Annotated in this window: 57 protein-coding genes (2 of these 57 running past the window's edge); 17 read left to right on the plus strand and 40 right to left on the minus strand. The window is 73.5% G+C overall.

The features are described from left to right. Positions 1–943, minus strand: partial view of a cytochrome P450 gene (locus tag N555_RS0103385; RefSeq protein WP_029430093.1) — the 5' portion only. 458 nt of this gene lie to the left of the window's left edge; the window shows 943 of its 1,401 coding nt (coding positions 1–943); its start codon is at positions 941–943; its stop codon lies off the left edge, out of view. A gap of 230 nt (positions 944–1,173) precedes the next feature. Between N555_RS0103385 and N555_RS0103390 the strand changes: the two genes are divergently transcribed. Beyond that, positions 1,174–1,602, plus strand: a complete 429-nt coding sequence (locus N555_RS0103390) for an ATP-binding protein (protein ID WP_051683681.1) — start codon at positions 1,174–1,176, stop codon at positions 1,600–1,602. Between the two features lie 6 nt (positions 1,603–1,608). Here the strand turns inward: N555_RS0103390 and N555_RS0103395 are convergent, their stop codons facing one another. From N555_RS0103395 to N555_RS0103445, 11 genes are all read right to left on the minus strand, one after another. Continuing rightward, entirely contained in the window at positions 1,609–1,839 is a 231-nt protein-coding gene (locus N555_RS0103395; protein WP_029430095.1) for a hypothetical protein, read from the minus strand. Between the two features lie 46 nt (positions 1,840–1,885). Then, the gene (locus N555_RS26560) at positions 1,886–2,542 is read right to left on the minus strand and encodes a TetR/AcrR family transcriptional regulator (RefSeq protein ID WP_051683683.1); all 657 of its coding nucleotides are present in this window, start codon (positions 2,540–2,542) and stop codon (positions 1,886–1,888) included. Positions 2,543–2,567: 25 nt separating this feature from the next. Continuing rightward, positions 2,568–3,719, minus strand: a complete 1,152-nt coding sequence (locus N555_RS0103405) for a thiolase C-terminal domain-containing protein (protein WP_029430097.1) — start codon at positions 3,717–3,719, stop codon at positions 2,568–2,570. After that, positions 3,716–4,123 (minus strand): Zn-ribbon domain-containing OB-fold protein, encoded by a 408-nt coding sequence (locus N555_RS0103410; RefSeq protein ID WP_081865956.1) that lies wholly within the window; start codon positions 4,121–4,123, stop codon positions 3,716–3,718. Before N555_RS0103410 ends, N555_RS0103405 begins: the two co-directional genes overlap by 4 nt. Then, entirely contained in the window at positions 4,120–4,308 is a 189-nt protein-coding gene (locus tag N555_RS0103415; RefSeq protein WP_029430099.1) for a hypothetical protein, read from the minus strand. Before N555_RS0103415 ends, N555_RS0103410 begins: the two co-directional genes overlap by 4 nt. After that, the gene (locus N555_RS0103420; protein WP_029430100.1) at positions 4,305–6,773 is read right to left on the minus strand and encodes a CaiB/BaiF CoA transferase family protein; all 2,469 of its coding nucleotides are present in this window, start codon (positions 6,771–6,773) and stop codon (positions 4,305–4,307) included. Before N555_RS0103420 ends, N555_RS0103415 begins: the two co-directional genes overlap by 4 nt. 3 nt (positions 6,774–6,776) lie before the next feature. Further along, a complete protein-coding gene (locus tag N555_RS0103425) occupies positions 6,777–7,862 on the minus strand; it encodes an amidohydrolase family protein (RefSeq protein WP_051683684.1) in 1,086 nt (361 codons plus the stop codon). 131 nt (positions 7,863–7,993) lie between these two features. Then, positions 7,994–8,962, minus strand: coding sequence for an LLM class flavin-dependent oxidoreductase (locus N555_RS0103430; RefSeq protein WP_029430102.1), 969 nt, complete (start codon positions 8,960–8,962; stop codon positions 7,994–7,996). Positions 8,963–8,970: 8 nt separating this feature from the next. Continuing rightward, positions 8,971–9,474: a nuclear transport factor 2 family protein gene (locus tag N555_RS0103435; RefSeq protein WP_029430103.1), complete on the minus strand. Its 504-nt coding sequence runs from the start codon at positions 9,472–9,474 to the stop codon at positions 8,971–8,973. Then, positions 9,474–10,298, minus strand: coding sequence for a mycofactocin-coupled SDR family oxidoreductase (locus N555_RS0103440; RefSeq protein WP_029430104.1), 825 nt, complete (start codon positions 10,296–10,298; stop codon positions 9,474–9,476). The genes N555_RS0103435 and N555_RS0103440 overlap by 1 nt, the downstream gene beginning before the upstream one ends. Before the next feature lie 31 nt (positions 10,299–10,329). Beyond that, a complete protein-coding gene (locus N555_RS0103445) occupies positions 10,330–11,781 on the minus strand; it encodes an aldehyde dehydrogenase family protein (protein ID WP_029430105.1) in 1,452 nt (483 codons plus the stop codon). 170 nt (positions 11,782–11,951) lie between these two features. On the opposite strand from N555_RS0103445, the gene N555_RS0103450 reads away from it, so the two are divergent. Further along, entirely contained in the window at positions 11,952–12,503 is a 552-nt protein-coding gene (locus N555_RS0103450) for a nuclear transport factor 2 family protein (protein ID WP_029430106.1), read from the plus strand. Between the two features lie 42 nt (positions 12,504–12,545). Here the strand turns inward: N555_RS0103450 and N555_RS0103455 are convergent, their stop codons facing one another. The 6 genes from N555_RS0103455 to N555_RS0103480 all read right to left on the minus strand — a co-directional run bounded on the left by N555_RS0103455 (position 12,546) and on the right by N555_RS0103480 (position 18,371). Then, positions 12,546–13,820 carry a cytochrome P450 gene (locus N555_RS0103455; protein WP_081865957.1) on the minus strand — a complete coding sequence of 425 codons (1,275 nt, stop codon included), beginning with the start codon at positions 13,818–13,820 and terminating at the stop codon, positions 12,546–12,548. Positions 13,821–14,047: 227 nt separating this feature from the next. Continuing rightward, complete coding sequence (locus tag N555_RS0103460; protein WP_029430108.1) at positions 14,048–14,482, minus strand: nuclear transport factor 2 family protein; 435 nt, start codon at positions 14,480–14,482, stop codon at positions 14,048–14,050. Next, complete coding sequence (locus tag N555_RS0103465) at positions 14,479–15,648, minus strand: acyl-CoA dehydrogenase family protein (protein WP_029430109.1); 1,170 nt, start codon at positions 15,646–15,648, stop codon at positions 14,479–14,481. The genes N555_RS0103460 and N555_RS0103465 overlap by 4 nt, the downstream gene beginning before the upstream one ends. After that, positions 15,648–16,676 carry an acyl-CoA dehydrogenase family protein gene (locus N555_RS0103470; RefSeq protein WP_029430110.1) on the minus strand — a complete coding sequence of 343 codons (1,029 nt, stop codon included), beginning with the start codon at positions 16,674–16,676 and terminating at the stop codon, positions 15,648–15,650. The genes N555_RS0103465 and N555_RS0103470 overlap by 1 nt, the downstream gene beginning before the upstream one ends. Before the next feature lie 2 nt (positions 16,677–16,678). Next, positions 16,679–17,158 (minus strand): Zn-ribbon domain-containing OB-fold protein, encoded by a 480-nt coding sequence (locus tag N555_RS0103475; RefSeq protein WP_051683686.1) that lies wholly within the window; start codon positions 17,156–17,158, stop codon positions 16,679–16,681. Positions 17,159–17,201: 43 nt separating this feature from the next. Further along, positions 17,202–18,371 (minus strand): thiolase family protein, encoded by a 1,170-nt coding sequence (locus N555_RS0103480; protein ID WP_029430112.1) that lies wholly within the window; start codon positions 18,369–18,371, stop codon positions 17,202–17,204. Between the two features lie 146 nt (positions 18,372–18,517). On the opposite strand from N555_RS0103480, the gene N555_RS0103485 reads away from it, so the two are divergent. Genes N555_RS0103485 through N555_RS0103495 form a run of 3 tightly spaced genes read left to right on the plus strand, consistent with a single transcriptional unit; the run spans position 18,518 to position 21,518 of the window. Beyond that, a complete protein-coding gene (locus N555_RS0103485) occupies positions 18,518–19,651 on the plus strand; it encodes an acyl-CoA dehydrogenase family protein (RefSeq protein WP_029430113.1) in 1,134 nt (377 codons plus the stop codon). Next, on the plus strand, positions 19,648–20,907 hold the full coding sequence (locus tag N555_RS0103490) for an acyl-CoA dehydrogenase family protein (protein ID WP_029430114.1): 1,260 nt from the start codon (positions 19,648–19,650) through the stop codon (positions 20,905–20,907). Before N555_RS0103485 ends, N555_RS0103490 begins: the two co-directional genes overlap by 4 nt. After that, entirely contained in the window at positions 20,904–21,518 is a 615-nt protein-coding gene (locus N555_RS0103495) for a TetR/AcrR family transcriptional regulator (RefSeq protein WP_029430115.1), read from the plus strand. Before N555_RS0103490 ends, N555_RS0103495 begins: the two co-directional genes overlap by 4 nt. Before the next feature lie 72 nt (positions 21,519–21,590). Here the strand turns inward: N555_RS0103495 and N555_RS0103500 are convergent, their stop codons facing one another. The 7 genes from N555_RS0103500 to N555_RS0103530 form a co-directional block, all read right to left on the minus strand. Continuing rightward, positions 21,591–23,159: an ABC transporter substrate-binding protein gene (locus N555_RS0103500; RefSeq protein WP_029430116.1), complete on the minus strand. Its 1,569-nt coding sequence runs from the start codon at positions 23,157–23,159 to the stop codon at positions 21,591–21,593. 181 nt (positions 23,160–23,340) lie between these two features. Continuing rightward, complete coding sequence (locus N555_RS0103505) at positions 23,341–24,243, minus strand: ABC transporter permease (protein WP_034508598.1); 903 nt, start codon at positions 24,241–24,243, stop codon at positions 23,341–23,343. Then, positions 24,240–25,196, minus strand: a complete 957-nt coding sequence (locus N555_RS0103510; protein WP_029430118.1) for an ABC transporter permease — start codon at positions 25,194–25,196, stop codon at positions 24,240–24,242. The genes N555_RS0103505 and N555_RS0103510 overlap by 4 nt, the downstream gene beginning before the upstream one ends. After that, a complete protein-coding gene (locus N555_RS0103515) occupies positions 25,193–26,236 on the minus strand; it encodes an ABC transporter ATP-binding protein (RefSeq protein WP_051683689.1) in 1,044 nt (347 codons plus the stop codon). Before N555_RS0103515 ends, N555_RS0103510 begins: the two co-directional genes overlap by 4 nt. Then, positions 26,226–27,236 carry an ABC transporter ATP-binding protein gene (locus N555_RS0103520; protein WP_034508601.1) on the minus strand — a complete coding sequence of 337 codons (1,011 nt, stop codon included), beginning with the start codon at positions 27,234–27,236 and terminating at the stop codon, positions 26,226–26,228. Before N555_RS0103520 ends, N555_RS0103515 begins: the two co-directional genes overlap by 11 nt. A 251-nt stretch (positions 27,237–27,487) precedes the next feature. Continuing rightward, the gene (locus N555_RS26565) at positions 27,488–28,135 is read right to left on the minus strand and encodes a TetR/AcrR family transcriptional regulator (RefSeq protein ID WP_051683691.1); all 648 of its coding nucleotides are present in this window, start codon (positions 28,133–28,135) and stop codon (positions 27,488–27,490) included. A gap of 36 nt (positions 28,136–28,171) precedes the next feature. After that, complete coding sequence (locus N555_RS0103530) at positions 28,172–29,659, minus strand: class I adenylate-forming enzyme family protein (RefSeq protein WP_029430122.1); 1,488 nt, start codon at positions 29,657–29,659, stop codon at positions 28,172–28,174. A 101-nt stretch (positions 29,660–29,760) separates the two neighbouring features. On the opposite strand from N555_RS0103530, the gene N555_RS0103535 reads away from it, so the two are divergent. After that, the gene (locus N555_RS0103535) at positions 29,761–30,432 is read left to right on the plus strand and encodes a PadR family transcriptional regulator (protein WP_029430123.1); all 672 of its coding nucleotides are present in this window, start codon (positions 29,761–29,763) and stop codon (positions 30,430–30,432) included. On the opposite strand, the gene N555_RS0103540 is transcribed toward N555_RS0103535, so the two are convergent. From N555_RS0103540 to N555_RS27750, 15 genes are all read right to left on the minus strand, one after another. After that, positions 30,429–30,719 carry a winged helix-turn-helix transcriptional regulator gene (locus N555_RS0103540; protein WP_029430124.1) on the minus strand — a complete coding sequence of 97 codons (291 nt, stop codon included), beginning with the start codon at positions 30,717–30,719 and terminating at the stop codon, positions 30,429–30,431. The two genes, N555_RS0103535 and N555_RS0103540, sit on opposite strands and share 4 nt — an antisense overlap. Then, on the minus strand, positions 30,716–31,120 hold the full coding sequence (locus N555_RS0103545; RefSeq protein WP_029430125.1) for a VOC family protein: 405 nt from the start codon (positions 31,118–31,120) through the stop codon (positions 30,716–30,718). The genes N555_RS0103540 and N555_RS0103545 overlap by 4 nt, the downstream gene beginning before the upstream one ends. A gap of 63 nt (positions 31,121–31,183) precedes the next feature. Beyond that, on the minus strand, positions 31,184–31,522 hold the full coding sequence (locus N555_RS0103550; protein ID WP_029430126.1) for a hypothetical protein: 339 nt from the start codon (positions 31,520–31,522) through the stop codon (positions 31,184–31,186). 7 nt (positions 31,523–31,529) lie between these two features. Next, a complete protein-coding gene (locus N555_RS0103555) occupies positions 31,530–33,833 on the minus strand; it encodes a CaiB/BaiF CoA-transferase family protein (protein ID WP_029430127.1) in 2,304 nt (767 codons plus the stop codon). Beyond that, complete coding sequence (locus tag N555_RS0103560; protein ID WP_029430128.1) at positions 33,830–35,155, minus strand: amidohydrolase family protein; 1,326 nt, start codon at positions 35,153–35,155, stop codon at positions 33,830–33,832. The genes N555_RS0103555 and N555_RS0103560 overlap by 4 nt, the downstream gene beginning before the upstream one ends. Continuing rightward, positions 35,152–35,586 carry a Zn-ribbon domain-containing OB-fold protein gene (locus N555_RS0103565; RefSeq protein WP_029430129.1) on the minus strand — a complete coding sequence of 145 codons (435 nt, stop codon included), beginning with the start codon at positions 35,584–35,586 and terminating at the stop codon, positions 35,152–35,154. The genes N555_RS0103560 and N555_RS0103565 overlap by 4 nt, the downstream gene beginning before the upstream one ends. Then, positions 35,583–36,746 (minus strand): thiolase family protein, encoded by a 1,164-nt coding sequence (locus tag N555_RS0103570; protein WP_029430130.1) that lies wholly within the window; start codon positions 36,744–36,746, stop codon positions 35,583–35,585. The genes N555_RS0103565 and N555_RS0103570 overlap by 4 nt, the downstream gene beginning before the upstream one ends. 139 nt (positions 36,747–36,885) lie before the next feature. Then, on the minus strand, positions 36,886–37,848 hold the full coding sequence (locus tag N555_RS0103575; protein WP_029430131.1) for a phosphotriesterase family protein: 963 nt from the start codon (positions 37,846–37,848) through the stop codon (positions 36,886–36,888). A gap of 7 nt (positions 37,849–37,855) precedes the next feature. Continuing rightward, entirely contained in the window at positions 37,856–39,373 is a 1,518-nt protein-coding gene (locus N555_RS0103580; RefSeq protein ID WP_029430132.1) for a GMC family oxidoreductase, read from the minus strand. 79 nt (positions 39,374–39,452) lie between these two features. Beyond that, on the minus strand, positions 39,453–39,881 hold the full coding sequence (locus tag N555_RS0103585; protein WP_029430133.1) for a cupin domain-containing protein: 429 nt from the start codon (positions 39,879–39,881) through the stop codon (positions 39,453–39,455). Positions 39,882–39,909: 28 nt separating this feature from the next. Continuing rightward, positions 39,910–41,223 (minus strand): TIGR03619 family F420-dependent LLM class oxidoreductase, encoded by a 1,314-nt coding sequence (locus N555_RS26570; RefSeq protein WP_051683692.1) that lies wholly within the window; start codon positions 41,221–41,223, stop codon positions 39,910–39,912. A gap of 65 nt (positions 41,224–41,288) precedes the next feature. Further along, the gene (locus N555_RS0103595; protein ID WP_029430135.1) at positions 41,289–42,089 is read right to left on the minus strand and encodes an enoyl-CoA hydratase/isomerase family protein; all 801 of its coding nucleotides are present in this window, start codon (positions 42,087–42,089) and stop codon (positions 41,289–41,291) included. Between the two features lie 16 nt (positions 42,090–42,105). Next, positions 42,106–43,221: an acyl-CoA dehydrogenase family protein gene (locus tag N555_RS0103600; protein WP_029430136.1), complete on the minus strand. Its 1,116-nt coding sequence runs from the start codon at positions 43,219–43,221 to the stop codon at positions 42,106–42,108. Positions 43,222–43,237: 16 nt separating this feature from the next. Further along, the gene (locus N555_RS0103605; RefSeq protein ID WP_231502581.1) at positions 43,238–44,419 is read right to left on the minus strand and encodes a CaiB/BaiF CoA transferase family protein; all 1,182 of its coding nucleotides are present in this window, start codon (positions 44,417–44,419) and stop codon (positions 43,238–43,240) included. After that, complete coding sequence (locus N555_RS27750; RefSeq protein ID WP_051683693.1) at positions 44,416–45,705, minus strand: hotdog family protein; 1,290 nt, start codon at positions 45,703–45,705, stop codon at positions 44,416–44,418. Before N555_RS27750 ends, N555_RS0103605 begins: the two co-directional genes overlap by 4 nt. Before the next feature lie 72 nt (positions 45,706–45,777). On the opposite strand from N555_RS27750, the gene N555_RS0103615 reads away from it, so the two are divergent. From N555_RS0103615 to N555_RS0103665, 11 genes are all read left to right on the plus strand, one after another. Then, on the plus strand, positions 45,778–46,515 hold the full coding sequence (locus N555_RS0103615) for an enoyl-CoA hydratase/isomerase family protein (RefSeq protein WP_034508605.1): 738 nt from the start codon (positions 45,778–45,780) through the stop codon (positions 46,513–46,515). Then, positions 46,512–47,807, plus strand: coding sequence for an acyl-CoA dehydrogenase family protein (locus tag N555_RS0103620; RefSeq protein WP_197028892.1), 1,296 nt, complete (start codon positions 46,512–46,514; stop codon positions 47,805–47,807). The genes N555_RS0103615 and N555_RS0103620 overlap by 4 nt, the downstream gene beginning before the upstream one ends. A 99-nt stretch (positions 47,808–47,906) precedes the next feature. Beyond that, positions 47,907–48,734 (plus strand): FadR/GntR family transcriptional regulator, encoded by an 828-nt coding sequence (locus N555_RS0103625; protein ID WP_051683694.1) that lies wholly within the window; start codon positions 47,907–47,909, stop codon positions 48,732–48,734. A 351-nt stretch (positions 48,735–49,085) separates the two neighbouring features. Continuing rightward, on the plus strand, positions 49,086–50,558 hold the full coding sequence (locus tag N555_RS0103630; RefSeq protein ID WP_029430142.1) for an aldehyde dehydrogenase family protein: 1,473 nt from the start codon (positions 49,086–49,088) through the stop codon (positions 50,556–50,558). A gap of 27 nt (positions 50,559–50,585) precedes the next feature. Next, the gene (locus N555_RS0103635; protein WP_029430143.1) at positions 50,586–51,788 is read left to right on the plus strand and encodes an amidohydrolase family protein; all 1,203 of its coding nucleotides are present in this window, start codon (positions 50,586–50,588) and stop codon (positions 51,786–51,788) included. 71 nt (positions 51,789–51,859) lie between these two features. Further along, a complete protein-coding gene (locus N555_RS0103640) occupies positions 51,860–53,104 on the plus strand; it encodes a cytochrome P450 (protein WP_029430144.1) in 1,245 nt (414 codons plus the stop codon). 12 nt (positions 53,105–53,116) lie between these two features. Further along, complete coding sequence (locus N555_RS0103645; RefSeq protein WP_029430145.1) at positions 53,117–53,560, plus strand: nitroreductase family deazaflavin-dependent oxidoreductase; 444 nt, start codon at positions 53,117–53,119, stop codon at positions 53,558–53,560. Next, positions 53,553–54,770 (plus strand): CaiB/BaiF CoA transferase family protein, encoded by a 1,218-nt coding sequence (locus tag N555_RS0103650; RefSeq protein WP_029430146.1) that lies wholly within the window; start codon positions 53,553–53,555, stop codon positions 54,768–54,770. The genes N555_RS0103645 and N555_RS0103650 overlap by 8 nt, the downstream gene beginning before the upstream one ends. Then, positions 54,767–55,210 carry a Zn-ribbon domain-containing OB-fold protein gene (locus N555_RS0103655; RefSeq protein WP_029430147.1) on the plus strand — a complete coding sequence of 148 codons (444 nt, stop codon included), beginning with the start codon at positions 54,767–54,769 and terminating at the stop codon, positions 55,208–55,210. Before N555_RS0103650 ends, N555_RS0103655 begins: the two co-directional genes overlap by 4 nt. Continuing rightward, on the plus strand, positions 55,207–56,436 hold the full coding sequence (locus tag N555_RS0103660; RefSeq protein WP_029430148.1) for a thiolase family protein: 1,230 nt from the start codon (positions 55,207–55,209) through the stop codon (positions 56,434–56,436). Before N555_RS0103655 ends, N555_RS0103660 begins: the two co-directional genes overlap by 4 nt. A gap of 50 nt (positions 56,437–56,486) precedes the next feature. After that, positions 56,487–56,684, plus strand: the 5' portion of a protein-coding gene (locus N555_RS0103665) for an aminoglycoside phosphotransferase family protein (protein WP_029430149.1). It continues 879 nt past the right edge of the window; the window shows 198 of its 1,077 coding nt (coding positions 1–198); it begins with the start codon at positions 56,487–56,489; its stop codon lies beyond the right edge, outside the window.

The raw sequence follows: 56,684 nt of genomic DNA on the forward strand, positions 1-56,684 counted from the left end.
CCGGGGCCGGCGTGTAGAAGCGGAGGAACTCCTCGGTGGCGCTGTCGCGCAGCTCCTCCCACTCGGCGATCAGCCGCGAGCGCTGGTCCGGGTGCTCGCTCAGCCACTCCAGCGAGTGCGCGGTCAGGGCCGTCGTGGTGTCGAACCCGCCGCCGATGAGCAGCGACACGGCGCCGTAGACGTCGAAGTCCTCGGGCTTGCGGCCGGTGATCTCGGCGTTGATGAGCGCGTTCACCAGACCGGGCCGCGGGTTGGCCCGGATGTCGGCGATGTAGCCGAAGGTCCGCATCGCCATCGCGATGCTCTGCTCGACCACGCGCTCCATCTCGGGCGTGCCGGGCTTGGTGTACACCTGCGCGTGGGTCGGCTCGACGTAGGTCTCGTAGTCGGCCATGGGGAAGCCGAGCATCGCCATCGTGAGCACCGCCGGGACGATGTTGGCGAGGTCGTCGACGAAGTCGATCCGACCGGTCTCGATCACCTCGTCGATCGCGGCCCGGGTGATCTCGTCGATCACCGGCTGCCACCGGGCGACGGCCGCCGGCGACAGGTAGGCGTTCAGCGCGTTGCGGTAGTGCCGCTGCACCGGCGGGTCGAGCATCAGGAAGTTGCCGCCGAGCGCCCCGGGCGGCCCGGCCATCGCCTTGGCCTGCTCCCGGTCGAGGGTCGGGATGGTGATGCCCCCGTAGCCCTTCCGGTCGCCGTGCGGGTCGCTGTCGTTGGACAGCACGTCCGCCCGCCGGGCGGTGTCGAACAGCTCCTGGTTGCCGGAGACGAACCAGTAGCCGCCGTGGGTGTCGTTCCAGGCGATGGGGGCCGTGGCGTGCAGGTCGTCGGCGAGCTCGGCGAACTCGGTCCGGTAGCGGTCACCGTGCCGGTCGATCTCGATGACCCGCGGCGCCCGATCCGCGGCGGGTGCGGTGCTCGTCTCGTCGACGCTCACGACGGTTCCTCTCGTTGGCACGCTGCGGAGAGCCGGGTGCACCCCGACCCGTGACCGCCTTCACAGTTCGATGGAAGAGTATCGATCGAAACGTCAGCCGCAAACCCTTGGCCCCTCGACTCTCCGCACGGAGCTCGTCCGCCTCGCGACGCGCCGTCCGCGGGGTGGGGTCACCGGCGCCGCGCCCACCTGGCAGGCTGCGCGTGTCCGTCGGACCCGGAGGGAGCGGTATGGACATCGCGTTCACCGTCACCCTGCCGGTCGACACCGGCAGCGTCCCGTTCGTCCGCGGCCTCTGCCGGCAGGCGCTCGAGCACCTGCGCGTGCCGCCGTCGGTCGTCGACGAGGTCGCCCTAGCGCTGACCGAGGCGTGCGCCAACGTCGTCCAGCACAGCGGTGGGGACGCCCGCTACGAGGTCGGCGTCGCCATCGACGACGACCGCTGCCGCATCACGGTGTGGGACGACGGCGAGGGCCTCGACCCGCGGGCGGCGCCGAACACCGCCACCGGTCGCGAGCTGGCCGAGGGCGGGACCGGGCTGCTGCTGATGAAGGCGCTCGTGGACCGCCTGGACTTCCGGCACGACCCGGACGGGCGGCACCGGGTGACGCTGGTGAAGCAGCTGGGCAGCCGTCCGGCGCTGCGCCTGCTCGACTGACGTAGCTCAGCGGGCGCGCACTGCGCCCTTCTCCTCGAGCTCCAGGAGCGCGGCCAGCCGGGCGGCGCGCGCCGCGGCGTCGCGGGCTGCCGCGTCCGAACCCTGGGCGCGGGCACAGAGGCTGGCCAGCTGACGGACGACGATCCGCCGCCACGCCTCGCGGCGCCGCTCGGCGCGGTCGACCGCGGGTACCGGTCCGCCGACGACCGTCGTCGCCGTCTCTGCGAGTACCTGCACGCCGACCTCCGAGAGCTGTGCGATGCGTTATCGCCTCGAAGATAGGTCAATGACTTTCGAAGCGTCCAGTCCTGGCGTCCACGAGCAGCGCGATCGCCTGGACGAGGGCCTGCTTCTGCGCCGCGAACTCCGCCGCCCGGCCGGCCCCGTAGGCCGGCGGGTTCGCGCTGATCATGAGGTGGCTCATGGCCATGCCGCGCAGCGCGTGGAAGAGCACCGGGCCCAGGTCGTCCTCGTCCGTCGCCGGGCTGCCGCCGGTCAGGACCTCGCCGGCCAGCCGGTGCAGGTCGGCGTCGACCGAGCCGCTGATCCGCTGCATGGTCGTGAGCGTCTGGTCCGACGTCCGGGGGTCGTGCGCGAGCGTGAGCAGGACCTGCATGAACGCCAGGTACTCCCGCGAGCCGTAGTAGGCGTCGAGCACCGCGAGGTACTCCCCGACCCGCTCCGCCACCGTCGCGCCGCGGATCTCCGCCGCGTGCAGCAGGCCGCGGAGCCGCTCGTTGCCCTCCTCCAGCACCGCGAGCATCAGCGCCTCGCGGGTGCCGAAGTGGTGCTGGATGGTGCCCCAGGTGACCCCGGCCCGCTCGGCGATCGCATTCGAGCTGGCCCGGTAGATCCCGCGCTCGAGGATGCACTGGATCGCGGCCTCGACCACCGCGGCCCGGGCCGGCTGCTCGGGGGTCGGTCCCTGGCTCGCGGTCACGGTCGCCGAGGGTACGACCCGCTGGTCACCGCCGGAGGACGACGCCCGTGCGGCCGGCGCTGACGAGCGCCACGTGCGGATCGGCCAGCTGGTTGGGCGACTGCCCGCGCAGCTGGCGCACCGCCTCGAGGGTGAGGTTCATCCCGTGGATGTAGGCCTCGCCGATGAGCCCGCCGTTGGTGTTGCAGGGCAGGTCGCCGGTGGGCCCGAGGTGCCCGTCGGCCACGAAGTCCTTCGCCTCGCCGTGGCCGCAGAACCCGAGCGCCTCCAGCTGCAGGAAGAACATCGGGGTGAACGCGTCGTAGATCATCGCGACGTCGACGTCGGACCGCTCGATCCCGGCGGTGCGGAACAGGCTCTCCCCGACTGCCGCGGCGCCGTCGAAGCGGGTGAGGTCGGGGCGGTAGTGGTTGCTCGCGACCTCCTCCTCGAAGAGGGCGACGGACGCGGCAGCGGCGATCTCCACCGGCGCCGGGGTGTCGGCCGCCCGGTCGGCGGTGGTGACGACCATCGCGACCGCGCCGTCGGTCTCCTGGCAGCAGTCGAACAGCCGGATGGCCGGCTCGGCGATCCACCGCGAGTTCTGGTGGTCGTCCAGCGTGATCGGCCGCTCGGCGAAGTAGGCGGCGGGGTTGGTGGCCGCGTACGCGCGGAACTGGACGACGGCCCGGCCGAAGTCGGCGCTGGTCGTGCCGGTCTCGTGCATGTACCGGGTGGACTCGAACGACATCCAGGACGCCGGGGTGAGCACGCCGAACGGGGTGGCCCACTGCATCGCCGTCGTCCCCGAGTGCCCGCTGACCGGCTCCGGGGCGACGCGCGCCCGGCCGAAGCGCTTCCCCGACCGCGAGCGGCAGGCCCGGTAGACGACCACCGTCTCCGCGGCGCCGGAGAGCACGGCCGCGGCGGCGTGCTGGAACATCCCCTGGCTGCCGCCCCCGCCGTAGGGGATCCGGCTGGACCAGCGGACGGCGGGGATGCCGAGCGAGCGCACGAGCTCGGTCTCCTCGACCGGGTCGACGGTGAAGCTGACCAGCCCGTCGACGTCGTCGGTCGTGAGACCGGCATCGGCGAGGGCGGCGACGATCGCCTCGGCGGCCAGCCGGGTCTCGCTGCGGCCGGCGTCCTTGGAGAACTCGGTCGCACCGACGCCGACGATGGAGGCGGACCCGTTCACGAGAGCTCCCTGACTGCGAACACCGGGACGTCGCCCTCGGCCGTCGGCGCGAACGTCACCTGCACCGGCAGCCCGACGCGGACCTCGGCGGGCTCGACGCCCACCAGGTTCGACAGGATGCGCGGCCCCTCGTCGAGGGTCACGAGCACGGCCACGACCGGGTAGCTGAACGACGGGTGCTGGGGGTGGTGCAGCAGCGACCAGCTGTAGACCTCGCCGGTACCGGCGACGTCGACGAAGGACAGCGCCGTCGCGTGGCAGGCCGGGCACATCGCGCGCGGCGGGTGCTGCCAGCGGCCGCAGGCGTCGCAGCGCTGGACCGCCAGCCGGCCCTCGGCGGCGGCCGACCAGAACCCGTCGTTCTCCTCCGTGCGCAGGGGGGCGGGCCGCAGCGGTTCCGTCACGGCTTCCTTCCTGCCGCGTCCGCGCCGACGTCCGCCAGCAGCTGCGCCAGCCGGGCGGAACGCTCCGCGGCGTCCCGGGCGGCGGGGCCGGACCCGGCAGCCCGGCGCTCCAGCACCTGCAGCTGCGTCAGGACGACGCGGCGGCGGGCCTCCCGCGTCCGGTCGGCCGGCGGGCCGGCGGTCACCGGGTCCCCTCCGGCAGGGCGGTGTCGTCGACGGCCCCGGAGTCGATGAGCTTGTCGATCTCCTCGGCCCCGTAGCCGGCCCGCTCCAGGATCAGCCGCGAGTGCTCGCCGGGCCAGACCGGCCCGCTGCGCAGCACGCCCGGGGTGTCGGACAGCTGGAAGTACAGCCCGGCGGCCTGGGTGGAGCCGACCCGGCGGTGCGGGAACGCCGGGGACAGCAGCTGCGCCGACCGCGGGTCCTCGCCGGAGAACAGCCGGTCGGCGAAGTGGACGTCGGGCACCTCGCAGGGCACGCCGGCGGCGTCGAGGGCGGCGAACCACTCCGCCGACGAGCGGGTGGCGAACGACGTGGCGAGCAGCTCGGCGAGGACGGTGTCCTCGGCCGCGCGGCCCGCCCGGGTGGCGAACCGCGGGTCCGCCGCGAGGTCGGGCCGTTCCAGGCCGGTGCACAGCGCCGACCAGGCCGCGTCGTCGAGGGCGGCGATGCAGATCCAGTCGTCGGCGGTGCGGTACAGCCGGTAGAGGGCGTTCCAGCCGTACTGCTCGCCGTCGGGCCGCTGGCGGTCGCCGCGGTGGGCGCCGTCGGGGGTGATCCACGCGGTCGAGGTGTGCAGCAGGTGCGCGTACAGGATCGAGGTCCGCACGAACTGGCCCTCGCCGGTGCGCTCCCGGTCCATGAGCGCCTCGATGATGCCCAGCGCCGACAGCAGGCCGTTGCCGGTGTCGCCGAGCGAGGTGCTCGACCAGATGGGCCGGCCGCCGTCGTCGAGACCGCCGTCCAGCCAGCTGGTGCCGCCCAGCGCGGCGCCGGTCTGGTCGTTGCCCGGGTTCTGCTGCCGCGGGCCCTGCTCGTGGCCGATCGTGTGGCAGTAGACCAGCCGCGGGTTGATCTGCTTGAGCGACTCGTAGTCGATCCCGAGCCGCTGGGCGGCGGCGTAGCGCATGTTGTGCTGGACGACGTCGGCCTGCTCGACCAGCCGCTTGAGCACCGCGAGGCCGGCCGGGTCCTTGAGGTCGAGGGCGATCGACTCCTTGTCCCGGTTGCACATCTGCGCGATGTGGTTGGAGTACCAGAACTTCTCGGTCAGCGAGTTGACCTTGATCACCCGGGCGCCGAGCTGGGCCAGCATCTGGGTGCCGAACGGCCCCGCGACGGCCACCCCGAGGTCGAGCACCGTGATGCCCTCCAGGGGCGAGGCCAGCGGCCGGCCGGCCGACACCTCGGCCGCCGGGGCACCCTCGCGGATCAGCCGGTCGGCCTCCGCGCGCACCTCGTCGGTGTGCTGGCCGCGGGCCGGCGCGGGGCGCGGTGCGGGCTGGGGGTGCCGCTCGAGGTCCACGACCCGCCCGACCTGCCGGACGACGCCGAACTCCGGGTCCGGGACGTCGACCACGCAGCCGTCGTCGACCAGCAGCGGGTCCAGCAGCGCCTCCTCCGGCGACCGCACCGGCTGCAGCGGGGTGCCGACCTGCGCGGCGAGCCGGACCCACTCCGCGACCGGGTGCTTCGCCACCGTCTCGACCATCTGGTCGTAGAAGTGGAAGAGCACGACCATGTCGTGCGGCGAGGGCGTGACCCGGTAGGAGGCCTTCTTCGGCGCCGGGACCGAGGGCAGCGGCTGCATGCCGGCCTCGTCGGCGTTGATCACGAACTCCGGCAGCGGCACCCAGTTGTGCAGCCACCGGCCGTCGGCGCCGCGGAAGAAGCCGCGCGGCGTCCGCGGGTCGGGGATCCAGGTGAGGAAGTCCTCGACCTCCGGGTCCTCGACCTTCACCCACGCTCCGGGGGTGGTGACCATGACGCCCTGGAGCAGTGTCGCGTCGACCCGCTGGCCGCGGCCGGTGACCTGGCGGGCGCGCAGGGCTGCGGCGATGCCGACGCTGGCGATGTAGAAGGTGCCGAGGTCGACCCACGGCGTGCCGCTGAACAGCGGGCCGTCGCGGTCCGGGCCGTTCCACACGTTCTCCGGCTGCTCGACCCCGGGCAGGATGCCCGCGCCGCCCGAGAGCCGGCTGATGGTGGTGCCGAGGGTGCCGCGCACCTCGTACTGGTGGCCGGTCCGCGCGGCGACCAGGGCGCCGATGCCCGGCCGGTCGGCGTCGGGGCCCTCGGAGCCGTAGCCGGTGATCGAGCAGTACACCAGCCGCGGGTTGAGCGCCGAGAGCGTGTCGAAGTCGATGCCCAGCCGCTGCGTCGTCCCCGGCGCGAAGCTCTCGACGAGCACGTCGGCCTCGCGCGCCAGCGCCAGGAACCGCTCGCGGTCGGCGTCGACCGTGAGGTCGAGGACGGCGCTGCGCTTGCCGCGGTGCCACACCTTGTAGCCCGACAGGTCCCCGAAGGGATCACCCTCGGGGCGCTCGATGCGGGTGACCTCGGCGCCGTGGTCGGCCAGCAGCATCGCCGTCATCGGGCCGCTGATGCCCCAGGAGAGGTCGAGGACCTTGAGTCCGTCGTGGACGCCCATCGACTAGGACAGGTTCCAGATGCGCATGGCGTTGCCGGAGAGCATCGCCTCGCGTTCGTCCTTCGGGACACCGGCGAACTGCTTGTCGACGACGGCCCGCGAGTTCGGCCACGAGGTGACCGGGTGCGGGAAGTCGGTGGACCACATCAGGTTCTCGACGCCGATGTAGTCGCGCATCCGCTCCACGCCGAGCTTCTCGTCGATGAAGGTGAAGTTCATGTTCCGGCGCATGTACTCGCTCGGCAGCATCGTCGTCCCGGGGTACTCGTAGCCCTGGCGGGTGACCATGTCGTCGACCATCTCCATGTACCAGGCGACCCACGCGATGCCCGGCTCGACGAACACCAGCTGCAGGTCCGGGAACCGCTCGAGCAGCCCGGTCATGGTCCACATGCCGAAGGACTCCGCCGTCATCAGCGGGGTCATCGACACCATGATCCCCTTGAGCGGCGTGGGGTCGCGGTCGGCGAGCTCGCTGAGCGTCGTCTTCAGCCCGATGTGCAGGGCGATCGGCAGCCCGGTCTCCTGGATCAGGGACAGCAGCGGGGCGTAGCGGTCGTGGTAGTAGTCCAGCTGCCCCAGCTCGCTCGGGAACACCGGCAGCTGCAGCGACTTCGCCCCCATTCCGACCACCCGCTCGACCTCGGCCATCGCCAGCTCGATGTCGTGGATCGGCACCTGGTAGCTCATCACCAGCCGCTTGGGGTCGACGTCGGCGAAGGCGTGGATGCAGTCGTTGAACGCCCGCAGCGCCGGACCGACGCCGCCGTCCTTGATCTTGCTGAGGTACCGGAAGGCGCTGACCTCGCTGTAGAGCACCTCGACGTCGACGCCGTCGGTGTCCATGTCCTTCAGCCGCTCGGTGGGATCGAAGTAGCTGGGCCGGGAGAAGGCGGAGTTGGCGGTGGACGCCTTGTCCTTGGGCTTCGCGCCGGCCTGGTTGGCCGCGCCGGCGCCGGTCTTCATCCGGTTCTCGTGCTCGGAGGCCGCCTCGTCGTAGACCGCGTGGTACTTCGCGGGCATGAAGGACTTGATCTGGTCGTGCGAGACGCGCACGTGGGAGTCGGCAGAGATCAGGCGCTCGGTCATGGGGGGTCTCCTCGTCGCCGGGGTTCCGGGGGCGCTCTCCTGCCCGCAGAGGGACCGGCGCCGGTCGCCATAGTAGCCACTATGTGATCCGCTGGCGAGACCTGCGCCACACGGATCCGGGGGCCGGCCCCTCACCCGAGAGCGGGCAGCACCTCCGCGGCCACCCGCTCGAGGTAGGGCCACGCCAGCTCCGGGGGGATGCCCCCGCACATCGGGTGCATCGACAGGTAGCCGTTGGCCCGGATCAGCTCGACGGCACCGGCGACGTCGACGATGCGGTGCGAGCCCTCGGACTCCCGCAGCTCGTCCACCGTCGCGCCGCGCGACAGCGACGCGGTCGTGGTGTCCCCCGCGTTCCAGGCGGCGTACATGGTGGCGTCGTGCACGAGGTAGGGCCCGATCTCCGCCCAGGCCCGGTCCACGTCGTCGGCGACGAAGACGGCGTTCGGCACCGCGGGGTCCGACAGGAGCACCGGCCGGGGGTCGTGCCCGTGGTGCGCGGCCGCCTCCTGGTAGGCCGTCTCCAGCGCAGGGTCGTCGTTCTGCGCGAACAGGCTCAGGCCGAGCCGGCCGGCGCGGCGCGCGGCGGCCTCCGTCCCGCCGCCGACGGCGAGCGTGGCGACCAGGTCGGGGGCGTTCGGCGTGACGGTGCCCCGGCGCCCCCCGCGGTCGATCTCCTCGCCCCGCAGCGCCGCGACGAGGAGGTCGAGCTTCTCGTCCAGCAGCTTCCCGCGACCGGCCCACGGGACGCCGAAGAGCGCGTACTCCTCGGGCCGGTACCCCAGAGCGAGGACGTGCGAGACCCGGCCGCCGCTGAGCCGGTCGAGGACGGCGATGTCCTCGGCGACCCGCACCGGGTCGTGCAGGGTCGCCACCAGCGCGGCGACGGTGAACCTCAGGGTCGTCGTGCGCGCGGCCATCGCCGCCGCGACCAGCAGCGGCGAGGGCAGGTAGCCGTCGGGAGAGGCGTGGTGCTCGGACAGGGTGACGGCCACGCACCCGTTGCGCTCCCCCCACTCGGCCATGTCGAGGGCCGCGGCGTAGAGGTCCCGCGCACGGCTCTCGTCCGGGGTGCGCAGGTCGAAGCGGATCGCGTACACGCCGGCCCTCAGAGCACCGTGTACGAGGGGTCGGTCGTGTCGCGGGTGCCCGTGGTGCCGAACATCGGGTTCTCCAGTGGCCGCATGCAGTCGATGGCGTGCAGGTACCGCCGTGCGGTGATCACCCAGGCGCCGTCCCGTTTCGCCCACCGGTCGACGTAGCGGCCGCTCGAGGCGATCTCGAGCGGACCGTCCGGCCCGCTGAGCCGGAAACGGGCGTCGACGTAGCACTCGCTGCCCGCCGTCGCCCCCGTGACCGTGACTGTGACGTTGGAGATCCGGTGCACGTGGGCGTCCATGCCGGCGTGCGAGGCCAGCGCGAAGTCGACGAACCCCGGGCCGGTGCCGCGGTACATGTCGCCGTAGTCGGCCTCGGCGTCCGGCGCGAACACCGACCGGCCGAGGTCGGCATCGCACCGGTCCATGGCCCGGCAGTAGGTGGTGAGCTGCCGCTCGATCGCGCGCTCGGCCAGCAGTCGGGTCAGCGGGCCGTCGTCCAGGGAGTCGGCCATCAGAAGATGCTGCAGCCTGCGTCGACCGGGAGCGTCACGCCGGTCACGAACCGCGCCTCGTCGGAGGCCAGGAACAGCATCCCGTTGGCCTGGTCCACCGGGTCGACCATGCCCACCGGCCCGAGGTCGAGCAGGTGGTTCCAGAGCATCGGCGCGACCTTGGGGTCGGCCTCGATGGGGTGCGGCCCCTCCGTGGACTCCATCTGGTTCATCGGGGTGTCGGTCGCCGTCGGGTGCAGCGAGTTCACCCGGATCTTGTGCTTGGCCAGCTCGGTGGCGAAGGCGCGCATGAGGCCGACCACGCCGTGCTTGGCGGCGACGTAGGGCACGAGGAACGGCAGGCCCTTGAGCCCGGCGACCGAGCTCACCAGGACGATCGACCCACCACCGGCCTGCACCAGGTGCGGCACGGCGGCCATCACCGTGTTCCAGGTCCCGGTCAGGTTGACGTCGATGACCTCCTGCCAGATCGCCGGGGTCACCTTGTCGTAGGGCTGGATGACGACGATGGCGGCGTTGGCGACGACGACGTCCAGGTGCCCGAGCTCGGCGACCCCCGCGTCCACCGCCGCCGTCAGGCCCTCGAGGTCGCGGATGTCGGCGACGCGGTGCACGATCCGCCGGTCGAGGGCCTCGACCAGGCGGACCGTTTCCGCGAGGTCCTCGGTCGTCGCGGCGGGGTACTGGGTGTTGTCGAACCCGGCGCAGACGTCGACGGCGATGACGTCGGCGCCCTCCTGTGCCAGCCGGACGGCGTGCGCCCGGCCCTGACCTCGCGCCGCCCCGGTGACCAGTGCGACCTTGCCCTGCATGCGTCCGGACACGTGCCACTCCTCGTGGTGGTGGGGCTCGGGGCTAGAGCGGCATCCAGACGTTCTTGGCCTGGACGAACTCCCGGATGCCCCAGATGCCGCCCTGCCGGCCGTAGCCGGAGCGCTTGACGCCACCGAAGGGCGCACCCACCGGCAGGTCGACGAACCCGTTGATCCAGACCGTGCCGGCGTCGAGGTCGCGCGCCATGCGGTGCGTCCGGCGCAGGTCGTTGGTCTCGATGTGCGCGGCGAGGCCGTACTGGGAGTCGTTGGCGATGGCCACCGCCTCCTCCTCGGTCTCGAAGCGCATGAAGGCGGTGACCGGCCCGAAGATCTCCTCCTGGGCGATCTCGGCGGAGTTCTCGACGTCGGCGAAGATCGTCGGCGCGAGGAAGTAGCCGTCGGCCAGCTCGCCGCCCACCCGCTCGCCGCCGGTGACCAGGCGGCCGGTGCCGCACTCCTTGGCCCGCTCGACGAAGCCGAGGATCCGGTCGGCGTGCCCCTGGCTGATGACCGGCCCGACCATGGTGCCCGCGGCGAACGGGTCGCCCATCGGCACCTGCTTGGCCATCGCCGCTGACATCTCCACGAGCTGGTCGTAGACCGGCGCCTCGACCAGCACCCGGCTGCCGGCGATGCACGCCTGGCCGGTGCCGAGCAGGGTGCGCTGCGCGGCCGCCTGCAGGTCGGCGTCGGCGAAGACGATCCGCGCCGACTTGCCGCCCAGCTCGAAGGCGGTGGGGGTGAGGTTCGGCGCGGAGGCGGAGATGATCCGGCTGGCCGTGCCACCGCTGCCGGTGAAACAGATCTTGTTGACGTCGGGGTGGCTGGTGAGCGCCGTCCCGGCGACCGCCCCGCCGGGGACGACGTTGATGACGCCGGGCGGGAAGCCCACCTCGAGCGCGAGCTCGGCCAGCGCCAGGCACGTGTAGGGCGCCATCTCCGGGGGCTTGATCACGATGGTGTTGCCGGCCGCCAGGGCCGGGGCCAGCCACTGCCCGAAGGAGACGAACGGCCCGTTCCAGGGGACGATCACCGCGACCACGCCGTACGGCTCGTCCAGCGTGTAGTCGAACGCGGGGCCGGGGAAGGTCGCGACCACCTCGCCGCCGATCTTGTCCGCGTAGCCGGCGTTGAACTCGAAGAGCTCGGCGACCCAGTTGGTGAAGTACGGGGTGAACGCGAGCGGGTAGGCGTTCTCCACGGTGATGACCGGAGCCAGGCTCGTGCTGGTCCGGACGGCGGCGGCGAACGCCAGCATCAGCCGGCGGCGCTCGTTGCCCGGCATCCGCTTCCAGGCCGGGAGCGCGGCGCGGGCGGCGGCCACCGCGGCGTCGACCTCCCCCTGGCCGGCGAGCGGGACGGCGTAGGTCACCTCCCCGGTGGCGGCGTAGCGGTGCTCGTAGACCTCGCCGTCGTGCGTCGTGATCTTGTCCGCGCCGATGAGGAAGCCGGGCTCGGGCAGGACGGAGCGGTCGACGACTGCGGGGGGCATGGAGATCTCCAGGTACGAGGCCGGGTGGCACGAGGCCCATCAGGGCAAAGATGACTAGTGAAGGGTCTACCCGACCGGTCGGGCGACCACAAGGCAGTGGCGCCATTGACCGTGACGCGCGTCGCGACCTAGCGTGCTGAACACCGTTCAGTCCCCGATCGAGGAGCACCGTGTCCAGCACCGACCCCCAGTACGCCGCCCTGGCCGCCCGGCTCCAGGAGCTCGAGGACGTCCGTGAGATCACCGAGGTCTTCTACGAGTTCCACCACGCCTGCACCGGCGGCTTCAACGGCCTGCAGGCCGGCCGCATGGAGGCGCTCGACTGCCTCACCGACGACGCGACGATCGAGGTCGCGCAGCTGCACGAGCCCGGGAAGGGCCCGCGCGGGCGCGAGGCCGTCTACGAGTACTGGCACTACTTCTACGGCGACGACGGCCCGCTCCCCTACGTGTTCCAGACCAGCGTCGCGGACAAGGTCGTCGTCACCGGGGACACCGCGGTGCAGTACTCGAACATGCTCGGGATGTTCTGGCACCGGGAGAACCAGCCGGTGATCTCGCTGTCCAAGCGGGTCAACGACTTCGTCCGCACCGAGAAGGGCTGGCGGATCCGCAAGACCACGATCGAGGGCGGTTTCTCGGCCCCGCTCGAGGAGTTCCGCGGCAAGCTCAACCCGCTGCCCGCCCAGGAGCCGCGCACGCCCTGGACGTACCAGGACTGACGCCCGGGACGGGGGAGGCGGCCCGCCTCCCCCGTCCCCGGATCAGCTCGCCGGACCCACCCGCGGGCCGGGGGTGAACCGGACCGGGAAGGTCGTGGGGGCGTAGACGTTGCCCGCGTCCTCGAACCGCGGCACCTCGTCGACGGTCAGCTCGAAGTCCGGCAGCCGGTCGAGGACCCGGTCGATCATGACCTGGAACATCGTCCGCGCCAGGTTCGAGCCCAGGCAGCGGTGGATGCCGACACCGAAGGCCATGTGCCGGTTGGGCCACCGCTCGACGTCGACGGTGTCCGGGTCGGCGAACTCCGCGGGGTCGTAGTTGGCCGCGGCCCACATCAGCATCACCCGCTCGCCGGCCCGCATCTGCTGGCCGTGGAACTCGGCGTCGCGCGACAGCGTCCGGGCCAGACCCTGGGTGGGCGTGCCGACCCGCAGGAACTCCTCGGTCGCCCGCTCGAGCAGCTCCCGCCGGTCGATGAGCTTCTGCCGCAGCGCCGGGTCCCGGGCGATCCGCTCGAGACTGTTGCCGGTGAGTCCGCTGGTGGTGTCCATGCCGCCGAGCATCACGAGGAACACGTAGCGGACCTGCTCCATGAAGCCGATGGTCTCGCCGTTCACCTGGCAGGTGATGATCGCGGTCAGGACGTCGTCGGGCTTCTCCTCGAGCGCGGCCCGCTCCTCGAGGGCCTTCGCGACCTCCCCGAAGAGCGCCATCTGCGACTCCCCGGCCTCGGTCCGGTCGCCGTGGATGATCGTGTGGATCCAGTGCACGAACTCCGGCCAGCGGCTCTCGTCCATCCCGAGGATGCGCAGGGCCATCAGGGCCGGCAGCGGCGTGCTGAGCTGCTGGACGAGGTCGCCCTCCCCCGACTCGATGAACTGGTCGATCAACTCGTCGGCCGCCGCCCGGATGCCCGGCTCCATGTTCGCGACGGCCTTGGGTGACAGCAGGCCGAGGACCGGCTTGCGGTACTGCTGGGTCTCCGGCGGGTCGATCTCGATCGGGATGGGACCGGTGCCGGCCGCCAGCGCCTCCTGCCCGTCCTTGGGCAGCCCGGTGCCGGGCGAGGAGAGGAACAGGTCGTCGTCCTTCGTGGCCTCGAAGACCGGCGTGTAGCCGGTGAGCATCCAGAAGCCGCCGTTGCGCTCGTCCCAGGCGACCGGGGCGGTCTGCAGGAGCTCGCGGTAGATGTCGTAGTTCTGCTCGGAGAAGCGCTCGCCGTGTACGTCCAGGTCGATGACCGGCCGCGGCGGCACACCCTCCCCGGGGGATCGCGTCGTCACGGGACACAGCCCGGCGGTCTCCGACGTGGTCATGACTGGCCCTCCAGGACTGGTTCTGGCCGCGCCCGGCAACGACGGTGCGGCTCGCATCCCAACATTACAATGATTGTCGAATAGTCGGACGAGGCGCAAGGTGCGGGTCGCCGCACGCGACCGGGGCTCCCGCGCGAGGCCTTGGCCCTCCACCGGCCACCCGACCGGGAGGAGTGGCCGGTAGAGGGCCAACGCCCCGGTGGACCCGGTCCGCTCCCGCGGTCGGCTCAGTCCTCCGGTGGCCGCAGGACGGTGCGGTCGCCCTCCGACCAGATCCCGGTGGCGGTGCGGACGGCGATCCGCCACCCGGCCGGCGTGCGCACCAGCTCGTCGGCGTACCAGGCACCGGTCCGGTAGATGCGCGACGGCCGGCCCGCCCGCCGCAGCGTGACGATCGCCGAGCACCGGGACCGGGCGGTGTCCCCGGCGACCTCGACGTCGTGGTTGCCGATCAGGTGCTGGGTGGAGTCGACGTGCGCGTGCGACACCCGCATCCGCTCGACCATCTCGCCGACGCCGGACACGGTGAACGCGCCGTAGTCGGCACGGAGGTCGTCGGCGAAGACCTCGCGCAGCCCCTCCCAGTCCCGGGTGTCCAGCGCCCACGCGTACCCGTTGAGCACCCGGATCACGGCCAGGACGTCGGCGGCGTCCCCGCTCACCCGATCGGCCGGCTGCGCGGCAGCCCCAGCCGCCGCTCGGCGACGATCTCCCGCATGACCTCGCTGCTGCCGCCGTAGATCGTGCTGACCGGCGCCTTGCGCAGGGCCCACTCGACGGCGCCGTGCAGCGGCCCGGCGTCCCCGGCGAGCAGCGCCTGCTCCCCGAGCAGGTCGGTGAGGACGTCGACGCGGCGTTGCTCGGCCTCGCTGGAGTGCAGCTTCTGCATCGAGCCCTCGATGCCCGGCATCCCGCCGGTCGAGGCCACCCAGCGGACCTTGAGGCCCAGCAGCCGGCCGACCTCCTCGTCGATGGCGAGCCGGGCCAGCTGCTCGGCGACGGTCGGGTCGTCCAGCAGCGGTGCGCCGTCGGCGCCCGGTGCCGAGCGGGCCCACGCCGCGACCTGCTCGACCAGCGTCGGCCCACCCGGGGCCGTGGCGGTGCCGCGCTCGTGCACCAGGGCCACGCGCATGACGCCCCAGCCGCCGTCGACGTCGCCGATGCGCAGGGTGTCGGGCACCCGCACGTCGCTGTAGAAGGTGGCGTTGGTGCGCTGGCCGCCGAGGGTGTGCACCGGCTGGACCTCGACGCCGGGGTCGTCGAGCCGCGCCAGCAGGAGGGTCAGGCCCTTGTGCTTGGACACCTCGGTGTTCGTGCGGGTCAGCAGGAACACGTGGGTGGCCATGTGGGCGGTGCTGGTGAACATCTTCGAGCCGTTGACCACCCACTCGTCGCCGTCGCGGACGGCCCGCATCTTCGCCGCCGCGACGTCCGATCCGGAGCCGGGCTCGGTGTAGCCGAGCACGATGACGACCTCGCCGCGCAGCGCCGCGGGGACGATCTCCTGCTTGGCCTCCTCGGTGGCCACGTGCAGGATCGTGCGGGCCACCATCTCGGTGGTGACCCAGCCGTCCATCCGCAGGCCGCGGGCGCCGATCTCCTGGAAGACCGCCAGCGCGTAGGCGGGGTCGACGTCGGTGCCGCCGTACTGAGCCGGCCAACCGGCGCCCAGCAGCCCCTGTGCCCCGAGCAGAGCGTGCAGCTCGGGGTTGTGGTGCGTGCCGGTGGTGTGCTCCAGGTCGACCCAGGCGGGATCGACGTGCTCGTCGGCCCAGGCAGTGGCCGCCTTGCGGAACTCGGCGAGGGAGTCGTGCTCGGTGAAGTCCATCAGGCTGCCTCTCCGGCGAACAGGTCGGCGGCGAGGGCGCGCAGTTCGTACCGGGGAGCACCCAGTGCGAGCTGCCAGGCCTTGGCCCGCCGGTAGTAGAGCTGGATGTCGTACTCGAGGGTGTAGCCGTAGCCGCCGTGGAAGTGCAGGCTCGCCGCGGCCGTGGCGAACGCCGTCTCCCCGGCGAAGAGCAGGGCCATGCGAGCCAGCGCCGCGGCCTTCACCGATCCGGCGTCGCGGGCCCAGGCCGCCTCGTGCACGAGGAGCTCCGCGCCGTCGCCGGCGGTCGCCAGGTCGGCCAGCCGGTGCTGGACGGTCTGGAACCAGGCGATCGGGACACCGAAGGCGTGCCGGTCCTTGACGTAGTCGACGCCGATCCGCAGCGCCTCCTGGCGCAGCCCCTCCAGCGCCGCCGCGGTGAGCACCCGCCACAGCGAGACCGCGTCGGCGTGCGCCCGGCGCGCCTCGTCGCCGGTGGCGAGCACCAGCCGCTGGGACCAGACCGCGGTCGACACCTCGGCGATCGCCGCGCCCCCGAGGTCGGGCAGCGGCTCGACCGCCACCCCCTCGCGCCGCGACAGGACGACGAGCTCCTCGCCGTCCAGGGCCACGACGACGTCGGCCACCGCCGCCCCCGCGACGGGGCCGGCGGTGCCGTCGCGCAGCGGCCGCAGGGCGACCGTCGGCAGGACGGTCCCCTCCCCCACCCCGGCCAGCAGGTCGGCGCCCGCGGCCGGGCCGGCGAGCAGCGCCGCCGCCGTCAGCACCTCGGGCAGGACGACCGGGGCGACCCGGCGGCCGGCCTCGATCGCGACGACGACGAGGTCGGACACCGTCGCCCCGCCGCCGCCGAGCTCCTCGGCCACGCCCATGGTCGGGATGCCCGACTGCACGAGCACCCGCCAGAGCGCCGCGTCGTGCCCGACGGCCTCCGCCGCCCGGACGCGCTCGGGCGTCGCCTGCTTTTCGAACAGCTCGGCGACCGACCCGCGCAGCGCCTGCTGGTCCTCGGTGAGGGAGAGGTCCACCGTCAGGCCACCGTGGCCGGCTGGTTCTCCGCGCTCAGCGCGGCGTCCGCGTCGTCGGGCTCGGCGGCGTCGGCCGCGGCGAACCGGAAGACGGTGACGTCCTCGCCCGGGATCTCCTCGAACACGATCCGCAGCGGCATCCCGATGTAGAGGTCCTCGGGGGCGATGCCGGTCGTGTTGCCCAGGACGATGCAGCTGCGCGGCTCCTCGGCGAGCTTCGCCAGCACCACCGCGTAGGGGACGTCGTCGTTGAACGCCCCGGGGCCGCGGTGGACCAGGCTGAAGCTCCACACCGTCGCGTCCCGACTGACCGGCGTCCAGGTCTGGGCCTCCGACAGGCAGGACCGGCAGGCCGGGTACGGCACCCAGTTGTAGTGGCCGCAGTTGTCGCACTTCGGCACCCGGAACTCGCCGGCCGCCAGGCCGTCCCAGAACTCCTTGTTGCGGGGCTCGATCTGGGGCAGGGGCTTGAGGTAGGTCATCGTCGCTCTCCTGAGGTCTGAGGGGTGGGGAGGCCGCGGCCGGTCACTCGGTCGCCATGACGAGGACGCCGGCCATGCCGTGCACCGCCCAGCCCTGCTGCAGCGAGACGCCGAGCTTGGCGTCGGGGACCTGCCGCTCGCCGCACTCGCCGCGCAGCTGACGGACCACCTCGATGGTGTGCATGCCCGCCGGGTCACCGGCGTGGCTGTTGGAGAGCAGGCCGCCGTCGGTGTTGGTCGGCATCTTCCCGCCGAGGGCGCAGTGCCCCTCCTTGACGTAGTCCGCGCCCTCGCCGAGCTTGCAGAAGCCCATCTCCTCGAGGTCGCGGATCGTGGTGATGGTGAAGCAGTCGTAGAGACCGGCGACGTCGATGTCCTCGCGGTCGATGCCGGCGATGGCGAAGGCGCGGTCGGTCGCCCGGCGCACCGCCTTGCCCTCCTCGGGGAACCACGGGTCGTTGATCGTCACGTAGAAGTCCGTGTAGGTGGACTCCGCGCCGCCGAGGACCAGGACCGGCTTCTTCTTGCTGGAGCGGGCCCGCTCGATGGAGGTCATGACGACCGCGTAGCCGCCGTCGTTGTCCAGCGAGCAGTCGAGGAGGTTCAGCGGCTCGCAGATGGGGCGGCTGTTCAGCACGTCCTCGACGGTGATGTCGCCCTTGCGGCCCATGATCGAGTCGGGGTTGAGCGTGGCGTGGTGCCGGGTGAAGACGGCGACCTCGGCCAGGTCGGCGTGGGTGACGCCGAACTCGTGCATGTACCGCTGGGCCCACAGCGCGTACCACGTCGTCATGTAGGCGCCCGACTGGTAGAAGCTCCAGTCCGGCACCCGGGGGGCGCGGTCGGGCATCGCGGTGCCGCGCGGGCCGACCAGGGAGCCGGCCTTCCCGTAGAAGAGGACGACGACCTCGCACATGCCGTTCTCGATCGCCAGCGCCGCCTTGGCCAGGGCGCCGGAGGCCCCGCCGGTCTCCATCAGGCCCAGCGGGCGCTCGCCCAGCTGGTTGGCCCAGAACTGGTGCGCCGTGGTGCCCGGCAGGTGGTCGGACATGCTCAGCGGGATGATCCCGTCGACCTCCTCGATCGGGATCCCGGCGTCGTCGAGCGCACCCTTGATCGCCTCCAGCTGGAGGGAGAACGACGTGCGGTCGGGCAGCTTGCCCTGCTTGGTCGTGTAGACGCCGGCGATGGCCGCCTGCCTGGGTCGCGCCACGGGTTTCCACCTCTCGATGCCCGCCGTCACCGGCGGGTCGGATGAGACACTTGCTACCGAACTTGTATCGCACGTATCGTCCGCCCGGCAAGGGCCCGGCGTGGTTCGCAGCGCGGTTCCGGCCCCAGACACCTCGAGGAGGCGGCATGGCCTTCGGCCTGTCGGACGACCAGGAGCTGTTCCGCTCGACCTGCCGGCGCGCGCTCGAGGCCCGCGCCCCCGTCGAGCGGGTGCGCGAGCTGATCGGCGACCCGCTGGGGTTCGACCGCGCGACGTGGACCGCCGTCGCGGAGCTCGGTTGGTACGCGATGTTCGTGCCCGAGGAGCTCGGCGGCGGCAGCGTCTCCGGCGAGGCGCTGGTCGACGCGGCGATCGTGGCCGAGGAGCTCGGCCGGCTGGTGCACCCCGGCCCGGCGCTGGTCACGAACGTGGTCGCGGCCGGCCTCGCCCGGGCGGCCTCCCCGGAGCTGGCCGAGCGGGTGCTCCCGGGCATCGCCGCCGGCGAGCTGATCGCGACCTGGGCGTACGCCGGTCCTGACGACGCCCTGCCCCGGCGGCTCCCGGTCAGCGCCACGCCGGACGGGGACGGCTACCGCCTCGACGGCGTCGCCTCCTACGTGCCCGACGCCGCGGCCGCCGACCTCCTGCTCGTCAGCGCGGCGACCGACGAGGGACCGGCGCAGTTCCTCCTCCCCCGCGACACCCCGGGCGTCGAGGTCGAGCCGCTGGAGACCCTCGACCTGGCCCGGCGCCTGGCCACGGTCCGCCTCTCCGGCGTGCGGGCCGGCGCCGGCACCCTGGTCGGTGCGGCGGGGAGCGCCGGCGCCGACATCGAGCACCAGCTGCGGGTCGCCCTCGTCCTGCAGTGCGCCGAGACCACCGGAGCGACCGCGCGCGGACTGGAGATGACCGTGCAGTACGCCAAGGACCGGGTCGCCTTCGGCCGGCCGATCGGCTCGTACCAGGCGCTGAAGCACCGCATGGCCGACCACCGGATGTGGCTGGAGGGCTCCGCGGCGATCACCGCGCACGCGGCCCGCTCGGTGCAGGAGGACCGGCCCGACGCGGCGATCGCGCCCCGGGTGGCCGCGGCGCACGTCGGCAGGCGCAGCACCGCCACCCTGCACGACTGCATCCAGCTGCACGGCGGCATCGGCATGACGTGGGAGTACGACCTGCACCTGTACTTCCGCCGGGTCATCAGCAACGAGGTGCTCCTGGGCAGCCCCGAGACGCACCAGCGCGCACTCGTGGACATCGCGGAAGGAGTGGCGGCATGACCGACGTCATCGAGGTCCCGCAGCAGGAGGCGCCGGAGCAGGAGAGCGTGGCCGAGTTCCGGGTCCGCGCCCGCGCCTGGCTGACCGCCCACGTGCCGCTGAAGACCCCCGGCGAGTCGTTCCTGCAGTGGGACGACGAGGGCGTGGCCCGGTCCCGCGCGATCCAGCGCGCGCTGTGGGACGGCGGCCTCGCCGGCGTCCACCTGCCCCGCGAGTACGGCGGCCTCGGCCTGAGCGCCGCGCACCAGGAGGCGTTCCGCGAGGAGGCAGCCGACTTCCGCATGCCGGAGGAGTTCGGCAACGCGTTCAACGTCGTCGTCCCGACCCTGCTGGCGCACGGCAGCGAGACGCTCAAGCGCCGGCACATCTGGCCGATCCTGCGCGGCGACGCGATCTGGTGCCAGTTCCTCTCCGAGCCCAGCGGTGGCTCCGACCTCGCCGGGCTGCTCACCCGCGCCGACCGCACCGAGGGCGGCTTCGTCCTCAACGGCGCCAAGATCTGGACCACCGGCGGCAACTACGGCGACTGGGCCATCTGCCTGGCCCGCACCAACCCCGACGTCCCCAAGCACGCGGGCCTGACGATGTTCGTCGTCGACATGCGCACCCCCGGCATCGAGATCGCCCCCGTGCGGCTGCTCGACGGCAGCGCCGACTTCTGCCAGGAGCACATCGACGACGTCTTCGTTCCCGCGGAGAACGTCGTCGGCGAGGTCGACGACGGCTGGCGCGTGGCGACCACGCTGATGGTGAACGAGCGCAGCGCGATCGGCCGTGGCTGGTCGCTGGCCGGTCAGCGCGGGCAGCAGGAGGACACCGGCATCGGCCTGGACCCGACACTGCTGGACCTGGCCCGCGAGGTCGGCCGCGACACCGACCCCGCCGTGCGCGCGCTGATCGGCGAGCGGTGGGTGCTGAACGCCGTCATGGCCGCGACCACGAAGCGGGTGGGCTCGGCCCTGCGCGCCGGCGACCTGCCCGGTCCGGCGGCGGCGATCCTCAAGGCCATGGCCGGGGCGGTCGGCCCGCGCGCCGGCGAGATCGACCTCGCCGTCGCCGGCGCCCGTGCCGCGGCCTGGCCGGCCGGCGAGGAGAACTGGGGCCTGCACCGGCTGTCCAGCCACGGCATCGGCGGCGGGACGACGGAGATGCAGCGCAACGCGATCGCCGAGCGGCTGCTCGGGCTGCCCCGCGAGCCGAGCGAGGACCGGGTGCTGCCGTTCCGCGAGCTGCGGCACAACACGCGGCCTGCATGACGGCGCTGCCGGAGCCCGCGGAGACGGCGGCCGATCCCGACACCCGTGACCGCATCCTCCGGGCCGGGATGGACTGCGTGACCCGGTACGGCCGGGCCAAGACGACGATGCAGGACGTCGCCGTCGCGGCCGGGCTGTCCCGGGCGACGCTCTACCGCCACTTCGTCGACCGGGGCGCACTGTTCAACGCCATCCGCGACTTCGAGCGCCGGCGGGACACGGCCACGATCACCGAGCGGGCCGGGCGCACGACCACCCTGCGCGACGCGGTCGCGGTCGTCGCGGAGGTCCTGGCCGCGACCGGCATCCGGTACCGCCAGGGCGAGCACCTCGCCGCCGGCGACGAGAGCCTGGCGCGCTTCCTCGCGCTGCGCTCCGGCCGGGAGCGCGAGCGGGTCGCGGCGATGGTCCGCCCCTACGTGGAGCGCGCCGCCGCCGGTGGCGAGTTGCGGTCCGGCGTCTCGGCCGCGGCGGCCGAGGAGTGGATCGCGCTCACCCTGAGCCAGGCCGGATCGCTCAGCGGCCTGCGCTCGGTCGACGTGCACGACCCCGCGGCGCTGGGCGGCTGGCTGGCGCGCATGGCCTGCGCCGGCGTCTGCGCCCGTCCCTGACCAGTCCGCCCACGACGCACAGCGGGCGCGGTCCCCGGGAAGGGGACCGCGCCCGCCGCTGCCGCGTGCGGCCTACTGCTCCAGCCAGGCGCCGTCCAGCAGCACCGAACCGGTCCCGTAGAGCCCGACGCCCTGCAGGTCGCCGAGGACGTTCTCGCGGGTCGCGCTCCAGATGATGAACGGGTACAGCTCGCCCACCCGCTCCTCCACCGTCGTGTAGTACTCGATGCGGGACTGGTCGTCCGTCGCCACGCGGGCGGCGTCCAGCGCCTCGTCGATCTCCGGGTCGCTGATCTTGGAGAAGTTGAGGAACGACGTGGAGTAGAGGCCCGAGTACAGCTGCGGCTCGGGGTCGACGAACTGCAGGCCGGCGATGCTGGCCTGGAACTGCCCGCCCACCAGCGCCCCCTGGGCACCGGCGAAGTCCCGGTTGTCGATCTCCATCGTCACGTTGTCGAACGCCGCGAGCTGCGACTGCATGGACTGGGCGACGGCCAGGGCCTCGGTGGTCGGGAAGGTGACCATGGTGAACTCCAGCGGCGTGCCCTCGTCGGCGAGCTCGTCGAAGAGCTCCTGCGCCCGCTCCGGGTCGGAGCCGGAGAGGTACTCCCCCGTGTAGAACGGCGAGTCCTCACCGAACAGCGACAGCGGCACGGTGCCCTCACCCTCGAAGACCGCACTCTGCACGACGTCGAGGTCGATCGCCTTGTAGACCGCCTCGCGGGCCCGCGGGTCGTCGAACGGGGCCACCTGCGTCTGGAAGACGACGGTGCTGCCGCCGTTGGGCTCACTCGGCACCGCGACCGTGATGCCGGCCTCCTCGGCGCGCGAGGTGATCACCGGGCTGTTGTTCAGGATCGCGTCGGCCTGGCCGCTCTGCAGCGTGTTGAACCGCTGCTGCGCGTCGTTCTGCGCGGTCAGCGTCAGCCCGTCCAGGTAGGGCTTGGGCGCATCCCAGTACTTCTCGTTCTTGACGAGCTCCATCGCGCCGCCGCGGTTCCAGGTCTCGAGCACGAAGGGGCCGGCGCCGATGGGTGCTGCGTCGAACGCGGCCTGGCCGCCCTCGAGCGCGGCGGGCGAGCCGATCCAGTTGAGCGCGCTGGTGGCGATCGTCTGGTCGAAGGCGAGGGTCGGGCTGTTGAGTGTGAACTCCAGGGTCTGCGGGTCGACCACCGTCGTCGTCTTGATGTTGATGGCGACGGCGATGACGGGCGCCCGGAGCTCGATGCTGCGGTCGCGGTCCCAGTTGGCCTGCACCGCCGCGGCGTCCAGCGGCGTGCCGTCGGAGAACGTCAGCCCCTCCTGCAGCACCAGCCGGTAGGTCGTCCCGCCGTCGGTGGTCTCCACGCTCTCGGCCATCGACGTGCTGATCTCGCCGGTGATCGGGTCGTTGGTGACCAGCTGGCCGTACAGCGCGTTGCCGACCAGCGAGTTGGTCGTCAGGTTGTTGCTCAGGTACGCCGGGTCCAGCGTCCGCGGCTCGCTGACCATGCCGATGGCCGCGGTGCCGCCGGCCACCGGTTCGCCGGAGCCCTCGGAGCCGCCCCCGCCCCCGCCGTCGTCGTCGCTGCCGCCGCAGGCGCTGAGCGCCAGGGCCGTGGTGACGGCCAGGACGAGTAGGGAGTTCCGTCTGCGGGGCATCGCGGGTCCTCTTCGATCGGGGGTGCCGCTCCATCCGGTGATCGGATTGAGCGGGCGTTCACGAGAGTCTGGCCCGAGCAGCGTGAGCCACGCGACAGCTATTAGAACAATGATGGTAACTATCGCATAACATCGCCCACGGACGTCCGGACGGCTGCCGGCGCCGACGGGACGCGCCCGCTCAGTCGCTCGCGGTGCGGTCGAACCGGGCCCGCAGCGAGTCACCGATCTGGTTGAGCGCGAACACCGTCAGGAACACCACCACCGACGGGACCAGGACGAGGTACGCCGCGTCGTCGAGGGAGTCCTTGCCGGCGGCGATCATCCCGCCCCAGCTCGGCGTCGGCGCCGGGATGCCGAGGCCCAGGAAGCTCAGCGAGCCCTCGGCGACGATCAGCGACGCGATCACCAGCGGGAGGTAGGAGGCCACCGTCGGCAGCACGTTGGGCAGGATCTCCCGCCGGATGATGCGGGGGCTGGTGGCCCCCATGTTCCGCGCCGCCCGCACGAACTCCCGGGACCGCCAGGAGATGGTGTTCGCGCGGGACAACCGGACGAACGACGGGATCACCAGGATCGTCAGCCCCACCGTGAGGGTGAAGAGGCTGGGCTTGGTCACCGCCGAGATCGACAGCAGCAGGATCAGCGGCGGGAACGCGAGCAGGGCGTCGGTCACGTAGGTGATGACGGCGTCCACCCAGCGGCCGAAGTAGCCGGCGAGCAGCCCCAGGAACGTCCCGATGACGAAGGCGACGGTCCCGGCGACGAGGCCGACGACCAGCGAGACCCGGGCGCCGTACAGGATCCGCGAGAGCTCCGAGCGGCCGAAGTTGTCGGTTCCTAGCAAGAGGTCCAGCCCGTTGCCGAAGCCGGGCGGGGTCCGCGGCGGGCCGGCCGCGACGTCGAAGTCGGACACGGGGAGCAGCGGCACCAGGGCGGCCAGCACCACCACGAGGACGAGCCAGGACCAGGAGAGGCCGACCGACACCGACCGCTTCCGGCGGACGACGGGGACGACCGGCTCGCTCTGGACGACCTCCGACAGTGCCCCGCCTGTCTGGTCGAGGTAGTCGATCTGGGTCACGCCTTGACCTCCTTGCGCACGCGGGGGTCGAGCAGGCCGTAGCCCAGGTCGACGGCGGTGTTGAGCGCCACGTAGACGACGGCGATGAAGGCCACGACGCCCTGCACCACGACGACGTCCCGCGCGGTGATGGAGTTGACGACCAGCGAGCCCAGGCCGGGCAGCGAGAACAGCGTCTCCACGATGACCGTGCCGCCCAGCAGCCGGCCGGTGCTGATCGCCAGCAGGGTGATCAGCGAGAAGGACGACGGCCGGAAGGCGTGCCGCATCATCACGAAGCTCGGCGACATGCCCTTGGCGCGGGCGGCGGCGATGTAGTCCTCGCGCAGCGTGCTCACCAGGTCGGTCCGCAGCAGCCGCTGGAACGCCGCGATCTCCGCCAGGGCGATCGCGAACGCCGGGAGCAGCGCGCTCTCCAGGTTCGGCCCGAGCCCCTCGGACAGGTCGTTCCAGCCCGAGACCGGGAAGAGGTCCAGCTGCAGGGCCAGGAAGTAGACGAGGATCGGCGCGGCCACGAAGGCCGGGATCGACAGCGACGCCGAGGCGATCGCGCTGGTGAACCGGTCGACCACGCTGCCCGGCCGCGCGGCTGCCGCGACGGCCAGCGGAACGGCGATCCCGAGGGCGATGACCTGCGCCAGGAGCGCCAGCTCGAGGGTGACCGGGAGCCGGTCGGCGATCATCTCCGTCACCGGGAGGTCGGTCAGCAGGGACGTGCCCAGGTCGCCGTGCAGTGCGTTGACCAGCCAGTCCCAGTACTGGACGAACACCGGGTCGTTCAGCCCGAGCTCCTCGTTGAGCGCGGCCACGGACTCCGGGGTCGCGGCGGGGCCGAGGATGATCGTGGCCACCGAGCCCGGGGCCAGACTCAGCAGGGCGACGACCATGAAGGTCACGAGCAACACCACGAGGACGCTGCGGGCGACCTTGCGGAGCGTGCCGGAGAGGGTCATGCGGAGCTCCTGGCGGGGACGGGGACCGCCGCGCCGCCGGCGGCGGCCAGGACCTCGGGAACGGGTAGCGGGTGGTGGCACGCGGCGAACTGCCCGGGCCGGATCTCGGCCACCTGCGGCTCCTCGGCGGCGCACTGCTCGTCCGCCCGGGGGCACCGGGTGCGGAACCGGCAGCCCGTGGGCGGCGACAGCGGGGAGGGCAGGTCACCCTCGAGGGCCGGCCCGGTGAAGCCGTCCACCGCGTCGGGCTGGGGCACGGAGTCCAGCAGGGCGCGCGTGTAGGGGTGGGCCGGCGAGGCGTAGACGGCCTCGGGCTCGCCGAACTCGCACAGCTTGCCCAGGTACATGACCAGCACCCGGTCGCTCACCGTGCGCACCACGCTCAGGTCGTGGGCGATGAAGACCACCGTCAGGCCGAGGTCGCGCTTGAGGTCCTCGACCAGGTTGAGGATCTGCGCCTGGACGGAGACGTCGAGCGCCGACACCGGCTCGTCGCAGATCAGCAGCTGCGGCTCCACGGCCAGGGCGCGGGCGATGGCCACCCGCTGCGCCTGACCGCCCGACAGCCGGCGCGGCAGCAGGTCGCGGAACCGGTCGTCGGCCAGCCCGACCGCCTCCAGGACGCGCCCGGCCGCCGCCTCCTGGTCCTTCCGGGACGCCCCGGCGATGTCGAGGCCCTCGACGACGAGCTCGCGCACCGGCCGGCGCGGGTTCAGCGACCCGACCGGGTCCTGGAAGATCATCTGCATCTCGCGGCGCAGCGCGCGCATCTCGCGCTCGTCGAGCCCCTCGATGGCCCGCCCCCGGAACCGGATGCTCCCCGAGGTGACGGTGTCCAGGCGGAGCACCGCGCGGCCGGTCGTGGACTTGCCGCAGCCGGACTCGCCGACGATGCCCAGCGTCTCCCCCGGCAGGACGTCGAAGCTGACCTTCGACACCGCCTGGACGACGCCGGCCGACGTCCGGTACTCGACGACCAGGTCCTCGACGCTCAGCAGCGCCTCGTCCCCGCGCAGGTGCGCGGCACCGCTACCGGCCATCGGAGCTCCCTCCCGCGACGACGAGGTCGGGCGCACCGGCCGGGTTCAGGCAGGCGACCCGGTGGTCGGCACCCACCGACTCCATCGGGATCGGGCCCTCGGCGCAGCCCTCGACGGGCGCGGTGCACCGCTGGGAGAACCGGCAGCCCGGCGGCGGTGCCGTCGGGTCGGGCAGGCTGCCCTCGATCACCCGCAGCCGGGCGTGCCGCTCCTGGTGCAGGGTGGGAGTGGCGTCGAGCAGCGCGTGCGTGTAGCGGTGCCGGGGGGCGGCGAAGACCTCCCGCGTGGCCCCGGTCTCGGCGAGCTGCCCCGCGTACATGACGGCGACGCGGTCGGTGCGGCCCGCGACGACGGAGAGGTCGTGGCTGATCAGCATCATCGCCATGCCGCGACTGGTCTGCACGCGGCGGAGCAGGTCGAGGATCTGCCGCTGGATCGTCACGTCGAGCGCGGTCGTCGGCTCGTCGGCGATCAGCAGGTCCGGCTCGCAGGCCAGGGCGATCGCCAGCATCACGCGCTGCCGCATGCCCCCGGACATCTGGTGCGGGTAGTTGCCGAGCCGGGCCTCCGGATCGGGGACGCCGACCTCGTCGAGCAGCCGCACCGCCCGGGTGCGGGCCTCCGAGCGGCCGACGCCGAGGTGTCTGCGCATGCCCTCGGTGAGCTGCCGCTCGACCCGGACGACGGGGTTCAGCGAGCGGCCCGGGTCCTGGAAGACCATGCCGATCTGCTTGCCCCAGAGGTCGCGCTGCTCCTTGACCGGCAGCGTCATCAGGTCCTGGCCCTTGAACTGGATCGACCCGGACCGGGCGGCGCGCGGCGGCAGCAGGCCCATGATCGCCCGGGCCAGCATGGACTTCCCCGAGCCCGACTCACCGACCACGCCGAGCGCCTGGCCGGCCTCGATGGCGAGCGAGACGTCGTCCACCGCACGGACGGCGCCCCGCGGGGTGCCGATGTGCATGTGGAGATGGGAGACCACGAGCAGCGGCTCGGTCATCGGACGGGTTCCTCCGTGTCGCCGTTCGGGACGGTGCGCGGTGGTCCCCCCGGACGTGGTGGGCGGCGCTGGGACACGGCTGCCCGGGTCGCCGGGGGCGGTGCGACCTGGGTCACAGCATTGAACACGGCCTCACGGGTGTCAACGCTAAAGAAGTAATGATTGAGATTGGATATTCTCGACATCCGGCGACGCCCGAGGTACCCCCCCAGGGGCGTTGCCCGCGGTCGCCGGGCGCCGGCGGCCGGCGACTACCGCGCTGCGGCGAAGGCGTCCCGCACGAAGGCCCGGAAGTCGTCGTCGTCGACGACCACCGAGGTGCCGAGCAGGGCCGGGTCCATGCCGTGGTGGGCCGTCACGAGCGCCGACAGCAGCCGCACCAGGACCACGGGGTCCCCGGCGCGGATGCTCCCCTCCCGCTGACCGCGGGCCACCAGGTCCACGACCGGGGCGAGCGCCTCGTCGCGCCGCTCGGCGAAGGCCCCGAGCGACCGCGGGAACTCCTGCTCCCCGCCGGGAGCCACCATGCGGGCCGACAGCTGGCCGAACCCGGGGTGCTGCCGGTGGAAGCCGATGACCACGTCGACCCACGCGACGAGGACGTCGATCGCCGACCCCTCCCGCCCGGCGCAGACGCGGGTGAGCTCGGTCAGGCGCCCGCCGCGGCGGCGGATCACCTCGGCGAGCAGGTCCTCCTTGTTGGCGAAGAACAGGTACACCGCACCGACCGAGAAGCCGCACCGCTGGGCGACCTGCTGGAGGCTCGTGCCGCGGTACCCCCGCGCCCCGAACAGCTCCTCGGCGGTGTCGAGCACGTCGTCCCGGCTGACCTCGATCCTCGGGCGCCGGACCGGGCGCGGGACGCCCCCGGCGGCGCCGTCCGGGAGGGGCGTGGCCATACGGCCAGGATCGCACGCTCGCGCGGCCGCGCCGGGTCAGCCCGCGGCGAGCGCGCGCACGCCCTCCACGCTGACCTTGAGGGAGCCGGTCCGCGGGAGCCGGTCGACGACGAGGACGCGGGCCGGGACCGCGTAGGCGGGCAGCCGGTCGCGGACGAACTGCTTCAGCTCGGCCTCCGTCGGCGGCTCGGCGCCTCCCACGAGCTCGACGGCCGCGAACGGCACCTCGCCCAGCCGCTCGTCCGGCGCGCCCACGACACCGGCGTCCTGCACCGCCGGGTGCTCGACCAGCACGGAGATCACGCTCTCCGGGAGCACCTTGAAGCCGCCCCGGTTGATGGCGCCGTCGGCCCGCCCGTGCAGGTAGAAGAAGTCGTCCTCGTCGCGGGACGCGAAGTCGTTGGTCCGGATCCACTCCGGGCCGAGCATCTCGACCTGCGCCTCGAGGATCCCCCGCTCCCCGGTGGGCACCTCGTCCCCGGTCGCCGGGTCGACGATGCGGACCCGCACGCCGGGGTACGGCCTGCCCGAACTGGCCCGCTTGGCCGCGCCGAACTGCTGGTAGAGGTCCCAGGTCCAGGTGAGCACGCCGCCGGCGAACTCGGTCGCCCCGTAGGACCACAGGACGGGGATGCCGTACTCCTCCTCGAACCGCTGCTTCAGCTCCGGCTCCAGCGGTCCGGCCCCGCCCATGTACAGCTGCACCGACGCGAGGTCCTCCCGCGGCACGCCGGCGCCGAGGATCATCCGGATGACCGCCGGCGGGCCACCGAGCGCCTTGAGCCCGAACCGCTTGACGTTGGCGACCAGTTCCTCGACGGAGAACTTCTCCAGCAGCACCGTCCGCCCGCCGGCGTACGGGACGGCGATGAGGCTGCAGACCCCGCTGATCCCGCCGAACGGCGCGAAGAGCACCGAGGGCGTCGGCTCCCCCGCCGGGCGCGCCATCAGGGCGCTCTGGGCGGCGCGCTCGAGCACCGGCATGCGGATGGCGATCCGCTTCGGCGGTCCCGTCGTCCCGCTGGTCAGCACCTGCACCGACGGCTCCGGGGGCGGCTCGGCGAACGGACCGGGGCCGAGGACGTCCAGGCCCTCGACGACCGAGACCCGCTCGCCGTCGAGGGAGAGCGCGAGGCCGACCGTGCCGCAGCGACGGGCCGCGTCCACCACGGGCGCCGTCCAGTCCTCGCGGTCGGCGACCAGCACCGCGGGCCGCAGCTTGTCGACGTCGCGGGCCATCGACTCCGCCGACTGGAAGGCGTAGACGAGGGCGAACGAGCGCTCGGCGCCGACCAGCCCGATCATCGCCGCGGCGTGCGGGACCCGATTGCGGACGACGAGGGCGACCGGCGCGTCCTCGGGCACCCCCGCCGCGCGGGCCAGCTCCTCGATCCGGGAGCTGATGCCGGTGAGGTCCTCGCCGGTGTACCAGGTGCCCTCGAACTCGATGACCGGATCGGCCCCGTAGCCCGCCAGTCGTTCGCGGATCAGGGTGCTGAAGTCGGTGGCGGTGCTGCTGCCCACGCGGAGACCTCCTCGTCGCCTTGTGAGTGCAATCTAGCCAATGATGGTGAGGATGGGCAGAGGGCGGGGACATCGATCCGCGCCGGTCCTAGGCTGACGGGATGGCCGAGCCGTCGTCCGCCGAGGGTGCTGCCGCCGAGGGTCTGCCCCCGACGGCGTACACGGTGCTCGGCATCCTCGCCACGCTCGACGAGGAGCTGACGGCCGCGGAGATCAAGAAGCGCTGCGACTTCACGCTGCGCTGGTTCTACTGGTCCCCCGCCGTCAGCCACATCCGCCGGGAGCTCTTCCGGCTGCGCGACCTCGGCCTGGTGACCGAGCGCGAGGTCCCGCTCGGCCGGCTGCGCCGCAGCGTCGTCTACCGGACGACCGACCGCGGCGAGGAGCTGGTCCGCCGCTGGGCTGCCGCCCCCGCCGCCGACGAGCAGGTCGTGGTCAAGGACCCGGCGCTGCTGCGGGTGTACTTCGGCCACTTCACCGAGCCGCACGAGCTGGTCGCACTGCTCGACCGCCGGCTGGCGCAGCTGGAGGAGCAGATCGCCGACCTGGTGTGGAGCCGGCGGCGGATGCACGAGCTCGGGCTGGACGCCGAGCCGGATCTGGACTCCCGGCTGGCGCTGGGCGAGTACCTGCTGCGGGCGGCGCACTTCGAGCTGGGCAACGTCCGGCAGCTGCGCGACCGCATCGCCGACGCCGATCCCGAGCGCTCCGGCCTGCAGGTCACCCGCCCCCGCGGCGAGCTCCGCCGCCGGGGCCGACCCGAGGACCGCTAGCCCCCCGGGCCTCCTCGGGTGCCCCAGCGGCCGAGCGCGTCGATCGCCTCGCGCAGGGCGAGCCCGCGATCGGTGAGCGCGTAGGCCCGGGTGTTGTGCCGCAGCGGCAGGCGGGTCAGCACGCCGGCCGCTTCGAGCTCGCGCAGGCGGGTGGCGAGCATGTTCGTCGGCACCCCGAGCTCGCGCTGCAGGTCGCCGTAGCGCTGCGGCCCGTCGAGCAGCCGCTCCACGATGAGCAGTGCCCACCGTGCGCCGACGACGTCGAGGGCCGCAGCGAGGTCGCTCACGCGGTCGGGTCGCCGTCCGCCTTCATCCAGAACGGCGAGTAGTGGTAGCCGTCGGGGTCGTCGAACTGGCGCTGGTACATGAAGGGGTAGTCGTCGGTGTCACCGATCCGCCCGCCGGCGGCGCCGGCGCGCTCGACGAGCTCGTCGACCGCCTCGCGGCTGCCGAGGTCGAACGAGACCGTGACCTTCGAGGGCGTGCCGGGTCCCCCGATCAGCTCCTCGGTGCCGCCGACGCTCGCGTACATCTCGCGGCTGCCGAGCATGACGTACTGCCCGGGTGTGATCGCGAAGCACGACACGTTGTGGTCGGACATGTCGGGGTTGAGGGTCCATCCGAGGGCGCGGTAGAACGCGGTCGCGCGCTCGACGTTCTCGACCGGGCAGGTGATGAAGAGGCTCATGCGGTCACACTTGCAAAATGCAAGTGTGCCGTCAAGCCCGTTCGGTGCCCGCCGTCCTGTCCGCTAGTTCTCGTCGGAGACGACGCCCAGGTAGGTGCCGTAGGCGGCCATCGCCCGGCCACCGGTCGTGTACCGCGCGAGCAGCCGGGTGCGGGAGCCCACCTCCGCGTCCGCCGGCTGCAGGTCGAAGCGGACGTGCACGTTGCGCGCCTCGGCCGGATCGGTGAACTCGATGGTCACCGCGACCGTGCCCCGCGCCTCGTCCGGCACCGCCGCGGTGATCCGGTGCCGGGAGGTGATCTCGAGGAACGTCTGCGGCCCGGCCAGCTCGACGGTGACCGGGGCGCAGAGCTCCCCGGGCCGGGGCGGCACGCAGAGGGTGGTGGGCAGCGTCGGGGTCATGGCGTCCTCACAGTCCGGCCGGCCGCGTGCCGAGGACGCCGGCCTCGGTCAGCCGGGCCAGCTCGGCGGCGTCCAGGCCGAGCTCGCCGCCCAGGACGTCGTCGTTGTGCTGGCCCAGGGTGGGTGCCGCCGCCGGGATCCAGGGCCCGGGCACGCCGGCGAGGCGGAACGGCATCGCCGTGGTCCGGAAGCTGCCGAGCACCGGGTGCTCGACCTCCTCCCAGAACCCGCGGGACGCCAGCTGCGGATCGGCGACGAGGTCGGCGGGTGCGGCGACCCGCGCCGACGCGATCCCGGCCGACCGCAGGGTCGCCTCCGCCGCGTGCACGTCGAGGCCGGCGGTCCAGCCGCGCAGCGTGCCGTCGAGCTCGTCGGCGGCGGCGCGCCGGCCGGCTTCGGTCGCCAGGTCGGCCCGGCCGGCGAGGTCCGGGCGGCCGAGCACCCCGGTCAGCCGGGTCCACGCCGCGTCGTCGGTCACGGCGACGGCGAGCCACTCGTCGTCGCCGGCGCAGTGGTAGACCCCCTGCGGCGCCGCGCCCGGGCCCCGGTTGCCGTCGCGGCGCGGCTCCGCACCGAGCTGGGCCTCGAGGAACGCCTCGGCGGCGACGGTCAGCGCCGTCTCCACCATGGTCGACTCGACCTGCATGCCCGCGCCGGTGGCGTCGCGGACCTCGAGCGCGACGATCGCGGCGAAGGCGGCGTGCAGGCCGGCGAGCGGGTCGCACACCCCGCGCGGGATCAGCGGCAGGCCGTCGGCCCGGCCGGTCATCCACGCCATGCCGCTGGCCTGCTCCATGGTCTGGGCGAAGCCGACGCGGTCGCGCCACGGACCGTCGAGCCCGAACGCCGGCATGCGGACGACGACCACCCGCGGGTTGGCCGCCCGCAGGTCGTCGTACTCCAGGCCGAGGTTGCCCAGCACCCTCGGCGAGAAGTTCTCCATGACCAGGTCGGCGCCGGCGACCAGCCGCAGCGCCAGTTCCCGGGCCTCGGGGCGGCCGAGCTCCAGGGTCACCCCGCGCTTGCCGCTGTTGGAGGCCTGGAACAGGTGCCCGGTCTCCCACCACAGGTCCTCGGTGGCCGGGCGGGCGCCGGAGAAGCGCATGCCGTCGGGCCGCTGCAGGCCCTCGACCTTGACCACGTCGGCGCCGAGCGCGGCGAGGGTGTGCGTGCCGGCCGGGCCCGCCCAGAACGCGGTCAGGTCGACGACCCGCAGTCCGGCCAGCGGACGGTCCGCCGGGGCGTCTGTGGCCACCGGCCGGGTGCGCGCCGGCCACTCGACGGTCGACGCACCCGCCGCCGGGACCTCGCCCGGCGGGACGGTGGCGAAGGCGTCGCTGCGGTAGGGCACCCGTGGCTGCCGGAGCCCGGCGGCGTTCGGCACGAAGACGCCACGCTCGGCGAAGTGGTCGATGCCGGCGACGGTCGAGGGCGTGCCGATCGGCGCGACCGGGATCCGCAGCGCCGAGGCGAACTCGACGATCTCCGCGGTCGTGCGCACCGCCGCCCACTCCTCGACCATCGCGAGGAACTCGTGCCGGCGGGCGACCCGCGAGGCGAACGACGCCAGCTCCGGGTCGCCGATCAGCTCCGGCCGCCCGACGAGCACGAGGAAGTCGGCGAACTGCTGCGCGGTGACGGTGCAGAACCCGACCAGCCCGTCGGCGGTCGGCACGATGCTGGGCAGCTCGAGCATCCGCGGCGCCGGCGCGAGGTCGGGACCCAGCAGCTGGGCCTGCACCGCGCCGAGCCCGCCCATGGTGACGACCATCGCCTCGAACTGCGCGACGTCGACCAGGTCGCCGGCACCGGTCCGGCGGGCCCGGCGCAGCGCCGCGGCACCGGCGACCGCGCCGTACACGCCGGCCACCCACTCGCCGATCCGCCCGCCGGCCTGCAGCGGCTCCTCCCCCGGCCACCCGCGGGTGCCGATCGAGCCGCACATCGCCTGCAGCACGAACTCGTTCACCGGCAGGTCCGCGTAGGGCCCGGTGGTCCCGAAGGGGGTGAGCGAGACGACCGTGGTGGCCGGGTGCGCGCGGAGCGGGGCGTCCCCGTGCGACCCGTCGGTGAGCACCAGGTCGACGTCGGCCAGCAGCTCCGCCGTCCCCGGGCCGGCCGGCAACGAGCGCTTGCCGGCGGCCAGGAACCCGAACAGCGGGCCGCGCGCGCGGAGCGCCGAGCCGGCGCCGGGTTCCACCATCACCACGTCCGCGCCCGCGTCGGCGAAGAGCTTCCCGCAGTAGGCCGCGGGCACCCCGGCGGAGAACTCGACGACGCGGACGCCGGCCAGCGGGACCGGCGCGCTCACTTCCCGGCGGCGGCCTTGGCGGCCGCCTCCGCGGCGGCCTTGGCGGCCTGCCCGACCTGCGTCATCCGGCCCCAGGCCTCGAGGTCGCGCTCGCTGGCCTGGCGGCCGACCCGGGTGACGACGTCGACGTCGGTGGCCTGGCTGCGCAGGTGGCCCGCGGTCGCCTGCTCCTTCGGCACGTACCGGAACGGGTCGAAGGAGTAGGCCTTCATCGCGTTGAGGTGGGTGATCTTGTTTATCTGCTCGTCCGTCAGGAAGCCCATGGTCTCCATGACGTCCTCCGGCGCGAACGGCCAGTTGGTGTCGGAGTGCGGGTAGTCCGACTCCCAGCACAGGGCGTCCTCGTTGAACCAGTCGAGCAGCCGGACGCCGATCTTGTCGCTGATGAAGCACGTGTAGAAGTGCTTCCGGAAGACGTCGGTGGGGCCGGAGTAGCCGGGCGGGAACTCGTGCTTGGTCCACCCCGAGTGCCGGTTGTGCACGTGCTCGGACCGCCAGAGGAAGTACGGGATCCAGCCGACGTCGCCCTCGGTGAGGGAGAACTTCAGGTCGGGGAAGTCCTTGTAGAAGCCCGCCCACAGCATCTCGACCAGCGTGAACATGCTCATCATCGACGAGGACGCCATGCCGACGCTGGGCGGCGCGTCGAAGGACACCATGGGTGCCCGCGACGAGGATCCGACGTGGGTGCACAGCACCACGTCGTTCTCCGACGCCGCCTGGAACAGCGGGTACCAGTAGTCGGTGTGGATGCTCGGCATGTTCAGCGCCTGCGGGTTCTCCGAGAACGTGACCGCGTGGCAGCCCTTGTCGGCGATCCGGCGGATCTCCTTCGCGGCCTCCTCGACGTCGTACAGCGGGAGGATGCCGCAGGGGATGAACCGGCCCGGGTACGCGCCGCACCACTCGTCGATGTGCCAGTCGTTGTAGGCCTTGATCATGATCAGGTTGAGGTCGCGGTCGGGGCCCTGGTTGAGCACCTGGCCGGAGAACCCGGTGAAGTTCGGGAAGTTGAGCCCGGCCAGCTGGCCGCCGGCGTTCATGTCCCGGACCCGCTCGTCGACGTTGAAGCAGCCCGGCCGCATCTCGTCGTAGCGCAGGACGTCGACGTTGTACATCTCGCGCGGCTTGCCGGCGACGGCGTTGAGGCCGAGGTTGCGGCCCTTCAGCTCGCCGTAGAACCACTGCTGGGTGCCGTCCTCCTGCTGGACGACCCGCGGCGCCTGGTTCTTGTACTTGGCCGGCACGTGGGCGTCGAACATGTCCGCGGGCTCGGAGATGTGGTCGTCGACGCTGATGAGGATCAGGTCGTCCTTGTTCACGGGGTCTCCTCGGGGGCTTCGGGGGCGAAGTACGGCAACGTGAGGGAGTCGGTCACGGCGACGAAGCGGACGGCCACCGGCAGGCCGGCGCGGATGTCCTCGGGCGCGACGTCGACGAGGTTGCTGAGCAGCTGGAAGCCCTCGGCGACGTCGACGATCGCCGGCGCGTAGGGGACGGCGAAGGCGGGCGTGGCCGGGCGGTGGACGACGGTCCAGCTGTAGACGGTGCCGCGGCCGGAGCTGACCTCCCACGCGAGGTCGCCGGAAAGGCACTCGCGGCAGGTCTCCACCGGCGGGAAGGTCACCGCCGCGCAGTCGCGGCAGCGCTGGAAGCGGAGCTCGCCCTCGGCGCACCCGGCCCAGAACGGCGCGCTGGCCCCGGTGGGCGCCGCGTGCGGGAGCGGTCCGTGCTGCGGCTCGAGCAGGGTCACGGCAGCTCCGTCCCGAGCAGGACGACGGTCGTGAAGAGCGCGCCCGCACCGCCACCGCTGCAGAGGGCCACGCGCGCGCCGGGCACCTGGTTCGGCCCGGCCTCGCCGCGCAGCTGCTGCACGCCGCGGACCACCCGCTGGAACATCTGCGGCGCCGCGCCGGCGTGGCTGAAGGCCATCGTGCCGCCGTCGGTGGTGACCGGGGTGGCGCCGGTGAGCCCGATGCCGCCGTCCTCGACGTAGGGGCCGCCCTCGCCGGGGCCGCAGAACCCGAAGGCCTCCAGCTGGCGGATCACCTCGAAGGAGAAGGGGTCGTACAGCTCCAGCACGTCGACGTCGGCGCGCTCCAGCCCCGCCTGCGCGAACGCCCGGCCGGCGGCCCGCTCCCCGATCCGGCCGAGGACCAGTCCGCCGCGGCGCCCGGCGAGGTCCCAGGCCGGCGGGTGCCGGTAGGCGGGACCGGCGTGGTCGGAGCCGGAGCCGAGGACGTGCACCGGCGCGCTCGCGGCATCGGCGGCGCGGTCGGTCGCCGCGATCACCAGCGCACACCCGCCCTCGCTGGTCATCGAGCAGTCGAGCAGGTGGAAGGGGTCGGCGACCATCCGGGAGGCCAGCACGTCCTCGACCGTGATCGGACCCCGGCCGGCGTAGACCGCGCCCGGGGTGTTCGAGCCGTTCGTGCGGATGGTCGCCGCGACCCGCGCCAGCTGCTCCGGCGTCGTGCCGTAGGTGACCATGTGCCGGCGGGCGATCAGCGCGAACTCGGCGGCGGTGAACAGCCCGAAGGGGACGACGAACTCGTTCTCCGGCCGGGTCCAGGGCGCCGTGGCCGACCGGTCGGTGTAGGCACCGGCCTCCGCCGCGACGACGAGGACGACGTCGGCCTCCCCCGCCTCGACCGCGTGCACCGCCTCGGTGATCGCCTGGATGCCGAACTGGCGGCCCAGCCAGGCCGGGCCGAGGCGGAGGTCGTAGAGCAGCCCGGCCGCGGTGGCGTCGCCGCTGATCCCGTCGACGTCGTCGAGGGTCAGGCCGGCGTCGTCCAGCGCGGCGAGGGCGGCGGAGACGGCCAGCCCGCGGGAGGTCGCCCCCTCGAGGCGGCGGGCCTGGGCGGTGTTCGCGACACCCACGATCGCCGCCCGGCGGCCGGTCAGCGACATGTCCGACCTCCCGCCCCCGAGTGACCCAGCTCTCTGCCGGACAGGACTATTAGAACCACGTTCAGTCGTCGGGTCAAGGCCGTCCGGACGCTCCGGCGCGCCTCCCGACCGTGCGGCGAGCGACTCGGTACCGGGACTATTAGTCCCACCGGGAGAGCCAGCGGGCCGGCGCCTCGACCGTCATCCGGCGGACGTCGTCCTCGCCGACGCCGGCGGCGCGCAGGCGCGGCAGGAAGCGGGTGCCGACGTGGTCGACCCGCCACTCCGGCATCTCGGCCAGGCGGCCGGCCAGCATCGGCCCGCCGCGGCCGTACGGCATGGTCGCGGTGTCGTGCGCGAGGTGGACGCGGCCGGCGTGACCGAGCGCGCAGAGCGCCGTGACGAGACCGATCCGCCGGTCGTCGTCCAGGCCGAAGGCGGTGGTGCCGCACCGGTCGACGCCGACGAACGCGCCGAACCCCTCGACGATCTCCCGGTGGACCGCCAGGTCGCCCTCCATCTCGGCGTGCCCGACGACCACGGCGCCGCCGTCCACCCCGAGCTCGCCGACGAGCCGGCGCAGCACCGGGATCGCCGCACCGGGCTGGCAGTGCACGAGCAGCGGCACGTCGAGGTCGCGGTGGGCGGAGGCGGCCGCCTCCAGCGCGGCCGCCTCGTGCGCGGTGAAGTCCCCGCTCTCGATCGCCAGCTTCACGAACGCCGGCCGGGCCCGCTCCGCGCCGACGCCCTCGGTGAGCTCGGTGCAGAAGAACTCCGCCAGCTCGCCCGCCGTGCGGTGCGCGAAGTAGGGCGTCGGCCACCGGCAGTACAGCCCGGTGCCGAAGACCACCCGGACGCCGGTGCGCCGCGAGGCCTCGGTCATCAGGTCGACGTCGCGGCCCATCTCCGGCGGGGTGGGATCGACCATCGCCGCGACCCCGCTCGCCGCGGCGCGCTCGAGCACCGCGACGGCCGACGCGACGACGTCCTCCCGCGCCGGCCGGGGCACCGGGTCGACCTGCCACCCGGCCTCAGCCCAGACGAGGTGCTCGTGCGGCAGCACGAACCCGAGCTCGTCGGCGGCCACCGGCCCGGTGGCGGTGTCGACGTCGGCGCGCGGCACCGCCGGCTCAGTCGGCGCTGCGGAGCAGTGCGTCGGCGATCTTCTCGCCGATCATGATGCAGGTCAGGTTGGTCGGGGAGCTGACCTGGAACGGCATCAGCGAGGCGTCGGCGATCCGCAGGCCATCGACGCCGAACACCCGCCCGTCGGTGTCGGTGACGACGTCGGGCCCGGGCTCCGCGCCCATCCGGGCGGTCCCCACCGGGTGGAAGCCGCTGCCGCAGGCCGACTGCGCGTAGGCGAGGAGGGCGGCGTCGTCGTCGATCACCGCGGTGAGCGCCGGCGAGATCTCCTTGACCAGCGGCCCGAGGTGCGCCCCCTGGAGCGCGGCGTGGGCGACCCGGGCGCCGGCGATCACGTCGGCCTGGTCCTGCGGGTGGGTCAGGAACCGCATGTCGATCCGCGGCTGCACCCGCGGGTCCCGGGAGGCCAGCGTCACCTCGCCGCGGGAGTGCGGCCGGCCCAGGGCCGAGGAGATCGCGATGACCGGGTCCGACGACGGGTCGCCGTAGAAGGAGCCGAGCGCCTGCGGGCTGTAGAGCGCCAGGAGGGCGAACACCCACGGCTCGTCGTCGCTGCGGCAGTAGAAGGCGAAGTAGTTGTCCGGGTCCTGCTCGATGCCCGGCCGGGCGACCGCGGTGACGAAGACGCCGGTGTGGTCCTGCAGGTTGCGGCCCACGCCGGGCGCGTCGAGGACGACGTCGATGCCCAGCCCACGCAGCGCGTCGGCGGGCCCGATCCCCGACCGCAGCAGGATCGGCGGGGTCGCCACGGCGCCGGCCGCGAGGGTCACGCGCGCGCCCTCGAAGCGCTCGGTGCCCTGGTCGGTGACGGCCTCCACACCGACCACCCGGTTCCCGTCGAACAGCAGCCGGTCGACGAGCACCCCGGCGCGGATCGTCAGGTTCGGCCGGCTCCGCGCGGGCTCGAGGTAGGCCGACGCAGTCGACCAGCGGACGCCGTCGCGGACGTTGTGCGCGGTCGGGCCGGCGCCCACCACGCGGTGGTCGTTGTGGTCCTCGGTGACCGGGTGGCCGGTGGCGGCCATCTCCTCGGCGAAGGCCGTGGTGATCGGCTGCCAGCTCTCCCGCGGCTGGCGCCGGATCGGGATCGGGCCGTCGGTGCCGTGCACCGCCCGGTCACCCGCGGGGTCGGACTCCAGTCGCTGGAAGTACGGCAGGCAGGCGTCGAGGCTCCAGTCCGGGGCGCCGGCCTGCACCCAGCGGTCCAGGTCGCCGGGGGTCGGGCGCATGGCGACGACGGCGTTCACCGCGGTCGACCCGCCGAGCACCCGGCCGCGCGGGTAGGGCAGCACGCGGTCGCCGGTCATGGTCGCCGTCCAGCCCCAGTCGGCGTCGGTGAAGTTGACGAACGGGTCGCGCAGCGGCTCGGGGATCGCGTCGACGGAGCCGAAGTCCGGGCCGGCCTCCAGCAGCAGCACCGAGCGGGTGCCGTCCTCGCTCAGCCGTGCGGCGACCACCGCTCCCCCGGCCCCCGACCCGACCACGATCTCGTCGTACGCCACAGCACGTCCCCTCGCCGCTGAGAGTCAATCTTTACCAAGACAGGCTCTCGCGGATGTGACCCACGACGCAAGGGGCCGGTCAGGCGTCCGCGCGGGGCGTGGTGAAGATGCCGCCCAGACCCGAGTGGATCTCGATCCACTCGGCACCCTCGTCGCCGGCCACCCAGGAGTAGAGCGTGTCCGGGATGAAGAACCCCATGCCGGCCGTCACCCGCCGGGTGCCGAACCGGAGCTCGCCCCGGAGCACGTAGTCGACCTGGTGGACGCCGTGGCGGTGGGCCTTCACCCGCTCCCCCGGCGCTGCCGACTCGTGGTAGACGGCCAGCTTCGACGTCTGGACGAGCACCTTGGTGACGAGGTCGCGGCCGAGCAGGGCGAACATCTCCTCGGCGTCCGGGTGATCGGCCATGAGCTCGGCGTTCGAGCGGCCCTCGATCGCCGCGACGTCGAACGCGAACGGCTTGAGGTCCGTCTCGTCGCCCGCTACGCCGTCCACCGGTGCATCCATGCTGTGCCTCCGTCGTGTCGCCTGCCGGTCACGCGAGGGTGGACCGGCGGGAGCGGATCCGCCAGCCCTCGGAGGTCCGGACGAGCTCGTCCGTGTACCGCCCGGTGACCACGGTCGGTCCGTCGTCGCCGTCCCGGTGCAGGTCGTTGCGCTTGGCCGCGGTGCAGGTCGCCGTGTCGCCGTCGACGGTCAGCTCGACGTCGACGACCCGGTGGACGGTGCGGCTGACGTCGGCGTGCGACTCCCGCATGAACGCGATCAGCGCCGGGAGGCCGTCGAGGCGCCGGCCCCCCGGGTACTCCGCGACGACGTCGGGGGTGAACACCCGGTCGAGCCGGTCGAACTCCCGCCGGTCCAGGGCGTCGGCGTAGGCGTGGTGCAGCCCGGCGACGGCGCGGTTGTCGGCGTCGGTGCACGGCGGGGGCGGCGGCGCGGCGACGCGGGCGAGCACCCGCTCCCCCACCTCCGCCAGCCGGTCGGTGACCTCGGCGACCGTGCTGCCGCGCACGCCCAGCGACAGCCAGGTGACCCCGATGTCGGCCAGCCGCTGCACGCTCTCCAGGTACCGCTCGGGGTCGGCGAGCGGGTCGGCGTCGGTCACCATGTAGAGCACGTCGGCCGGGGCGAGCCGACCCAGCTGCTCCCGCTCCTCCTGCAGCTCGCGGATCCACCCGGCGAGCTGGTCGAGCGACTCCAGCTGAGCGGTCCGGCGCCGCTGCACCTGCTCCGGGTTCGTCGGCACGGGCGCCCAGCCGTCGGCCAGCGCGGCCACCCGTCGCCGGGTGAGCCGGGAGTTGCCGCCGATCCACACCGGGGGCCGGGGCGCGGCGACCGGGGTCGGCCGGCTCACGACGCCGTCGGCGGTGGAGTGCCGGCCGGACCGGTCGACGGGCTCGCCGGTCCAGGCGAGCCGGAGCACCTCGAGCGCCTCGTCGAACAGCGCGTTCCGCTCGGCGTAGTCGACGCCGAGGGCGGCGAACTCGGCCTCGAGGTAGCCGGTGCCCACCCCGAGGGTCAGCCGCCCGCCGGAGAGCCGGTCCAGCGTCGCCGTCGTCTTGGCGAGCAGGAACGGGTTCCGGTAGGGCAGGACGGTGAGGAAGGTGAGCAGCCGCATGCCGGCGGTCGCGGTCGCCGCCACCGTCAGCGCCAGGAACGGGTCGAGCTCGTCGTGCCCCGCGCCGTCCAGCCGCCAGGTCTGCGGCGGGGCCGGGTGCTCGGAGAACCCGATCCCGGCGAACCCCGCCTCCTCGGCGGCCGCGGCGATCGACCCGAGACCGTCGGCGGTCAGCAACTCCGGCGGCGGGTCGAGCATCACCGTCGGGTAGGTCAGCGAGAACCGCACGGTCGCTCCTCGATGTGGGGTGGAGGGGATCCGTGGGCGTTACGCCGACGAATCCCCTCCGCGGGTCAGGTGAAGGGCTCCCACTTGGGCTCGCGCTTCTCCACGAAGGCCAGCGGTCCCTCGTTCTGGTCGGGGTGCCCCCACACACCGATGAGGTGCTGGGCGCCGACCCGGCAGGCGTCGGTGAGGCCGAGCTCCAGCGCTCCCCACAGCGCCTTCTTGGTGGCGGCCATCGCGACCGGCGAGTTGCGGGCCACCTTCTCGGCGAGCTCCTGGGCGGCCTCGCGCAGCCGCTCCGGCGGGTCGATCACCTCGCTGCACAGACCGAGCTCGTAGGCGCGCTGGGCGCTCATCCGCTCGTGCCGGCCGACCAGCGCCATCCGCATCACGGCCTCGAACGGGATCTTCTTCGCCAGGCCGATGGCCTCGATCGCGGTCACCTGGCCGACGCTGACGTGCGGGTCGAAGAAGGTGGCGGTCGACGCGGCGATGACGATGTCGGCGTCGGCCACGAAGTGCAGGCCACCGCCGGCCGCCATGCCGTTGACCGCCGCGATGACCGGCTTCGCGACGTTCTGGTGCCACGAGGTGAAGTGCAGGTCGAAGTCGACCAGGTCCTCGCGGTAGCGCTCCATGCCGACGCCGTCGGTGGCGACCTCGACCACGTCGGCCCCGGTCTGGAACGCCCGGCCGTTGCCGGTGTTGACGATGACCCGGACGGCGGGGTCGCGGTCGAGCTCCAGCCAGGCGTCGGCGAGCTCGTCGCGCATCGCGTTGTTCATGGCGTTCAGCTGGTCGGGCCGGTCGAAGACCAGCCAGCCGACATGCCCCTCGCGGCGGATCTCGAGGGTCTCGTACGAGGTCATGGAGAAGGCCTTCCGGTCAGTCGATCTCGGTGTCGAGGACGGCGGCCAGGGCCGCCACGTGGTCGCCCGGCGCACCGAGCAGCTGGGCGCTGGTGCGCGCCCGCTTGAAGTACAGGTGGGCATCGTGCTCCCAGGTGAAGCCGATGCCGCCGTGCAGCTGGATGTTCTGCGCGGAGATGGCGGTGTAGGCCTCGGTGGCCAGCAGCGCCGCCACCCGGCTGTCCCGGGCCAGGTCCGCGCCTCCTGCGCGGGCGGCGGCCTGGACGGCGGAGCGGGCGGACTCGATCTGCACCAGCGCGTCGGCCAGCCGCTGCTTGATCGCCTGGAACGACCCGATCGGCCGGCCGAACTGGATCCGCTGCCCGGCGTAGCCCACGACCATGTCCAGGCAGCGCTGGGCGCCCCCGACCTGCTCGGCGGCCAGCAGCAGCCGGGCGACGTCGGAGGCGGCGGCGACCGCTGCCGTCGCCTCCCCGCCCACGCGGGTCCCGGGCACCCCGTCGAGGGTCAGCCGGGCCATCCGCCGGGTGAGGTCGAGGGTCACCAGCGGCGTGCGGCCCAGCCCCGCGGCGCCGCCCTCGACCGCGACGACGGCGAGCTCGCCGTCCGGCGTCCGGGCCGCGACCAGCAGCAGCTGCGCGTCGGCGCCGTCGACGACGAGGTGCTTGGCCCCGGTGACCCGCCAGCGATCGCCGTCCGGCTCGGCCCGGCAGGTGACGGCGTCCGGGGACCAGCGGCCGTCGTCCTCGGCGAGGGCGACGGTGGCGGTCAGCTCGCCGGCGGCGATCCGCGGCCCGTACCCGGCCAGCGCGCCCGCGTCGCCCAGCGCGGCCAGCAGCGGGACGGCGAGCGCGGCGGTGCCGAACAGCGGCCCGGGCACCAGCGCGCGGCCGGCCTCCTCGAAGGCGACGACGGCCTCGACCGTCGTCAGCCCTCCGCCGCCGTGCTCCTCGGGCAGGAGCAGACCGGGCAGCTCGAGCTGGCCGGCGAGCACCTCCCAGGCGCGCGGGGCGGGGGCGGCGAACATGGCCTCCCGCACCTGCTCGGAGCCGCTCAGGCCGGCCAGCGCCGCGCGGATGCTCGCGCCGAACTCGGCCAGCTCGGCGAGCGAGGTGGTGGAGCTGGTGGTCATCGGGGTCCTCTCCGGCTCAGACGGTGCCGGCGTCGTGCAGGCGGGTGATGTCGCACGGCCCGTAGCCGAGCTCGGCGAGGATCGCGTCGGTGTGCTGGCCGAGGCCCGGCACGGCGCCGGCCGGGGTGGACCAGGTGGAGGCGACCGGCGGCGCCAGCGGCGTCCACACCGGACCGGCGGGGGCGGGCACCTGCAGCCAGCGGTCGCGGCCGGTCAGCTGCGGGTGGTCGACCACCTCGGCGACGCTGCGGACGATCGCGCAGCCGAGACCCGCCCCGTGCAGGAGACCCACCGCGGCGTCGGCGTCCAGGCCGGCGAGCACCTCGCGCACCAGTGCGTCGATCGCCGGCCGGGAGGCCACCCGGGCGGGGTTGGTCGCGTAGGCCGGGTCGTCGGCGAGCTCCGGCCGGCGCAGCACGAGGGTGGCGAGCTTCGTCCACTCCCGGTCGTTCTGGACGCTGAGGGCGACCAGCCGGCCGTCGGCGGTCGGGTAGGCGTCGTACGGGGAGATCGCGGGGTGGCTCATGCCGGAGGTCAGCTCGGGCTCGGCACCGTGCTTGCGCACGGTCAGCGGGTAGCCCATCCAGTCGGCGACGGCGTCCAGCATCGAGACCTCGAGCGCCGCGCCCGCGCCGGTCCGGCCGCGCTGCACGAGCGCGGCGAGCACGGAGGAGCAGGCGAACATGCCGGCGGCGATGTCGGCGACGGCGATGCCCGGCTTCACCGGCTGGTCCAGGCTGCCGGTGACCGTGGCGATGCCGGCCTCGGCCTGCAGGAGCAGGTCGTAGGCCTTGCGGTCGTCGAACGGTCCGCCGGTGCCGTAGCCGGAGATCTCGCAGACGACCAGCCGCGGCCGGCCGGCCAGCAGCGTGGCGCCGTCCAGCCCCAGCCGGGGCGCGGCGCCGGGGACGAGGTTGTGCACGAAGACGTCGGCGGCGTCGAGCAGCCGGCCGAGCACCTCGGCTCCGCGGGGGGCCTTCACGTCGAGGGTGAGCGACTCCTTGTTGCGGTTGACCCAGGCGAAGTGCGCGCCGGTGCCGTTGGCCGCCGTGTCGAAGTGCCGCGCGAAGTCGCCGCCGTCGGGCCGCTCCACCTTGACCACCCGCGCGCCCATGTCGGCCAGCTGCCGGGTCGCGTAGGGGGCCGAGACGGCCTGCTCCATGGAGACGACGGTGACGCCGTCGAGCGGACCACTCACGATCGGGCGAAGTGCGCGACGGCCGCCTCGAGGGTGCCGTCGAGCGTGGTGGCGCCGCCCATGGGGGCGGGCAGCGCGACCGGGCCGTGCTCGCGGCTGGGCAGCAGCACGGTCGCGGTCACCGGTGCGGTCACCTCGCCCCGCTGGTTGGTCACCGCCAGCTCCAGGTCGACGGCGGGGTGCACGCCGTGCGCGTCCTCGGCCAGGTGCTTGCCGACGACGCTGCCGGTGATCCACTGCGCGTCGCCGACGAAGTTGAACTTCCGGAACTCGACCCGCAGCTTCCAGAGCCACGCGTCGTCGCCCATCCAGTCGGTGAGGGCGTGGATCGCCCACACCTCGCGCATGCGCCCGTAGTCGTAGGTGGTCGGGTTGCCGGCCTTCCGGGCGTACTCCGGGTCCCAGTGCACCCGCTGCATCGCGTCGGGCACGCCCTGGCCGTCGCGGTGGTAGAAGCGCGGGACCCGCTGCCGGTTCTGGTGGGCCAGCCGCAGCGGGGCGACGCCGTAGACGCCCATCCCCATGCCGACGTGCCAGCAGATCATGTCGGTCACGGTGAGCGGGCCCTTGACCATGGGGCGGAGCTGCTCGCCCACCTCGACGTCCTCGAACCAGCGGGGCTCGGCGCCCCGCGGGCCCTCGGCCGCGTACGCGGCGTCGACCTCGGCGAGCTGCTCCTCGGTCCACTGCGCCGGCTCGAACACCTTGTCCTTGTTCCGCTTGCGCGACTCGGAGCGCACCGTGCGGATCATCAGGCGGTACTGGCCGCCCAGCGGGGTGCCGTCGGCGTCGGCGAAGACGTTGGCGTTCCACTCGTGCACCGCCCGGCCGCTGAACTCGCTGGCCTTGTCGAGCACGCCGACCAGCGCGTTGCGGCGGTGCACCGCGGTGTCGGCGCGCAGCGGCGCCCACCACTCGCGCTGGGAGGCGGAGTAGAAGGCGTGCACGCCGCGCAGCGGGTCGCCCTTGAGCTCGCCCTGCCGCTGCAGCTCGGCCTCGGTCAGCACGTCCTCGCCGATGATGCTGTCCCCGCCGATCAGGGGCGGCGGGGCGATCGGGCCGCCCCAGCGGGAGGCCGCGGCGTACGCCGGGTCGGCCCACAGCGGGTTGTCGTCGCCGTAGGACCAGGCCACCGTGCGGAAGGCGTCGGTGCCCGGGCGCAGGTAGTGCGGGGGCACCGGGTTGGCCTGCGGGATGCCGATCCGCTGACGGAGCCGTGCGATCCCCTCGTCGGTGATCTGCGGTTCGGTCTTCTCGGCCGGGGCCCCTACAGCACTGTCTGGCATGACGCCCTTCCGATTGCCCTCCGTACGTTGCTATCTTATACAAGAAAGCGGAGCGGGCGTCGAGGGGCGGGGATGGACACGGGAACCCCCGAGTACGGAACCCTCGCGGTCTCCCGGCGCGGACCGGTCGGCTGGCTGGAGTTCGACCGGCCGCGGGTCGGCAACGCCATGGACCCGGCGATGATGGCGGAGCTGCCGGCAGCCTGGCGCGAGCTCGACGCCGACCCCGCGGTGCGCTGCATCGTGGTCACCGGCCGCGGGCGGGCCTTCCAGACCGGGCTCGACGTCGTCGCACTGGCCAGGGACCGCGAGGGCCTGCGCGAGCAGAGCCGCCGCACCAAGAACGCCGACCTCGCGCTGACGAACTGGCACCTGGGCGTCGAGACCCCCGTGGTGGTCGCGGTCAACGGCGTCTGCGCCGGCGGCGGGCTGCACTTCGTCGTCGACGCCGACGTCGCGATCGCGTCGTCCGCGGCCTCCTTCACCGATCCGCACGTCAGCGTCGGGCAGGCGAGCAACTGGGAGGCGGTCGGCCTGGTCCACCGCATGCCCGCCTCGGTCGCCGCCCGGCTGGCCCTGCTCGGCGCGCACGAGCGGATGGACGCCGAGAGCGCCCGGCGCTGGGGCCTGGTGAGCCAGGTCGTCGCCCCCGAGGAGCTCGAGACCGCCGCCCAGCAGCTCGCCGAGCAGATCGCCGAGGCCGATCCGGCCGCCACCCGCGCCCGCAAGCGCGCACTGTGGCGCAGCGAGGACCTCGGCCGCACAGCCGCTCTCACCGCAGCCCGCACCACCCCGGAGGCAACCCCGTGACCGACCCGACGCTCGCCGCCCTGGCCGGCCGCGACACCACCCCGGAGGCCGCGGCCGACGCCGCCCGCCGGTTCGTCGCCGACGCCATCCCGGCGGCCTGGCGCGAGGCGGCCGAGCGCGGAGGCCCCCGGGCCGTGCGCACCGTCCGGACGCCGGAGGACTACCGCGACTGGTACCCGGCGTTCGGGCACTCCGGCCTGGTGGCGCCCACCTGGGCGGTCGAGCACGGCGGGCTGGGGTGGAGCCGCTCCGCGGCGGCCGCGGCGGAGGCCGTCCTGCGGCCCTACCACCTGCCGCGGCTCAACCCCCTGGGCCTGAACCTCGCTGCCCCCGTGCTGTTCGCCCACGGCACCGAGGCGCAGCGGCGGCGGTTCCTGCCGCCGATCGTGGCGGCCGAGGAGCTGTGGTGCCAGCTGCTCAGCGAACCGGGCGCCGGCAGCGACCTCGCCTCCCTGGCCACCCGGGCCGAGCGGGACGGCGACGACTGGGTGGTCACCGGCCAGAAGGTGTGGACGACGTGGGCCGACCAGGCCTCCTTCGCCGTGCTGCTGGCCCGCACCGATCCCGACGTCGCCAAGCACGCCGGCCTCTCCTTCTTCTTCCTGCCGATGCACCAGCCGGGCGTGACGGTCCGGCCGCTGCCCCACATCGGCGGGGAGACGGACTTCTTCGAGACGTTCATGGACCGCGCGCACATCCCCGGGGACCACCTCATCGGCGAGGTGGGCGAGGGCTGGGCGATCACCCAGACGATGCTCAACGCCGAGCGGCAGATGGTGACCGGGGCCGGGGTCGGTGGCGTCGAGCGGATCGGGGGCACCGGGCCCACGCACCTCGTGCGACTGGCCCGCAAGCGCACCGCGGAGGGCCGGTCCGGCGGCTGGGACGACCCGTCGACGCGCGACCGGATCGTCCGCCTGTGGGCCGAGGACCAGGCGCGCCGGTGGACCAACCAGCGCATCCGCTCCACGATCGCCGAGGGCCGGACCCTGGGCCCGGAGGCCTCGATCGGCAAGGTGCACGGCACCGACCTGAACCAGCGCATCCAGTCGCTGGCCGCCGAGCTGCTCGGCCCCGAGGGGATCGCCTGGGACGGCGCGGTGGGGTCCCCGCAGGAGTTCTGGGACAGCGCCCCGGCCGAGGTGCGCGGGATGCTCCGCAGCCGGGCGAACACCATCGAGGGCGGCACCACCGAGGTGAACAAGAACGTCATCGCGGAGAAGGTCCTCGGGCTGCCCAGGGAGCCCGACCCCCACAAGGGCCGGCCGTGGCGGGAGCTCCCGCGCAGCTGAGCCGTCTCCTCCGGCCGGGGGAGGCGCCCGCTCGCGGTACCGGATCCCCGTACTCCCGCCGTTAGAGTGGCTAAGAGTGCAATCGTTGGGAGAGAGACCGTGAGACAGCTGCGCCAGCCCAGGCTCGCCGAGATCGTCGCCGCCAGTCTGCGGGACGACATCCTCAGCGGGAAGCTCAAGGAGGGCGACAGCCTCCCCCGCCAGGAGCAGCTGTTCACCCAGTTCCGCGTGAGCCTCCCCGCCGTCCGCGAGGCGATGCGGATCCTCGAGACCGAGGGCCTGATCTCCGTGCGCCGCGGCAACGTCGGCGGCGCGGTCGTGCACCTGCCCACGAGCCAGCGCATCGCCCGGATGATCAGCATGGTGCTGCAGGTCCGGAGCACCACGCTGGGCGACGTCAGCGGCGCGCTGCTGCACCTGGAACCCGCCTGCGCGGCACTGGCCGCGGCCCGCCCCGACCGGTCGGAGACCGTCGTGCCGGCGCTGCGCGAGGTGATCGAGGCGCAGCACGCTGCCTTCGACGACCCGGCCCAGTACCCGGCCCTGGCCCGCCGGTTCCACGAGACGCTGGTCAGCCACTGCGGCAACGAGACGATGATCGTGATCATCGGGTCGCTGGAACAGGTGTGGACGGCGCACGAGTCCACCGCCTGGGCCGAGGTGTCGATGCCTGACGGCCAGCTCGACGAGAACTCACCCCTGGCGCGCAAGTCCCGCCGGGCCGCCCTGCGCGACCACGAGAAGCTGCTGGCCGCCATCGAGGCCGGCGACGTCGACCGCGCCGTCGCGCTCGCCTCGGGCCACCTCGCGGCCGCCCGAGCCTCCAGCCCGAACCTCACCCGCGGCGTCAGCACCAGCGTGCTCGACGACGCGGAGATGGGCCTGGGCGTCGACCGCGGCTCCGCCGAGGACGCCCGCGACGCCTGAGCCCGCCCGAACCACCGCTTCCCGGAGCCCCCGTGCCGATCGGCACGGGGGCTCCGTCGTCCTTCCGGCCGGTCCACGCGACCCTGGCGGATATTTTATAAAAGAAGCCGATGAGGCCTTCCGTCGGTGAGTGGCCTGTGCCACAGTCGCAGACAAGTCGATGAGCGGCCCGGCTCGACGCACATCGGCCTGAACGACTCCCCGTGACCGGCGGATCCCGCCGGTCGGACGTCGCCCCGAGGACGTCCGCACGCGCACCTCGCGGCGCCGCACGGGACCGGGACCCGACGCCGCCGTACCGGTCCGTCGACCGTCGCTGACCCGCGCCCCGCCTCCCCTGGGAGTACCCGCATGAGTGGTCTGCTCGCCCGCCGCTCCTCCTACGTCGCCGGCCGCTGGGCCGAGGCCGGGGAGCCGTTCGCGGTGGAGGACCCGGCCGCGGAGTCGGTGGTCTGCGAGCTCGCCTCGGCGACCGCGGACGACGTCGAGGAGGCGGTCTCCGCGGCGCGGGTGAGCGTCGACTCGGGGGTCTGGGCCGATCTCCCGGCGTCCGCCCGCGCCGACACGGTGCGGGCGCTGCTCGACCACCTGGCCCTCCTGCGCGAGCCGCTGATCGCCAGCATCGTCGCCGAGGCCGGCCAGCCGGCCTGGTTCGCCGGGATGCTGCAGGTCGACGCCGGGCTGGACCTCGGCCGGCGGACCGTCGACCTCTACATGGCGATGCCGCACGAGGAGACCAACCCCGTTCCGGTCGACGAACTGGTCCGCGGCCGGGTCGCCCTCAGCGTCCGCCGGCACGAGCCGGTCGGCGTGGTCTCGGCCATCACCCCGTACAACGCCGCCTTCATCATGGCGATGCAGAAGGTGGTCCCGGCACTGATGGCCGGCAACTCCGTCGTCCTGCGGCCCAGTCCGCTGACCCCGCTGTCGTCCCTGGCCCTCGGGATGGCCGCCGAGGCGGTGGACCTGCCGCCCGGGGTCCTCAACATCGTGGTCGAGGGCGGCTCGTCCGGCGCGCAGGTGATGACGACCGACCGCCGGGTCGACATGGTGTCGTTCACCGGCTCCACCGCCGTCGGGCGGCAGATCCTCGCCCAGGCCGCGCCCACCGTGAAGCACGTCGCGCTGGAGCTCGGCGGCAAGTCCGCCCAGATCTACCTGCCCGACGCGCTGCACCGGGTCGCCCAGGGCGCGGCCGCCGTCGTCGCCGCGACCGCCGGACAGGCCTGCGTCGCCGCCACCCGGATGCTCGTCCCGCACGAGAGCAAGGACGACGTCCTGGCCGCGGTCTCCGCCGCGTACGGCGCGCTCACGGTCGGCCCCCCGACCGCGCCGGACACCGTCCTCGGCCCGGTGATCAGCGCCGCCCAACGCGACCGCTGCGAACGCTTCGTCGCCCTGGCCGAGGAGCACGGCGGCAAGGTCGTCACCGGCGGCGGCCGACCCGCGCACCTGGACCGCGGCTACTACGTCGAGCCCACCGTCCTCGACGTCCCCGACAACACCAACCCCGCGGCCCAGGAGGAGATCTTCGGGCCGGTGCTCACGGTGATCGGCTACCGCGACCTCGACGACGCCGTCCGCATCGCCAACGACAGCCCCTACGGGCTCTCCGGCCAGGTGTACGGCGCCGACGTCGCCGCCGCGACCGCGGTCGCCCGCCGGCTGCGCACCGGCGCGGTCAACGTCAACACCTCCGTCTTCAGCGCCTACGCCCCCAGCGGCGGCTACAAGCAGTCCGGCCTCGGGCGGGAGCGCGGTCCCGACGGGATCCGCGCCTTCCAGGAGGTCAAGCACATGTCCATCGGCGAACTGCCCCGATAGAACCCACCCCCAGGGAGCGGAAAGACCATGACGCAGGACCGGAACCTCGACTGGCTCATCTCCGTCGACGACCACATCCTCGAGCCGCCGAACCTCTGGCTGGACCGGCTGCCGAGCAAGGACCACGACCGGGCGCCGCACATCGTCACCGAGGGCACCAGCGAGTACTGGGTGTACGAGGGCAAGAAGCTGCCGACCTCGGGCCTGTCGGCGGTGGCCGGCAAGACCAAGGAGGAGTTCAGCCCCGAGCCGGTCACCTACGCGGAGATGCGGCCCGGCTGCTACGACCCGGTCGCCCGGCTCGAGGACATGGACCGCGCCGGCGTGCTGGCCTCGCTGTGCTTCCCGTCGGTCACCCGGTTCTGCGGCCAGCTGTTCAACGAGGCCCAGGACCACGAGTTCGCCTTCCGGCTGCTGCAGATCTACAACGACTGGGTCATCGAGGACTGGGCCGGCGCGGCGCCGGGCCGGTACATCCCGCTCACCCTCATCCCGCTGTGGGACCCGGCCCTCGCCGCCAAGGAGCTGGAGCGCTGCGCGGCCAAGGGCGCGACCGGGTTCGCCTTCTCGGAGAACCCCGAGCCGCTGGGCCTGCCGACGATCCACGACCCGGCCGGCTACTGGGACCCGGTCATGGCCGCGGCGTCGGACCTGGAGATGGTCGTCTCCATGCACGTCGGCTCGTCGTCGACGCTGCCGTCGATCTCCAAGGACGCCCCGTTCATGGCCAACCTCGCCTGGGGTGCCACCCGCACCTCCGGGACGATGCTGTCGTTCCTGTTCAGCGGCCTGTTCACCCGGTACCCGAACCTGAAGATCGCCCTCTCGGAGGGCGAGGCCGGCTGGATGCCGTACTTCCTCGAGCGGGCTGAGCAGGTGCTGGACAAGCAGCGGCACTGGGTGAAGCGCGGCGTCCAGCTCGCCGGGCACGCCGGCACGTCGGTCGACCTGGACACCCTCGACATCCGGCAGCTGTTCCGGGACCACGTGTTCGGCTGCATCATCGAGGACCACCACGCGATCGCCAGTCTCGACGAGATCGGCGAGGACAACATCATGATCGAGACGGACTACCCGCACTCCGACTCGACCTGGCCGGACTCCATCGAGGTCGCGCAGAAGCTCGTCGCGCCGCTGACCCCGGAGCAGCAGTACAAGGTGCTGCGCGGCAACGCCGAGCGGCTCTACCGGTTCACCCCCGCCGAGCCCCCCGCTGCCCCCCGCTCCTGACGACGCTCCCCCCGATCCGACCCGCCCCCACGGTGACCGGCGCCCGAGCCGGCCGACAGGAGTGCCCAGCGATGACCGACACCGCGCCGCTGCTCGACCCCACCCGGGTGCGCGAGCTCTTCGACCTCCGGGGCAGCTACATGGCCCGGGTGGGCGGCGGCTTCGAGGGAGACCCCTATCCGCTCTGGAACCGGCTGCGCGAGCAGGCGCCCGTGCACGAGGGCGCCCTGCACGACCTGTCCGACTACCCCGGCGAGTACCTCTTCCAGGGGCTGCCCGAGCCCGACCGCCCGCACTACACGGCGTTCAGCTACGCCGCGTGCAACGACATCTACCGGGACGCCGAGCTGTTCGCGTCCAACCCGGAGCCGATCGACCTCTCGAAGCCGAGCCCGAACAACACCCTGCTGAACATGGGCGGGCAGCAGCACCGCCGCTACCGGGCCCTGGTGCAGCCGCGGTTCGCGCCGAAGCAGGTGGAGTGGTGGGTCCGGAAGTCGATCGACACGATCGTGCACGCCCTGATCGACCACCTGCAGGGCGCCGGCCGGGCCGAGCTCAACGTCGACTTCTGCGCGGCGATCCCCGTGCTGACCATCACGGGGGCCTTCGGCATCCCGGTCGACCAGGCCCTCGACCTCCGCGCGGCCAACGACCCGATGACGACGGTCGGCATCATCGCGCCCCTGGTGGCCGCCCGCCGCGAGGAGCCCGGCGACGACCTGCTCACCGTGCTGGTGCAGGCGGAGCTGACGGACGAGGACGGCACCGTCCACCGGCTGTCGGACCCGGAGATCTACTCGTTCTGCATGCTCCTGCTCGCGGCCGGCTCCGGGACGACGTGGAAGCAGATGGGCATCACGCTCACCGCGCTGCTGCAGCGGCCGGAGGTGCTGGCGGCCGTCCGCGCGGACCGCTCGCTGCTGAAGCCGGCGATCGAGGAGGCGCTGCGCTGGCAGCCCACCGACCCGTGCTTCGCCCGGTTCGTCACCCGCGACACCGAGTTCCACGGCGTGCAGGTGCCCGCGGGCGCGGTCATGCACATCAACCTCGGGGCGGCCAACCGCGACCCGGAGCGGTTCGAGCGGCCCGACGAGTTCGACATCTCCCGGACGCCGCGGCCGATGTTCTCCTTCGGCGGCGGCCCGCACATCTGCCTGGGCATGCACGTCGCCCGCGCCGAGATGCTCACCGGCATCGGCGCGCTGCTCGACCGGCTCCCCGGCCTGCGGCTGGACCCCGACGCGGAGGCTCCCCGGTACGTCGGCTTCTACGAGCGCGGCGCCACCGCCATCCCCGTCCTCTTCGAGAACTGAGGGGGTCCCGACATGGCGCAGTACCAGCAGATCGACGCCTCGCTGTTCGGCCCGGACCACGTGCGGCGCTACCGCGAGACCGACGGCGAGGTCGGCTACCTCTGGAACGGGGTGCCGATCCTGCTGCTGACCACGACCGGCCGGAAGAGCGGCGAGCCGCGGACGACGCCGCTGATCTTCGCCCGCGACGGCGACGACCTCCTCGTCGTCGCCTCGCAGGGCGGCGCCCCCACGCACCCGAACTGGTACCTCAACCTGCTCGGGCACCCGGCGGCCGAGGTGCAGGTGCGGGCCGACCGCTTCCCCGTGGCCGCCCGGACGGCGAGCGAGGAGGAGCGCCCCCGGTTGTGGGACGTCGTCCGCGGCCCGTGGCCCAACTACGACGTCTACCAGGAGCGCACCGACCGGGTCATCCCCGTCGTGGTGCTCTCCCCCACCGGCGGTGCACGTGGCTGAGCCGGAGACCCAGGCGTTCACCGGGCTGAAGGTGGTGGAGCTGGCCCAGTGGGTGTTCGTCCCGGTGGCCGGCGCACTGCTGGCCGACTGGGGCGCCGACGTCGTGCACGTCGAGCCGCTGACCGGCGACCCGTACCGGGGCCTGATGAGCCAGGGCATCGGCTCCGACGCCGGCGGGGTCAACGTCTCCATGGCCCTGGCCAACCGGGGGAAGCGGTCGATCGCCCTCGACGTCCGGACCGAGGGCGGGCAGCAGGTCCTGCACCGCATGCTCGACTCCGCCGACGTCTTCCTCACCAACCTGCGGCCCGGCGCGCTGGAGCGCCTGGGTCTGGGCGCCGAGGAGCTCACCGCCCGCTACCCGCGGCTGGTCCACGCCCGGGGCCACGGCTTCGGGGTGCGCGGGCCGGACGCCGACCAGGCCGGCTACGACGGGTCGGCCTACTGGGCCCGCGGGGGCCTGGCGCACGTGCTGACCCCGCCCGACCGCGACTACCCGATCGGCCAGCGCGGGGCCATGGGCGACCGCAACGGCGGGCTGGCGCTGGCGTTCGGCGTCGCCGCCGCCCTGCTGCGCCGCGAGCGCACCGGCGCCGGAGGCGTGGTCGACGTCTCGCTCCTGGGCACCGCGCTGTGGACGCTGTCGTCGGACCTGCTGGCCGCGATGAGCGGCTCCCCGCCCCGGCCGAACCCCGGCCGCGGCCCCACACCCAACCCGCTGGTCGGCGCCTACCGGACGCAGGACGGCCGGCACGTCCAGCTCGTCTGCCTGGAGGGCGACCGCTACTGGGCACCGTTCTGCCGGCTGATCGGCCGCCCCGAGCTGGCCGGCGACCCGCGCTTCGCCGACCTGCACGCCCGGCGGGAGAACAGCGCGGCCTGCGTCGCCCTGCTCGACGAGGAGTTCGCCGCCCGCACGCTCAAGGAGTGGGTCACGCTGCTGGCCGACTTCGACGCGCCGTGGGCCGTCGTGCAGACGGTCGAGGAGCTCGTCGACGACCCGCAGGTGGTCGCCAACGGCTACGTCGGCACCGTCACCGACGGCGGCACCACCTACCGGCTGCCCAACGTGCCGGTCCAGTTCGACGGCCGCCCGGCGGAGCTGCGCCGCGGCCCGGAGCACGGGGAGCACACCGAGGCGGTGCTGCTCGAGCTCGGCTACGGCTGGGACGAGGTCTCCGCCCTGCAGTCGGCCGGGGTCATCCCGTGACGTCGTCCCCGCCCCCGTCGTCCGGGCGCCCGCTGCCCGTGCCCGACGCGCTGTCCGCGCCCTACTGGGCGGCCGCCGCCCGGCACGTGCTCACGCTGTCGCGCTGCTCGGACTGCGGCACGCTCACCCATCCGCCGGACGTGGTCTGCGATGCCTGCGGCAGCACCGACCCCCGGTTCACGGCCGTCCCGGTGGACGGCCGGGGCGTCGTCCGCTCCTGGACGGTGGTCCGGCAGTCGTTCCTGCCCGGCTTCGCCGACCTGCTGCCCTTCGTGCTCGTGGACGTCGAGCTGACCGAGCAGCCGGACGTGCGGCTGGTCGGCCGGCTGCTCGACGGGCCGGACGCCCCGCTCAAGACCGGCTCCCCGGTGCGGGTGGCCTTCGAGGACCTCGCCGAGGGCGTCGCCGTGCCCGCCTTCGTGCTGGCGGAGTCCGCGTGAGCGCGCCCAACCGGGCCCGCGACGAGGTCGCGATCGTCGGCTACGCCCAGTCCCCCGTCGTCCGGCACGCCGACCGCAGCCTCGGCGCGCTGACCCTGGACACCGCCCGCGCGGCCATCGCCGACGCCGGGCTCACCCCCGACCAGGTCGACGGGTTCGTGACGGCGTCGCTGTTCCCCACCTCCGGCGAGCACGCAGTGGTCGACGGCGTCAGCGTCGTCTCGGCCGACTGGCTGGCCGCCCGGCTGAACCCGAACCCGCGGTACGCGGCGAACTTCTCGGGCCTGGGGCAGATCCCGGGCTCGATGGCGATGGCGGTCAACGCCGTCGCCAGCGGCGCGGCCGAGCACGTGCTCGTGCACCGGGCGCTGCACAACCCCGCCGGCAGCTACCACGGCACGCGCGCGGCGGAGTTCCGCGGCGGTCTGCAGTGGACCGCACCCCAGGGGTTCTTCGGCCCCCTGGCGATGATCGGGCTCACCTACAACGAGTACGTGCAGCGGTACGGCGCCTCCCGGGAGGCGCTGGCCGAGGTGGTCGTCGAGGCCCGGAAGAACGGTGCCCGGCTGCCCTGGTCGCACTGGTCGGGCCGGCCGCTGACGGCGGAGCAGTACCTGGCCGAGCCGATGCTCGCCGACCCGATCGGACGCTTCGACTGCGACATCCCGGTCGACGGCGCCGCGGCGTTCGTGCTCACCACCGCCGAGCGCGCCCGCGACCTGCCGCACCGCCCGGTGCACGTCTCCGGGTACGCCAGCGGGGCGCCCCCGCGGCGGCGGCTGCCGGCGCACTGGCCGCTGGACGACATCATGGCCGCGGGCACCGAGATGGCCGACCGGCTGTGGGCCGCCGCGGGCATGGGGCTGGACGAGATCGACCTCCTGCAGGTCTACGACGGCTTCTCCCCGCTGGTGTTCCTCTGGCTGGAGGCCCTGGGCCGCTGCCCGGTCGGCGAGGGCCACCACTACGTGCGCGACGGCGGGATCGACAGCGACCGTCCCGGCGCCGACCCGGTGCTGCTGTCCGGCGGGTCGCTGGGCAACGGCCGGATGCACGGCGTCCCGCAACTGCTCGAGTGCTACCTGCAGGTCTCCGGCCGGGCCGGCGAGCGCCAGCGCGACGGCGTCACCACCGCGCTGTCCTGCCACTCCTCCCCCCATCTCGGCGGCGCGCTCGTCTACAGCGCGCACCCCCAGCCAGCCACCCACCACGACCCGAGGACGTGATCGGCCATGAGCGAGCACCCGCGCACCGAGCAGCCGGCGGAGGTCACGCCATGACCGCCGGGACCGAGGCCGCCGTCGCCTCGCCGCCCATCCCGGGCACCCTCGCCGAGGCGCTGTCCCCGGCCTGGCTCACCGCGGCGCTGCGCACCCGGTTCCCGGCCGTCGAGGTGCACGCTGTCGAGCCCGGTCAGGTGATCAGCCGGGTGTCGACCAACGCCCGCTTCCGGATCGAGTGCACCGGCGCCTCG

Source organism: Blastococcus sp. URHD0036 (assembly GCF_000701365.1).
Classification (GTDB): domain Bacteria; phylum Actinomycetota; class Actinomycetes; order Mycobacteriales; family Geodermatophilaceae; genus Trujillonella.

Bases quoted from the DNA above. Each gene is read 5' to 3' on its own strand.
- N555_RS0103390 (WP_051683681.1), top strand. From the start codon at position 1,174: ATGGACATCGCGTTCACCGTCACCCTGCCGGTCGACACCGGCAGCGTC.
- N555_RS0103420 (WP_029430100.1), bottom strand. From the start codon at position 6,773: ATGGGCGTCCACGACGGACTCAAGGTCCTCGACCTCTCCTGGGGCATC.
- N555_RS0103425 (WP_051683684.1), bottom strand. From the start codon at position 7,862: ATGACCGAGCGCCTGATCTCTGCCGACTCCCACGTGCGCGTCTCGCAC.
- N555_RS0103435 (WP_029430103.1), bottom strand. From the start codon at position 9,474: ATGGCCGACTCCCTGGACGACGGCCCGCTGACCCGACTGCTGGCCGAG.
- N555_RS0103445 (WP_029430105.1), bottom strand. From the start codon at position 11,781: ATGCCCCCCGCAGTCGTCGACCGCTCCGTCCTGCCCGAGCCCGGCTTC.
- N555_RS0103455 (WP_081865957.1), bottom strand. From the start codon at position 13,820: ATGACCACGTCGGAGACCGCCGGGCTGTGTCCCGTGACGACGCGATCC.
- N555_RS0103465 (WP_029430109.1), bottom strand. From the start codon at position 15,648: ATGGACTTCACCGAGCACGACTCCCTCGCCGAGTTCCGCAAGGCGGCC.
- N555_RS0103475 (WP_051683686.1), bottom strand. From the start codon at position 17,158: ATGACCTACCTCAAGCCCCTGCCCCAGATCGAGCCCCGCAACAAGGAG.
- N555_RS0103485 (WP_029430113.1), top strand. From the start codon at position 18,518: ATGGCCTTCGGCCTGTCGGACGACCAGGAGCTGTTCCGCTCGACCTGC.
- N555_RS0103490 (WP_029430114.1), top strand. From the start codon at position 19,648: ATGACCGACGTCATCGAGGTCCCGCAGCAGGAGGCGCCGGAGCAGGAG.
- N555_RS0103495 (WP_029430115.1), top strand. From the start codon at position 20,904: ATGACGGCGCTGCCGGAGCCCGCGGAGACGGCGGCCGATCCCGACACC.
- N555_RS0103500 (WP_029430116.1), bottom strand. From the start codon at position 23,159: ATGCCCCGCAGACGGAACTCCCTACTCGTCCTGGCCGTCACCACGGCC.
- N555_RS0103510 (WP_029430118.1), bottom strand. From the start codon at position 25,196: ATGACCCTCTCCGGCACGCTCCGCAAGGTCGCCCGCAGCGTCCTCGTG.
- N555_RS0103515 (WP_051683689.1), bottom strand. From the start codon at position 26,236: ATGGCCGGTAGCGGTGCCGCGCACCTGCGCGGGGACGAGGCGCTGCTG.
- N555_RS0103520 (WP_034508601.1), bottom strand. From the start codon at position 27,236: ATGACCGAGCCGCTGCTCGTGGTCTCCCATCTCCACATGCACATCGGC.
- N555_RS26565 (WP_051683691.1), bottom strand. From the start codon at position 28,135: ATGGCCACGCCCCTCCCGGACGGCGCCGCCGGGGGCGTCCCGCGCCCG.
- N555_RS0103535 (WP_029430123.1), top strand. From the start codon at position 29,761: ATGGCCGAGCCGTCGTCCGCCGAGGGTGCTGCCGCCGAGGGTCTGCCC.
- N555_RS0103545 (WP_029430125.1), bottom strand. From the start codon at position 31,120: ATGAGCCTCTTCATCACCTGCCCGGTCGAGAACGTCGAGCGCGCGACC.
- N555_RS0103550 (WP_029430126.1), bottom strand. From the start codon at position 31,522: ATGACCCCGACGCTGCCCACCACCCTCTGCGTGCCGCCCCGGCCCGGG.
- N555_RS0103570 (WP_029430130.1), bottom strand. From the start codon at position 36,746: ATGTCGCTGACCGGCCGCCGGGCGGCGATCGTGGGTGTCGCGAACACC.
- N555_RS0103585 (WP_029430133.1), bottom strand. From the start codon at position 39,881: ATGGATGCACCGGTGGACGGCGTAGCGGGCGACGAGACGGACCTCAAG.
- N555_RS0103595 (WP_029430135.1), bottom strand. From the start codon at position 42,089: ATGACCTCGTACGAGACCCTCGAGATCCGCCGCGAGGGGCATGTCGGC.
- N555_RS0103600 (WP_029430136.1), bottom strand. From the start codon at position 43,221: ATGACCACCAGCTCCACCACCTCGCTCGCCGAGCTGGCCGAGTTCGGC.
- N555_RS27750 (WP_051683693.1), bottom strand. From the start codon at position 45,705: ATGCCAGACAGTGCTGTAGGGGCCCCGGCCGAGAAGACCGAACCGCAG.
- N555_RS0103615 (WP_034508605.1), top strand. From the start codon at position 45,778: ATGGACACGGGAACCCCCGAGTACGGAACCCTCGCGGTCTCCCGGCGC.
- N555_RS0103630 (WP_029430142.1), top strand. From the start codon at position 49,086: ATGAGTGGTCTGCTCGCCCGCCGCTCCTCCTACGTCGCCGGCCGCTGG.
- N555_RS0103635 (WP_029430143.1), top strand. From the start codon at position 50,586: ATGACGCAGGACCGGAACCTCGACTGGCTCATCTCCGTCGACGACCAC.
- N555_RS0103640 (WP_029430144.1), top strand. From the start codon at position 51,860: ATGACCGACACCGCGCCGCTGCTCGACCCCACCCGGGTGCGCGAGCTC.
- N555_RS0103645 (WP_029430145.1), top strand. From the start codon at position 53,117: ATGGCGCAGTACCAGCAGATCGACGCCTCGCTGTTCGGCCCGGACCAC.